At 40.1% G+C, this 57,671-nt stretch carries 55 protein-coding genes and 2 pseudogenes (2 of these 57 only partly in view); 24 read left to right on the top strand and 33 right to left on the bottom strand.

The window, feature by feature from the left end; all coding sequences use genetic code 11:
- Both serB and P8P68_RS02495 read left to right on the top strand, forming a co-directional pair.
- Positions 1-285 carry the 3' portion of a phosphoserine phosphatase SerB gene (serB, locus tag P8P68_RS02500; protein WP_084944544.1) on the top strand. Its footprint begins 360 nt before the window's first position, so only the last 285 of its 645 coding nucleotides appear in the window; its start codon lies off the left edge, out of view; the stop codon is at positions 283-285.
- A gap of 9 nt (positions 286-294) precedes the next feature.
- Positions 295-1,410 (top strand): glycerate kinase, encoded by a 1,116-nt coding sequence (locus P8P68_RS02495; RefSeq protein ID WP_278276098.1) that lies wholly within the window; start codon positions 295-297, stop codon positions 1,408-1,410.
- On the opposite strand, the gene P8P68_RS02490 is transcribed toward P8P68_RS02495, so the two are convergent.
- Positions 1,407-1,853, bottom strand: coding sequence for a DUF1694 domain-containing protein (locus P8P68_RS02490; protein WP_084857474.1), 447 nt, complete (start codon positions 1,851-1,853; stop codon positions 1,407-1,409). The genes P8P68_RS02495 and P8P68_RS02490 overlap by 4 nt on opposite strands.
- Positions 1,854-2,015: 162 nt before the next feature.
- Here P8P68_RS02490 and eno point away from each other — a divergent pair, with 162 nt between their 5' ends.
- The 19 genes from eno to P8P68_RS02395 all read left to right on the top strand — a co-directional run bounded on the left by eno (position 2,016) and on the right by P8P68_RS02395 (position 20,369).
- Positions 2,016-3,320 carry a surface-displayed alpha-enolase gene (eno, locus tag P8P68_RS02485; protein WP_000022813.1) on the top strand — a complete coding sequence of 435 codons (1,305 nt, stop codon included), beginning with the start codon at positions 2,016-2,018 and terminating at the stop codon, positions 3,318-3,320.
- Positions 3,321-3,446: 126 nt separating this feature from the next.
- The gene (locus P8P68_RS02480; protein ID WP_247924138.1) at positions 3,447-3,941 is read left to right on the top strand and encodes a YkgJ family cysteine cluster protein; all 495 of its coding nucleotides are present in this window, start codon (positions 3,447-3,449) and stop codon (positions 3,939-3,941) included.
- Between the two features lie 202 nt (positions 3,942-4,143).
- On the top strand, positions 4,144-4,980 hold the full coding sequence (locus P8P68_RS02475; protein ID WP_247924137.1) for an AraC family transcriptional regulator: 837 nt from the start codon (positions 4,144-4,146) through the stop codon (positions 4,978-4,980).
- A 184-nt stretch (positions 4,981-5,164) separates the two neighbouring features.
- Positions 5,165-6,079, top strand: a complete 915-nt coding sequence (locus P8P68_RS02470; protein WP_247924136.1) for a peptidase — start codon at positions 5,165-5,167, stop codon at positions 6,077-6,079.
- A 126-nt stretch (positions 6,080-6,205) separates the two neighbouring features.
- Positions 6,206-6,748, top strand: a complete 543-nt coding sequence (locus tag P8P68_RS02465; protein WP_042902251.1) for a ClbS/DfsB family four-helix bundle protein — start codon at positions 6,206-6,208, stop codon at positions 6,746-6,748.
- A gap of 284 nt (positions 6,749-7,032) precedes the next feature.
- Positions 7,033-7,536: a hypothetical protein gene (locus tag P8P68_RS02460; RefSeq protein WP_000504319.1), complete on the top strand. Its 504-nt coding sequence runs from the start codon at positions 7,033-7,035 to the stop codon at positions 7,534-7,536.
- Between the two features lie 85 nt (positions 7,537-7,621).
- Positions 7,622-8,038: an immunity 70 family protein gene (locus P8P68_RS02455; protein ID WP_000110626.1), complete on the top strand. Its 417-nt coding sequence runs from the start codon at positions 7,622-7,624 to the stop codon at positions 8,036-8,038.
- 66 nt (positions 8,039-8,104) lie between these two features.
- A complete protein-coding gene (locus P8P68_RS02450; RefSeq protein WP_278276097.1) occupies positions 8,105-8,797 on the top strand; it encodes a YjjG family noncanonical pyrimidine nucleotidase in 693 nt (230 codons plus the stop codon).
- A 23-nt stretch (positions 8,798-8,820) separates the two neighbouring features.
- On the top strand, positions 8,821-9,114 hold the full coding sequence (locus P8P68_RS02445; protein ID WP_278276096.1) for a hypothetical protein: 294 nt from the start codon (positions 8,821-8,823) through the stop codon (positions 9,112-9,114).
- 120 nt (positions 9,115-9,234) lie between these two features.
- Positions 9,235-9,990: a DUF4336 domain-containing protein gene (locus tag P8P68_RS02440; protein WP_278276095.1), complete on the top strand. Its 756-nt coding sequence runs from the start codon at positions 9,235-9,237 to the stop codon at positions 9,988-9,990.
- A gap of 11 nt (positions 9,991-10,001) precedes the next feature.
- Entirely contained in the window at positions 10,002-10,655 is a 654-nt protein-coding gene (locus tag P8P68_RS02435) for a uracil-DNA glycosylase (protein WP_278276094.1), read from the top strand.
- A 9-nt stretch (positions 10,656-10,664) separates the two neighbouring features.
- On the top strand, positions 10,665-11,129 hold the full coding sequence (locus P8P68_RS02430; RefSeq protein ID WP_001135768.1) for an 8-oxo-dGTP diphosphatase: 465 nt from the start codon (positions 10,665-10,667) through the stop codon (positions 11,127-11,129).
- A gap of 12 nt (positions 11,130-11,141) precedes the next feature.
- Entirely contained in the window at positions 11,142-12,410 is a 1,269-nt protein-coding gene (locus P8P68_RS02425) for a dihydroorotase (RefSeq protein WP_278276093.1), read from the top strand.
- 41 nt (positions 12,411-12,451) lie between these two features.
- The gene (locus P8P68_RS02420) at positions 12,452-13,792 is read left to right on the top strand and encodes an MATE family efflux transporter (RefSeq protein WP_278276092.1); all 1,341 of its coding nucleotides are present in this window, start codon (positions 12,452-12,454) and stop codon (positions 13,790-13,792) included.
- A 178-nt stretch (positions 13,793-13,970) separates the two neighbouring features.
- Positions 13,971-14,939, top strand: a complete 969-nt coding sequence (locus P8P68_RS02415; RefSeq protein ID WP_278276091.1) for a thiamine pyrophosphate-dependent dehydrogenase E1 component subunit alpha — start codon at positions 13,971-13,973, stop codon at positions 14,937-14,939.
- Between the two features lie 16 nt (positions 14,940-14,955).
- On the top strand, positions 14,956-15,948 hold the full coding sequence (locus P8P68_RS02410) for an alpha-ketoacid dehydrogenase subunit beta (RefSeq protein ID WP_278276090.1): 993 nt from the start codon (positions 14,956-14,958) through the stop codon (positions 15,946-15,948).
- A 447-nt stretch (positions 15,949-16,395) separates the two neighbouring features.
- Positions 16,396-17,439, top strand: a complete 1,044-nt coding sequence (locus tag P8P68_RS02405) for a dihydrolipoamide acetyltransferase (protein WP_000752712.1) — start codon at positions 16,396-16,398, stop codon at positions 17,437-17,439.
- A gap of 41 nt (positions 17,440-17,480) precedes the next feature.
- Entirely contained in the window at positions 17,481-19,184 is a 1,704-nt protein-coding gene (gene lpdA, locus P8P68_RS02400) for a dihydrolipoyl dehydrogenase (protein WP_001162881.1), read from the top strand.
- 195 nt (positions 19,185-19,379) lie between these two features.
- Positions 19,380-20,369 carry a lipoate--protein ligase gene (locus P8P68_RS02395; protein ID WP_042902263.1) on the top strand — a complete coding sequence of 330 codons (990 nt, stop codon included), beginning with the start codon at positions 19,380-19,382 and terminating at the stop codon, positions 20,367-20,369.
- A gap of 72 nt (positions 20,370-20,441) precedes the next feature.
- Here the strand turns inward: P8P68_RS02395 and xerS are convergent, their stop codons facing one another.
- From xerS to P8P68_RS02340, 11 genes and pseudogenes are all read right to left on the bottom strand, one after another.
- Entirely contained in the window at positions 20,442-21,512 is a 1,071-nt protein-coding gene (gene xerS, locus P8P68_RS02390) for a tyrosine recombinase XerS (RefSeq protein WP_049491412.1), read from the bottom strand.
- 178 nt (positions 21,513-21,690) lie between these two features.
- Positions 21,691-22,127: pseudogene (locus P8P68_RS02385) on the bottom strand (MepB family protein).
- 65 nt (positions 22,128-22,192) lie between these two features.
- Positions 22,193-22,937: pseudogene (locus P8P68_RS02380) on the bottom strand (CPBP family intramembrane glutamic endopeptidase).
- A 51-nt stretch (positions 22,938-22,988) separates the two neighbouring features.
- A complete protein-coding gene (locus P8P68_RS02375; protein ID WP_278276089.1) occupies positions 22,989-24,539 on the bottom strand; it encodes a ClC family H(+)/Cl(-) exchange transporter in 1,551 nt (516 codons plus the stop codon).
- Between the two features lie 12 nt (positions 24,540-24,551).
- Positions 24,552-25,331 carry a ribonuclease HII gene (locus tag P8P68_RS02370; protein ID WP_278276088.1) on the bottom strand — a complete coding sequence of 260 codons (780 nt, stop codon included), beginning with the start codon at positions 25,329-25,331 and terminating at the stop codon, positions 24,552-24,554.
- Entirely contained in the window at positions 25,318-26,169 is an 852-nt protein-coding gene (gene ylqF, locus P8P68_RS02365) for a ribosome biogenesis GTPase YlqF (protein WP_000201284.1), read from the bottom strand. The genes P8P68_RS02370 and ylqF overlap by 14 nt, the downstream gene beginning before the upstream one ends.
- A gap of 203 nt (positions 26,170-26,372) precedes the next feature.
- On the bottom strand, positions 26,373-27,551 hold the full coding sequence (locus P8P68_RS02360; RefSeq protein ID WP_278276087.1) for a hypothetical protein: 1,179 nt from the start codon (positions 27,549-27,551) through the stop codon (positions 26,373-26,375).
- Between the two features lie 17 nt (positions 27,552-27,568).
- On the bottom strand, positions 27,569-31,222 hold the full coding sequence (addA, locus tag P8P68_RS02355) for a helicase-exonuclease AddAB subunit AddA (RefSeq protein WP_278276086.1): 3,654 nt from the start codon (positions 31,220-31,222) through the stop codon (positions 27,569-27,571).
- The gene (gene rexB, locus P8P68_RS02350; protein WP_278276085.1) at positions 31,219-34,494 is read right to left on the bottom strand and encodes an ATP-dependent nuclease subunit B; all 3,276 of its coding nucleotides are present in this window, start codon (positions 34,492-34,494) and stop codon (positions 31,219-31,221) included. Before rexB ends, addA begins: the two co-directional genes overlap by 4 nt.
- A 106-nt stretch (positions 34,495-34,600) precedes the next feature.
- Positions 34,601-35,020: an EVE domain-containing protein gene (locus P8P68_RS02345; RefSeq protein WP_278276293.1), complete on the bottom strand. Its 420-nt coding sequence runs from the start codon at positions 35,018-35,020 to the stop codon at positions 34,601-34,603.
- Entirely contained in the window at positions 35,013-35,474 is a 462-nt protein-coding gene (locus P8P68_RS02340) for a MarR family transcriptional regulator (RefSeq protein WP_278276084.1), read from the bottom strand. Before P8P68_RS02340 ends, P8P68_RS02345 begins: the two co-directional genes overlap by 8 nt.
- Before the next feature lie 146 nt (positions 35,475-35,620).
- Between P8P68_RS02340 and P8P68_RS02335 the strand changes: the two genes are divergently transcribed.
- The 3 genes from P8P68_RS02335 to P8P68_RS02325 all read left to right on the top strand — a co-directional run bounded on the left by P8P68_RS02335 (position 35,621) and on the right by P8P68_RS02325 (position 38,244).
- A complete protein-coding gene (locus P8P68_RS02335; protein WP_278276082.1) occupies positions 35,621-36,430 on the top strand; it encodes a Cof-type HAD-IIB family hydrolase in 810 nt (269 codons plus the stop codon).
- A gap of 142 nt (positions 36,431-36,572) precedes the next feature.
- Complete coding sequence (locus P8P68_RS02330; RefSeq protein ID WP_278276081.1) at positions 36,573-37,481, top strand: ATP-binding cassette domain-containing protein; 909 nt, start codon at positions 36,573-36,575, stop codon at positions 37,479-37,481.
- 10 nt (positions 37,482-37,491) lie between these two features.
- Complete coding sequence (locus tag P8P68_RS02325; RefSeq protein WP_000581971.1) at positions 37,492-38,244, top strand: ABC transporter permease; 753 nt, start codon at positions 37,492-37,494, stop codon at positions 38,242-38,244.
- A 38-nt stretch (positions 38,245-38,282) separates the two neighbouring features.
- On the opposite strand, the gene P8P68_RS02320 is transcribed toward P8P68_RS02325, so the two are convergent.
- From P8P68_RS02320 to P8P68_RS02220, 21 genes are all read right to left on the bottom strand, one after another.
- The gene (locus tag P8P68_RS02320) at positions 38,283-39,161 is read right to left on the bottom strand and encodes a HAMP domain-containing sensor histidine kinase (protein WP_278276080.1); all 879 of its coding nucleotides are present in this window, start codon (positions 39,159-39,161) and stop codon (positions 38,283-38,285) included.
- Positions 39,161-39,859: a response regulator transcription factor gene (locus tag P8P68_RS02315; protein ID WP_278276079.1), complete on the bottom strand. Its 699-nt coding sequence runs from the start codon at positions 39,857-39,859 to the stop codon at positions 39,161-39,163. The genes P8P68_RS02320 and P8P68_RS02315 overlap by 1 nt, the downstream gene beginning before the upstream one ends.
- Positions 39,860-39,965: 106 nt before the next feature.
- On the bottom strand, positions 39,966-40,703 hold the full coding sequence (locus P8P68_RS02310; RefSeq protein WP_278276078.1) for a TraX family protein: 738 nt from the start codon (positions 40,701-40,703) through the stop codon (positions 39,966-39,968).
- A gap of 144 nt (positions 40,704-40,847) precedes the next feature.
- Complete coding sequence (aguB, locus tag P8P68_RS02305; RefSeq protein ID WP_084854250.1) at positions 40,848-41,723, bottom strand: N-carbamoylputrescine amidase; 876 nt, start codon at positions 41,721-41,723, stop codon at positions 40,848-40,850.
- 9 nt (positions 41,724-41,732) lie between these two features.
- On the bottom strand, positions 41,733-42,818 hold the full coding sequence (gene aguA / locus P8P68_RS02300; protein WP_278276077.1) for an agmatine deiminase: 1,086 nt from the start codon (positions 42,816-42,818) through the stop codon (positions 41,733-41,735).
- Positions 42,815-43,942 (bottom strand): carboxynorspermidine decarboxylase, encoded by a 1,128-nt coding sequence (nspC, locus tag P8P68_RS02295; RefSeq protein ID WP_049478256.1) that lies wholly within the window; start codon positions 43,940-43,942, stop codon positions 42,815-42,817. The genes aguA and nspC overlap by 4 nt, the downstream gene beginning before the upstream one ends.
- Positions 43,942-45,201 (bottom strand): saccharopine dehydrogenase family protein, encoded by a 1,260-nt coding sequence (locus P8P68_RS02290; protein ID WP_049478257.1) that lies wholly within the window; start codon positions 45,199-45,201, stop codon positions 43,942-43,944. Before P8P68_RS02290 ends, nspC begins: the two co-directional genes overlap by 1 nt.
- Positions 45,198-46,058, bottom strand: a complete 861-nt coding sequence (speE, locus tag P8P68_RS02285) for a polyamine aminopropyltransferase (RefSeq protein WP_000366713.1) — start codon at positions 46,056-46,058, stop codon at positions 45,198-45,200. Before speE ends, P8P68_RS02290 begins: the two co-directional genes overlap by 4 nt.
- Entirely contained in the window at positions 46,059-47,519 is a 1,461-nt protein-coding gene (locus P8P68_RS02280; RefSeq protein WP_000732147.1) for an aminotransferase class I/II-fold pyridoxal phosphate-dependent enzyme, read from the bottom strand. It lies immediately after the preceding gene.
- 620 nt (positions 47,520-48,139) lie between these two features.
- Positions 48,140-48,694 (bottom strand): hypothetical protein, encoded by a 555-nt coding sequence (locus P8P68_RS02275; protein WP_000532577.1) that lies wholly within the window; start codon positions 48,692-48,694, stop codon positions 48,140-48,142.
- Between the two features lie 178 nt (positions 48,695-48,872).
- A complete protein-coding gene (locus P8P68_RS02270; protein WP_268725208.1) occupies positions 48,873-49,379 on the bottom strand; it encodes a YfbM family protein in 507 nt (168 codons plus the stop codon).
- Between the two features lie 97 nt (positions 49,380-49,476).
- Positions 49,477-49,653: a hypothetical protein gene (locus tag P8P68_RS02265; RefSeq protein WP_180364456.1), complete on the bottom strand. Its 177-nt coding sequence runs from the start codon at positions 49,651-49,653 to the stop codon at positions 49,477-49,479.
- Positions 49,654-49,673: 20 nt separating this feature from the next.
- Positions 49,674-50,549 (bottom strand): DUF4300 family protein, encoded by an 876-nt coding sequence (locus tag P8P68_RS02260; RefSeq protein ID WP_278276076.1) that lies wholly within the window; start codon positions 50,547-50,549, stop codon positions 49,674-49,676.
- Positions 50,550-50,705: 156 nt separating this feature from the next.
- Positions 50,706-52,448 (bottom strand): glycoside hydrolase family 13 protein, encoded by a 1,743-nt coding sequence (locus tag P8P68_RS02255; RefSeq protein WP_278276075.1) that lies wholly within the window; start codon positions 52,446-52,448, stop codon positions 50,706-50,708.
- 178 nt (positions 52,449-52,626) lie between these two features.
- Positions 52,627-53,118, bottom strand: coding sequence for a phosphoribosylanthranilate isomerase (locus P8P68_RS02250; RefSeq protein WP_278276074.1), 492 nt, complete (start codon positions 53,116-53,118; stop codon positions 52,627-52,629).
- Positions 53,119-53,181: 63 nt separating this feature from the next.
- Positions 53,182-54,063, bottom strand: a complete 882-nt coding sequence (locus tag P8P68_RS02245; protein WP_132973438.1) for a diacylglycerol kinase family protein — start codon at positions 54,061-54,063, stop codon at positions 53,182-53,184.
- Positions 54,064-54,233: 170 nt separating this feature from the next.
- A complete protein-coding gene (locus tag P8P68_RS02240) occupies positions 54,234-54,593 on the bottom strand; it encodes a hypothetical protein (RefSeq protein ID WP_000841611.1) in 360 nt (119 codons plus the stop codon).
- A gap of 29 nt (positions 54,594-54,622) precedes the next feature.
- Positions 54,623-55,384, bottom strand: coding sequence for a hypothetical protein (locus P8P68_RS02235; protein WP_143989601.1), 762 nt, complete (start codon positions 55,382-55,384; stop codon positions 54,623-54,625).
- A gap of 164 nt (positions 55,385-55,548) precedes the next feature.
- Positions 55,549-56,211, bottom strand: a complete 663-nt coding sequence (locus P8P68_RS02230; protein ID WP_278276073.1) for a DUF443 family protein — start codon at positions 56,209-56,211, stop codon at positions 55,549-55,551.
- Between the two features lie 59 nt (positions 56,212-56,270).
- Positions 56,271-56,942 (bottom strand): hypothetical protein, encoded by a 672-nt coding sequence (locus P8P68_RS02225; RefSeq protein ID WP_278276072.1) that lies wholly within the window; start codon positions 56,940-56,942, stop codon positions 56,271-56,273.
- 71 nt (positions 56,943-57,013) lie between these two features.
- Positions 57,014-57,671, bottom strand: partial view of a hypothetical protein gene (locus tag P8P68_RS02220; protein ID WP_278276071.1) — the 3' portion only. It continues 314 nt past the right edge of the window; the window shows 658 of its 972 coding nt (coding positions 315-972); its start codon lies off the right edge, out of view; it ends in the stop codon at positions 57,014-57,016.

The following is a 57,671-nucleotide window of genomic DNA, read 5'->3' as shown; positions in this document are numbered from 1 at the left end:
AACCAGTTAGAAGTCAAAGACGGTTTTTTAACAGGTCGACTAGTTGGTGAAATTGTGACAGCTCAAGAAAAACAAGCCACTCTTGAGAAATGGAGAAAGGAATTAGGACTTCCCAAAGAAAGAACGATTGCTATCGGTGATGGTGCCAATGACCTCTTGATGTTAAATTCAGCAGGTTACGGTATAGCCTTTTGTTCCAAAGAGGTCGTAAAATCCGAGATAGCTTGTCATGTAGATACGAGGGATTTTTTAGAAGTTCTACCTTTGATTGATTTCTTAGAATGAGAGGGAACTATGAAAATTGTAATTGCACCCGATTCTTTTAAAGAAAGTTTGACGGCAGAAGAGGTCGCTCAAGCTATAGAAAGGGGCTTCCAAAAATCGATAGCAGATGTAGAATGTCTGCTTTGCCCTGTAGGTGATGGTGGGGAAGGAACTGTAGATGCTATTCGACATTCTCTTGACCTAGAAGAAAAATGGCAAGAGGTGACTGGACCTTTTGGCCAAAAAGAATCAATGCGCTACTTTCAAAAAGGTCAAATAGCGCTCTTTGAAGTTGCTGACTTGGTTGGTCTTGGGAAGATTCCGCAGGAGAAACGAAACCCTCTCCATATCCAAACCAGAGGTATCGGAGAGTTGATTCGCCATCTCGTTGATCAAGGGATGAAAGAAATCTATATCGGAGTTGGTGGTACGGCAAGTAATGACGGTGGGATAGGCATTGCTGCGGGTTTAGGTTATCGTTTTTATGATAAGAATGGAAAGGAATTGCCAGCTTGCGGTCAGACTTTGCTTGAGTTTGAGTCAGTTTCAAATAGCAAGTTGTATAGGATTCCTGAAGATGTGAAAATCCGCATTTTAGCAGATGTCGTGAGCCTTTTATGTGGTCATCAAGGGGCGACCTATACATTTGGAAAACAAAAGGGCTTGAATCCTGCTTTGTTTGAGACAGTAGATTTGGCTATACAGCGGTTCTATGAAAAATTTTCACCATCAACCCTCTCTCTTAAAGGAGCAGGGGCAGGTGGGGGTATTGCTGCTGGGCTATGTGCTTTTGCTGAGGCCTGTATCGTATCTGGAATTGATACTTGCTTGGATTTGATAGACTTTGACAAGAAAGTTTCAGATGCCGACTTGGTTATTGTTGGAGAGGGCAGACTGGATAGTCAAAGCTTCGCTGGGAAAGCTCCTATCGGTGTAGCAAAAAGAACCCCTAACAGAGTTCCAGTTATTGCTATTTGTGGTAGTCTTGCTGACGATTTGCCTCCCCTACCATTTGAAAATATACAAGCAGCATTTTCCATTTTAGAGAAAAGTGAACCTTTAGAGAATAGTTTGAAGAATGCAAGTCTCTATTTGGAGCACACAGCTACTAATATCGGTCATTTATTAAATATGAGGAAGGATTAACCTAACCATTTTTTCCAGATTGATTTTTTAGGAGTTTCTGTCTTTTTCTCCTCCCAGAGATTCGAGAATGCAAGTCTAAGGTCTTTTTCATCTACTTGAACAGGTTTGTTCGTGTGAATGACAAGGCCGAAAGGAGAGGTGATATGATCATCTGAAACAATAGTCGCCTGGCAGTTGCTTTCCTTTGCTTGTTTTAAGTAAAATACCTGTTTGTCAAACTCTATATTTGGAGAGATCTTCACAAAAAGTGCCTCTACCTTTTCTTGAAAACTTTCTAAAATAGAGAAAAATCCATGTTCTAATTCAGGACTATTGGCAGTACTGATATCAGCGTAGCCAAGAACTCTTTCCTCAAAAGTTCCGAGATAGCGGCGTTGTTCATCTGGGTTTAATTTCGGCCCACCATGAGCTTTTTCTAGTAGTTGTTTTGATAAATCTGTCATAAAAACAGTATATCACAAAAATCGCATGAAAACAGACAAAAGAAAGCGATTACTTTATAAAGTTAAGGAAAATTTGCACAAAGATAACGTTTTTTCTTGAAAAACGCTTGTTTTTAAGGTATCATAGAGGTGTAAAAAATTTAACTCAAAGGAGAGTAAAAAATGTCAATTATTACTGATGTTTACGCTCGCGAAGTCCTAGACTCACGCGGTAACCCAACACTTGAAGTAGAAGTTTATACTGAATCAGGTGCTTTCGGACGTGGTATGGTTCCATCAGGAGCTTCTACTGGTGAACACGAAGCAGTTGAACTTCGCGACGGTGACAAATCTCGTTACGGTGGTCTTGGTACACAAAAAGCTGTTGACAACGTAAACAACATCATCGCTGAAGCAATCATCGGCTACGATGTACGTGACCAACAAGCTATCGACCGTGCTATGATCGCACTTGACGGTACTCCTAACAAAGGTAAATTGGGTGCAAACGCAATTCTTGGTGTGTCTATTGCTGTAGCTCGCGCTGCTGCTGACTACCTTGAAATCCCACTTTACAGCTACCTTGGTGGATTCAACACTAAAGTTCTTCCAACTCCAATGATGAACATCATCAACGGTGGTTCTCACTCTGACGCTCCAATCGCTTTCCAAGAGTTCATGATCTTGCCAGTTGGTGCGCCAACATTTAAAGAAGCTCTTCGTTACGGTGCTGAAATCTTCCACGCTCTTAAGAAAATCCTTAAATCACGTGGTTTGGAAACTGCCGTAGGTGACGAAGGTGGATTCGCTCCTCGTTTCGAAGGAACTGAAGATGGTGTTGAAACTATCCTTGCTGCGATTGAAGCTGCTGGATACGTTCCAGGTAAAGACGTATTTATCGGATTTGACTGTGCATCTTCAGAATTCTACGATAAAGAACGTAAAGTTTACGACTACACTAAATTTGAAGGTGAAGGCGCTGCTGTTCGTACATCTGCAGAACAAATCGACTACCTTGAAGAATTGGTTAACAAATACCCAATCATCACTATCGAAGATGGTATGGATGAAAACGACTGGGATGGATGGAAAGCTCTTACTGAACGTCTTGGTAAGAAAGTTCAACTTGTTGGTGACGACTTCTTCGTAACAAACACTGACTACCTTGCACGTGGTATCCAAGAAGGTGCTGCTAACTCAATCCTTATCAAAGTTAACCAAATCGGTACTCTTACTGAAACTTTCGAAGCTATCGAAATGGCTAAAGAAGCTGGTTACACTGCAGTTGTATCACACCGTTCAGGTGAAACTGAAGATTCAACAATCGCTGACATCGCAGTTGCAACTAACGCAGGACAAATCAAGACTGGTTCACTTTCACGTACAGACCGTATCGCTAAGTACAACCAATTGCTTCGTATCGAAGACCAACTTGGTGAAGTAGCTGAATACCGTGGATTGAAATCATTCTACAACTTGAAAAAATAATCGTTGATTTAACAACGTTTTAAGCCCCTCGGATTTTATCCGAAGGGCTTTTTTCTGTTCAAGGGGATAAGAAAAGAGCAGAGTTTATGGTATAATAAACAAAAACACTTGTATTAGGAAGAAATTATGTCTAAAGAGATTGATATCGAGTATTACCACCAACTAGCACTGCAAAAGCAGAAGGAGCACCGCAAAGTGTTAGCTAATCTAAAGAAAAAACCACCAAAGAATCTAGATAAGATTGCACAGCAGATTCACCAAGAAGTTTTTGATGAGATTGATTGTACTGCCTGTGCTAACTGTTGCAAGACATTGGGGCCTGACTTTAAGGAAGCCGATATTACCAGTATTGCTAAGTACTTTAAGATGAAATTACCAGCTTTTGAAGCGGAGTTTCTGCAGGTAGATGAAGATGGTGATAAGGTTTTCAAATCCATGCCTTGCCCCTTTCTAGGAGGAGATAATCTCTGCTCAATCTACGACGTTCGTCCCAAGGCCTGTCGTGAATTCCCCCATACAGATCGTAAAAAAATCCATCAAATTAATCATTTGACAATTAAGAATACCTTGACCTGCCCTGCAGCCTATCTCTTTGTTGAGAAATTAAAAGATAAGTTATAGAATTTACACCTTTAAATCTTGTCCAAAGATTCTAGGGTGGAAATATCTTGTATTTGTTAGAATATAGATAGAATTGAACACGGACTAAAAGCTATGCGAAAAAGAAGAAATTACCTAGAATCAGAAGAACCAGCGATAATTTTCCAATTTTCACTTTGCTTTTAACGACCTTTGTATCTTATGGAGGTAAGAAAAGAAGAATATGATGCATCAATTCAATCAAACCATGGATTATTTGGAGCAGCAACTGACTGGAGAAGTGGATATGAAAAGATTTCAGCAGCTATCGGGCTATTCTTACCCTCTCTTTAGCAGGCTATTTTCTATCCTGGCAGATATGACATTAGCAGAATACTTGCGCAATCGCAGGCTGTCAGAAGCAGTGACAGACTTGAGGGGAAGCACTGAGAAAGTCATTGATATAGCACTGAAATACGGCTATGAGTCTTCTGATGCCTTCAGCTCAGCCTTTAAGAAATTCCATGGGGAAACTCCCTCAGAAGTTCGAAATGGAAAACCTTATCGGGTCTTTCCTAAGCTTCAATTATCCTTAAAAATCACAGGAGGAAAGAACATGGATATCAAGATTCAAAAGAAGCCTGTATTTACCGTGGCAGGCGTCCTATTGGAAGCTATTGACAATAGCAAATGCCCGTCTGCTTGGGAGTATCTCTATGCTCATCACAGCTTAGAAAGCCTAGAAAGTCTGGGCAGTGGCCAATCTCTCGGTGTCTGCTCGGATGTCAAAGAAGGCGAAATTATCAACTATATAGCTGCCTATGATGTGACGGATAAAGCTAAAGCAGAAGAACTGGGTCTATCAATCAAAGAAATCGCAGAAGCTGAATATGCTATCGTACCAGTCAAAGGCCCAATACCAGAAAGCATTCACCATGCTTGGAAATATGTTCTAGAGATTTTTTTCCCCGAAACTGGCTATCGTCATTCAGGTGCTCCAGATTTTGAAGTCTATTCCGAAGGCGACATGTCGTCACCAGACTATCAAATGGAACTCTGGATACCAGTGATCAAGGACTAGATAATTTTCTGATATTTTATAAAGATGCAAAACTAACTCTGTAGAAGATATCTTTTACAGAGTCTTTTATTGTGGAAATTCATGTCCGTAAAGCAAACATGCCCTATTTTTTGTTTGGATTTTATGGGGCATGAGAATAGTTTTCTCGGTATAATAGTCCCATAGAAGATAAGGAGGCATGAATATGCAGATGTATTTTGGAGATGTGTCACTTTGCTATAGCTATTCATTGGCAATGGCACTAGAAACCTATGGTTATGACTTTAAAGCAGATTTTTTAGAGGCAATTATGGTGATGGGAAATGGCGCTAGTATCGTAAAGGAAGATGAGGAGCACCCTCTAGTATTCTTTGATAATGGAATGCCAGACCTTTCCATCTCCCATTCCTTAAAAATACTAGGGTTTGACTATGAGGATTTCTATCTAAAAGATGGAGCGGAAGTAGATTTGGAAGAGATTAAAGGAAAGTTGGAAACATTTCTGTCCAATGGATCTGTCGTACTGGGGCCTCTTGATATGGGCCATCTGACCTACAATCCCAATCACACAATCCTTTATGGTGTGGATCACTTTGTAACCGTGTATGACATTGATGATCAGTACCTCTATTTGCACGATCCAGCTGGTTTTGCCTGTATGAAGGTTGCTTTTAATGACATACTAGAAGCATGGAAGGCAGAGGCTATTGACTATAAGCGCGGAGCCTACTCCATGTGGGGAAATTTTAAGAAGGTCAAGAGTCCTAGTCAGACTGAAATCTATCAAGAAACAGCAAGGATTATGAAGACCCGATATCTGAATGGTCAAAGTGGTGTGTTGGAATGCTATGCAAAAGTAGTTGCTGAAAACGGCTTAAATACGGAGCAAAGACAACTGCACCAGTATTTTAGCTTTAAACTTGCAGCTGTTCGAAATCTCTATCTCAGTAAGTTCTTAAAAGATCATGATCCGAAAGGGGCAAGATTAAAAGAAGAATTGGCTACTCTATTTAGCCAAGCCCATCTTTCATGTTTAAAAGAAGATTATCAAGAACTAGCCCACTTGCTTTATCAGATGGCTGAAGTGGATGGTCGTTTTAGAGATTTATATGTAAAGTAGTGACTATAAGCATAAAAAAATAGTTAGTAAAAGCAGCTTTTCGTAAAATGAAGAACTGCTTTTTGATTATGGTATAATGAAGTAAGAAAATAGCTTATTCTAGTTGAAGATGAAGGGAGAACTCCCATGCCTAGACCAAAAACGAAAGAGGAGCTAGTGTTAGCCTCTAAGGAAAACTATGAAAAGCTCAATCACTTTATATCTAAATTAAGTGAAGAGGAGCTACAGACTCCTTTTGATTTTTCAAAAGACCAAAAGAAAAAAGAAGCTCACTGGAATAGAGATAAAAATCTACGGGATGTTTTGATCCATCTATATGAATGGCAGCAATTACTTTTAACTTGGGTACATTCTAATCAAAAAGGTCAAGAAAGAACTTTTCTCCCTGAACCTTATAATTGGAAAACTTATGGGGAAATGAATGTCGCTATTTGGAAGAAGCATCAGAAAACGTCCGTAGAAGAAGCGACCAAACTCCTCAATCAATCGCATAAAAAGGTTTTAGAGTTAATGGAAGGCTTCAGCAATGACGAATTGTTCACAAAAGGTACCTATAAATGGACGGGTGGGACAAGTCTAGGTTCCTACTTTGTCAGTAGCACCTCCAGTCACTATGACTGGGCTCTGAAAAAACTCAAAGCTCATCAGAAAAATTGTAAGAAACGTTAATTGAAGAGTTTATGAAGGTTGGAAAATCTTCTTCTAAGCTTCGAATAGCTTAGTTCTCGTGATTTTTGAGCTCTTCTAGCTTTAGAATCCTTCAAAAATTAAAATTTAAAGCTGTCATAGACTTAGAATAGATCTAAAAAATATATACAAATGCAATTCTAAACTTAGAATTGAATTTATATTAAAGTGATTATACTGTTCGATACTTAGAATGACTTGATTCTGAGAAATGTTGACTAGAAAATGGATCGAATGGCTTTTTTCTGATATAGGATGATAGATAGATGGGTGAGATGATGAACATACAAAAAGAGAAAGTTAGAAAAGAGTTGATGTCCCTCTGTTTGGGAGAGTTCACAGCCGTCCTATCTATTTGGTTTTGTTTTTTCCTTTTGAAAAATAGGCTTGGTGATTGGAATGGTTTGATCTCTATTCTTCATCCGTTGTCTTTACTGACATTTATTTTGCTTCAAGGTTCAATCTATTGGGCGATTTTGATTAGAAGACTCTCGAAACCTCAGTTCGGAAGTGAAAATGTCCCTAAACTATATGGTGTGCTCAGAATACTAGACCTCGTTTTACTTATTTCAGGCTTTCCTTTTATTGTCTGGAATGCACAGAGTGTCCTAGTGACTATCTTAGCCACGTTGATACAGCTTTTTGCCCTTATCGAATGGGTTAATTATTTCCTCCTACGCCTATCTTATAGTTTGAACCCTCTTGTTTTATGGAAACGAATTACCAAGGGAAAACTTGAAAAAAGCAGAATAGCCAAGGAGTTGGGGTAGGGGGAATGAATGTATGTTTTAGATACTATCAATATAAAACTTTAGTTGACGTTAAATAATATTAAAAATGAGTAGGAGAATATCTATGTCTGTAGGGTTAATGGTTGGTTATAATTGGTGGACTATAGGAGAAGGGAGTCTTTTTAATTCATTCTTTTCGACTATTTATGTTCGCTTAGAGAATAATGAGTGGGGAAGTAGATACCCAGTAATAATGAATAAGCTTTACTGGGGAGATGTTCCTTTTGAATCTGTTGAAAGAGGAATAGCTGAGTTGGTATCTATCCAAGAGGAGTTGAAAAAATTTCTCCCTCAGGATGTTATATGGGATTTTGAAGATTTGTCACTCACTCCTCCTTGGGGAAATAATATCGCAGAGCATATAACAAATTTATCACATTATTTCATAACGAGTTCCGGAAAAGATTTAATAGAAGTTTTGCTGACTAGTTTTAGATTTGCACTTGAGCACGGTCAAAATGTGAGTGTAAAAAGTATTTGAAACTCAATAAATCAAAGGTTCATTTATGCTATAATGTTCTTAATGAATTTTCAGAAAGGAAACTCAATGTCCTACAAATTTCTACTTTTCGATCTCGATCACACCTTGCTTGATTTTGATGCTGCTGAGGATGTGGCACTGACGCAACTTTTAAAAGAAGAAGGAGTTGCAGACATTCAAGCCTATAAAGACTATTATGTTCCTATGAACAAGGCTCTCTGGAAGGACTTGGAACAAAAGAAAATCAGTAAACAAGAACTGGTTAACACGCGCTTTTTACGTTTGTTTGCTCATTTTGGACTGGAGAAAGACGGTAGGTTACTTGCTCAGCGTTACCAGTTTTTTCTAGCCCAGCAAGGACAAATCCTTTCGGGAGCTCATGAACTTTTGGACTGTCTCATTGAGCGTGATTATGAGCTGTACGCTGCGACAAATGGCATTACTGCTATTCAGACGGGTCGTCTGGCTCAATCTGGTCTGGCTCCCTATTTCAACCAAGTCTTTATCTCTGAACAGTTGCAGACGCAAAAGCCTGATGCACTATTCTATGAAAAAATCGGTCAGCAGATTGTAGGATTTAGTAAAGAAAAGACGCTGATGATCGGAGATTCCTTAACGGCTGATATTCAAGGAGGCAATAATGCAGGGATTGACACTATCTGGTACAATCCTCATCACCTCGAAAATCATACACCTGCCCAACCGACTTACGAAGTCCATTCCTACCAAGACTTACTGGATTGTTTAGATACTATCTAGTGATCTTCCTAAGAGGTGTTGATATGGAAACTAAAGTCATTGAAGAGATTGACAACTTACTAACCCTCATCGAGCAGTATCAGTTAGAAGGCGTGAATGCTCAAGTGAATTCGTTAAAAGAGTTAAAGTATTTCATAAGCAATCATATAGAACTAAGTACTCGAGAGAAGATGAATATCCACTATTCACTCTTTCTCCCTAGGGGTGGTTTATCTGAGCTCTACTATATGGACGCTAATCTTGAACGGATGATGTCAGTAAATAATCAACTTTCCTATGCTATTGATACAATCGAAAAGTTTCTAATAGCTGATTGATACTGTAAATACTAATGTCCAATACTAGGATCAATAACAGTATATAAGAACTGTAAAAAGTGGTTTCAATAGCCACTTTTTGCTATAATAGAGGCAGTAAAAATAAAGGAATAGTAAACGATGTCAAGACCAGAACTTTCTCTTTATGAACCATTGTATACACTAAAGGAAGTTGATCAAAATATCTGGATAGTAGACGGTGATTTGATTCAAATGGATATGAAGGTCTTCAAACTACCTTTTCAGACACGTATGACGGTGGTTAAGTTAAAGGATGGAAAACTTTGGATTCATTCTCCAATCGCGCCAAACGAGGAGCTCTTTACTGAACTGGATGCTTTGGGCAGAGTCGCTTACCTGATTTCTCCAAATAAGATTCACTATGCCTATATTGCAGATTGGAAAAAAAGATATCCTCATGCGCAAACATGGTCTAGTCCAGGAGTTGAAGAGAGAGCGAAAAGTCAGAATGTCAAGGTGGTATTCGATGCTCCCTTAACAGATAAGGCTCCTGACCTATGGTCTGATGATATTGATCAGCTTATTTTTAAGGGTAGTTCTATGATTGAAGAAGTGGTGTTTTTTCATAAATCAACTAAAACACTCATTGTAACGGACCTTATAGAGAATTTTGAATCGGAAAAGATAGCTAGTCCAATCCGAAGAAAAATCTATCGTTTAGCCCGTGTAACAGCTCCTGATGGACAAACTCCTATCGATTATAGGATGACTTTTTTTAGAAGACAAATAGAGGCAAAGGTTTCTTTTTCTCGTATGTTAAACTGGAAACCGGATAAAATCATACTTGCACATGGTTTATGCTTTTTTAAAAATGGTACGGATGAATTAAGACGTGCTTTTAGATGGATACGATAAAGGAGAGAAAGATGCGACACTCATCTTGGCATGCTTTGATTAAGGAGCGATTACCTGAGGGTTATTTTGGGAAAATCAATCAGTTTATGGAGCAAGTCTATGCTCAAGGAACTGTGTACCCGCCTAAGGAAAAAGTTTTTCAGGCTCTATTGACAACACCACTTGAAGAGGTTAAGGTGGTGATTCTGGGTCAGGATCCTTATCACGGACCAAGTCAGGCGCAGGGCTTGAGTTTTTCGGTTCCAGATGCTATTCCAGCTCCGCCATCATTGCAAAATATCTTGAAAGAATTAGCAGACGATATTGGCGTTAAGGAATCCCATGATTTGACAACTTGGGCTGAGCAAGGAGTCTTACTTCTCAATGCTTGCTTGACGGTTCCTGCTGGGCAGGCAAACGGTCATGCTGGGCAGATTTGGGAGCCTTTTACGGATGCTGTGATTCAGGTTGTCAATAATCTAGACAGACCTGTAGTCTTTGTGCTCTGGGGTGCTTATGCACGCAAGAAGAAGGCCTTGGTTACCAATCCTCACCACTTGATTATCGAATCAGCCCATCCTAGTCCGTTATCGGTTTATAGAGGATTTTGGGGTTCCAAGCCTTTTTCAAAGGCTAATGCATTTTTAAAAGAGACAGGACAAGAGCCAATCGATTGGCTTAGATAAGGAGAGAATATGCCTCAGTTAGCGACGATTTGCTACATTGATAACGGAAAAGAACTGCTCATGCTCCATCGCAATAAGAAGCCCAATGATGTCCACGAAGGTAAATGGATTGGTGTTGGTGGGAAGCTAGAGCGAGGTGAGACTCCTCAAGAATGCGCTGCGCGTGAAATCCTCGAAGAGACAGGTCTCAAAGCCAAGCCAGTACTTAAAGGTGTTATCACTTTTCCTGAATTTACGCCAGATTTAGACTGGTACACCTATGTTTTTAAGGTGACAGAGTTTGAGGGTGACTTGATTGACTGCAATGAGGGGACGCTGGAATGGGTTCCCTATGACGAGGTTTTGAGCAAGCCAACTTGGGAAGGTGACCACACCTTTGTTGAGTGGCTTTTAGAGGACAAACCCTTCTTTTCAGCCAAGTTTGTTTATGATGGGGATAAATTATTGGATACCCAAGTCGATTTCTATGAATAAAGGAGAAAGCAGATGCTACTTATCAAAAATGGTCGTGTAATGGATCCCAAGTCTGGTTTGGATCAAGTGTGTGATGTTTTAGTGCAAGATGGGAAAATTGTCAAGATTGCTCCCGAAATCAAGGAAGAAGGAGCAGAGCTAATTGATGCTACTGGTCTTGTAGTTGCGCCTGGACTAGTGGATATTCATGTTCATTTCCGTGAACCTGGTCAAACCCACAAGGAGGACATCCATACTGGGGCACTAGCGGCTGCTGCAGGTGGTTTTACAACGGTTGTCATGATGGCTAATACTAGTCCAACCATTTCGGACGTAGAGACTTTGAAAGAAGTTCTCCAGTCTGCTGCCAAGGAAAAGATTAACGTCAAGACAGTTGCGACTATTACCAAGAACTTTAATGGCCAAGACTTGACAGACTTTAAGGCTCTTTTAGAAGCTGGAGCCGTTGGTTTTTCAGATGATGGAATTCCGCTTGAAAGTAGTAAAGTGGTTAAGGAAGCAATGGTAGAAGCCAAAAAACTCAATACCTTTATCTGCCTTCATGAGGAAGATCCAGGTTTGAATGGAATTCTTGGCTTTAACGAAAACATCGCTAAAGAACATTTCCATATCTGTGGAGCGACAGGAGTGGCTGAGTACGCTATGATTGCGCGCGATGTTATGATTGCCTATGCAACCAAGGCCCATGTTCACATTCAGCATTTGTCTAAGGAAGAAAGTGTCAAGGTGGTGGAGTTTGCTCAAGGACTAGGTGCGCAGGTCACAGCAGAAGTAGCGCCACAGCATTTCTCTAAGACAGAAGCTCTTCTTTTAACTCAAGGAAGCAATGCCAAAATGAATCCTCCACTTCGTTTGGAGTCAGACCGTCGTGCCGTTATCGAAGGTCTCAAGTCAGGTGTTATCACAGTTATCGCAACGGACCACGCGCCTCACCATGCAGATGAGAAAAATGTTGAAGATATCACCAAAGCACCATCTGGTATGACAGGTTTGGAAACCTCTCTTTCTCTTGGTTTGACTTATTTGGTGGAAGCTGGTGAGTTGAGCTTGATGGAATTGCTAGAAAAAATGACTGTCAATCCAGCCAAGCTTTACAACTTTGAAGCAGGTTACTTGGCTGAGAATGGTCCAGCGGATATCACTATCTTTGACGCTAAGGCTGACCACCTTGTGGACTCCCATTTTGCGTCAAAAGCAGCTAATTCCCCATTTATCGGTGAAACTTTAAAAGGGCAGGTTAAATATACCATCTGCAAGGGACAAATTGTCTACCAAAACTAGATGGGATTCTGCTCTAGAAACTATAAGAATAGAGAGCGTATATGTATCCAACCCATCAATTTAAAGACAAGTTTGTCTTATTTCTTAAGATATTTTTCCCTATTCTGATCTATCAATTTGCCAATTATTCTGCCTCTTTTGTTGATACAACCATGACTGGGCAGTACAATACCATGGACTTGGCGGGGGTGTCAACCGCAACGAGTCTATGGAATCCTTTCTTTACTTTTTTAACAGGGATTGTTTCGGCCATGGTTCCCATCATAGGCCATCATCTGGGACGGGGCAAAAAGGAAGAAGTAGCATCTGATTTTTACCAATTTATCTACTTGGCTTTCGGACTGTCTTTGGTCTTGCTTGGAATGGTAGTATTCTTAGCGCCACCTGTCTTAACCAACATCGGACTAGAAGCTCAAGTGGCGGCAGTTGCAGTTTCCTATCTTTGGTACCTGTCTATTGGAATTATTCCCTTGTTGCTGTTCAGTGTCATTCGCTCTTTGTTGGATTCTCTTGGATTGACCAAGCTATCTATGTACCTCATGCTCCTATTACTTCCGCTCAATAGTAGTTTTAACTATCTCTTGATATATGGAGCTTTCGGTTTCCCAGAGCTTGGTGGCGCAGGGGCAGGGCTAGGAACTTCGCTAGCCTATTGGGTTTTATTGGGCATTTCCCTGCTTGTTTTGTTCAAACAAAAAAGATTAAAAGCGTTACATCTTGAAAAACGGATTCCACTCAATATAGATAAAATCAAGGAAGGTGTTCGGCTAGGTCTACCAATCGGGGGAACCGTCTTTGCTGAAGTAGCTATCTTTTCTGTGGTTGGCTTGATCATGGCTAAGTTTTCATCGCTCATCATCGCTAGCCACCAGTCAGCCATGAACTTCTCAACTCTCATGTATGCCTTTCCAGTGAGCATTTCTTCTGCTATGGCAATAGTGGTTTCTTATGAGGTTGGGGCAAAGCGTTTTGATGATGCAAAAACCTATGCTCGTCTGGGGAGAATAACTGCCCTTATTTTTGCAGGTCTTACCCTGTCCTTTCTCTACATTTTTAGAGATCGTGTAGCAAGTCTATATGGAAATGACCCTCACTTCATTGAAACCACGGCTGTTTTCCTGACATACAGTCTCTTTTTCCAGCTAGCTGATACCTTTGCGGCTCCGCTCCAAGGAATTTTAAGAGGGTATAAGGATACTATCGTTCCTTTCTATCTTGGATTAATCGGGTATTGGGGAGTAGCGATACCACTAGGATATCTACTAGATCAGGTAACTGATTTAGGGGCATTTGCTTACTGGATTGGGTTGATTGCCAGCTTGATTGTTTCTGGTTGTTTGTATCAATGGCGTTTGAAAACCGTAATGAAAAGATTGAGCTAGTTTTTGGAAAATATCCTGAAAAAGCACTTTGTGAAATAATGCTCTAACTAGAGAGAATCCCTGTTTTAACAGGGATTTATTTTTTTATATTGTGAAATTTTAATAGCCATATACTTTGACAGTGTATACTAAAAAAGGTAAAATAGTAAGGTAAGTACAAAGTTAGAAAGGCAAGATTATGTCAACTTTAGATAAGAATCTTTTGCTAGAGATGTTCCGTAAGATGGAAGAAATCCGTCGCATGGACTTAAAAATTGCTCAGTTAGTGAAAAAGGGGAAAGTTCCCGGTATGACTCACTTTTCTGTCGGAGAGGAAGCTGCTAACGTCGGAGCGATGCTGGCTCTTAATCCAGATGATCTGATTACCTCAAATCACCGTGGACACGGGCAAGCTATTGCTAAGGGGATTGACCTCAATGGAATGATGGCTGAAATCCTCGGGAAATACACTGGAACCTGTAAAGGAAAAGGTGGTTCTATGCATATAGCTGACCTGGATGCTGGTAACCTTGGTGCCAATGGTATTGTAGGTGGTGGTATGGGAATCGCTGTCGGTGCAGCCCTCAGTCAGCAAATGCAACATACTGGAAAAATCGTCGTTTGCTTCTTTGGAGATGGCGCGACCAACGAAGGTGTCTTCCACGAAGCAGTGAACATGGCTTCTATTTGGAAACTTCCTGTTATTTTCTACTGCATTAACAACGGTTATGGGATCTCTGCGGATATCAAGAAAATGACTAACGTGGAACATATTCATCACCGTAGCGCAGCTTATGGAATTCCTGGAATGTTTATCGAAGATGGAAACAATGTCATCGACGTCTATGAAGGATTTAAGAAAGCCGTAGACCATGTTCGTGGTGGCAATGGTCCTGTATTGATTGAAAGTGTCACTTACCGCTGGCTTGGTCACTCATCATCAGACCCTGGTAAATATCGTACTCGCGAAGAAGTGGAATTGTGGAAACAAAAAGACCCAATTGAAAACCTCCGCAATTACCTTATTGAAAATAAGATTGCAAGCGCTGAAGAATTGGAAGAAATCCAAGAACAAGTGAAAACAGCAGTAGAAGCTTCTGTTAAATTTGCTGAGGAAAGCCCATTCCCACCGCTTGAATCCGCATTTGAAGATATTTACGCAGACTAAGGAGAAAGAGATAAAAATGGAAACAAAAACAATGTCCTTCCGTGACACCATTATCCTTGCTATGTCTGAGGAAATGCGTCGCGATGAAAATGTGTTCTTGATGGGAGAAGACGTCGGTGTCTTCGGAGGAGACTTCGGAACTTCTGTTGGAATGCTTGAAGAATTTGGTCCAGAACGTATCCGTGACTGTCCGATTTCTGAAGCTGCTATCTCTGGAGCAGCTGCTGGAGCAGCCATGACGGGACTTCGTCCAATCGTCGATATGACCTTTATGGATTTCTCAGTCATTGCCATGGACAATATCGTCAACCAAGCTGCTAAAACACGTTATATGTTTGGTGGTAAAGGTCAAGTTCCAATGACTGTCCGTTGTGCAGCTGGTAACGGAGTTGGTTCTGCCGCACAGCACTCGCAATCCCTAGAGTCTTGGTTCACTCACATTCCTGGACTTAAGGTTGTAGCACCAGGTACACCTGCTGACATGAAAGGACTGCTCAAGTCTTCTATCCGTGATAACAACCCAGTTATCATTCTTGAGTACAAGTCAGAATTTAATCAAAAAGGGGAAGTGCCAGTTGATCCAGACTATACAATCCCACTTGGAGTTGGGGAAATCAAACGTCAAGGTACAGATGTAACAGTTGTTACTTATGGTAAAATGCTTCGTCGTGTGGTTCAAGCTGCTGAGGAATTGGCAGAAGAAGGAATTTCGGTTGAAATTGTTGACCCACGTACCCTTGTACCGCTTGATAAGGATATCATCATTAACTCAGTTAAGAAGACTGGTAAGGTTGTTCTGGTTAACGATGCCCACAAAACAAATGGCTATATCGGAGAGATTTCAGCTATCATTTCAGAATCAGAAGCATTTGATTATCTAGACGCACCAATCCGCCGTTGCGCCGGAGAAGACGTGCCAATGCCTTACGCACAAAACCTAGAAAATGCAATGATTCCAACAGTTGAAAGCATCAAAGATGCAATCCGAAAAACCTATAACAAAGAATAAAACTACATAAGATAAATTATGTAAACAATTGTTCTTTTTAACTTTAACAACTTGAGATACGTTTTGTATCTAAGTTGTTTGTAAAGTTGCGACAGAAGGGAGTCGAATCGATACTATTCGACGAACGACTTAGTAAGTCTACTAGGTTGACCGCCTAATAGCGGCAACCGTAGTAACTTGAGACACGTTTCGTGTCCAAGTTACTTGTAGAGTTGAACACGGGCTAAAAGCTCGGAAAAAAGATAAATCTCCTTGGCTTCATCGAAGCCAGCGTCGATTTCCTATTTTTCGGTCGCTTTTTACGCCCTTTGCATCATGTAATTGAATTCGGACGGAGGTCTTCGAAAAAAAGATAGATTTCCTTGTGTGCATCGAACACATGGTCAATCTCCTATTTTTTCATTGCCCTCTTCGTCCTTAATATCTTAGTATAGAATTGGAGAGGTCATGGCTGATGACAAGCTAAGAGCGACTCCTGCGGCTAGAAAGTTAGCGGATGATCTAGGGATCAACCTCTACGACGTTTCTGGCTCAGGTGCAAACGGTCGTGTCCACAAAGAAGACGTGGAAACTTATAAAGACACAAATGTGGTTCGCATTTCGCCACTTGCAAAACGAATTGCCCTCGAACATAACATTGCTTGGCAGGAAATCCAAGGAACGGGTCACCGTGGTAAAATCATGAAGAAGGACGTTTTGGCCTTACTTCCTGAAAATATCGAAAACGACACCATCAAGTCTCCTGCTCAAATCGAAAAAGTGGAAGAAGTTCCAGACAATATCACTCCTTATGGTGAGATTGAGCGTATTCCAATGACACCAATGCGTAAGGTTATCGCGCAACGTATGGTTGAATCTTACCTAACTGCGCCAACTTTCACACTCAACTACGATGTCGATATGTCAGAAATGTTGGCTCTTCGTAAGAAGGTTCTTGAGCCAATTATGGAAGCGACTGGTAAGAAGACTACTGTAACAGACCTTCTTTCACTCGCTGTTGTGAAAACATTGATGAAACACCCATACATCAATGCTTCATTGACAGAAGACGGCAAGACCATTATCACTCATAACTATGTCAACCTTGCGATGGCGGTTGGGATGGATAACGGATTGATGACACCAGTTGTTTACAATGCTGAAAAAATGAGCTTGTCAGAGTTGGTTGTAGCCTTTAAGGATGTCATTGGTCGTACCTTGGATGGCAAATTGGCTCCAAGTGAGTTACAAAACTCAACCTTCACAATTAGTAACTTGGGAATGTTTGGCGTTCAGTCCTTTGGGCCAATCATCAATCAGCCAAACTCTGCTATCTTGGGTGTGAGCTCAACAGTAGAGAAACCTGTCGTTGTTAATGGCGAAGTTGATATTCGTCCTATCATGAGCCTTGGTTTAACTATTGACCACCGTGTTGTAGATGGTATGGCTGGTGCTAAGTTTATGAAAGACTTGAAAGCCTTGATTGAGAATCCGATCTCAATGTTGGTTTAAGTCAGCTATTGTTATTTTAGAGATTTAGAAGGAAGTAAGACATGGCCTTAGAAGTAATTATGCCAAAAGCCGGCGTAGATATGACAGAAGGACAAATTGTCCAATGGAATAAAAAAGTCGGTGAATTTGTAAAAGAAGGAGAAATCCTTTTGGAAATCATGACTGACAAAGTCAGCATGGAATTGGAAGCCGAAGAAGATGGATACTTGATTGCCATCCTTAAAGGAGATGGTGAAACTGTCCCTGTAACTGAAGTTATCGGTTACCTTGGAGAAGAAGGGGAAAACATCCCAACAGCTGGAGCAGCTGCGCCAGAATCAAAACCTGCACCTGCAGCTAGTGCCTCAAACGACGATGGTAAGAGCGATGATGCCTTTGATATCGTTGTGATTGGTGGAGGTCCTGCTGGTTATGTTGCAGCCATTAAAGCTGCCCAACTCGGTGGGAAGGTTGCCCTTGTTGAGAAATCTGAACTCGGTGGAACGTGTTTGAACCGTGGCTGTATCCCAACCAAGACCTACCTTCACAATGCTGAAATCATCGAAAATATCGGTCATGCAGCAAACCGAGGTATCGTCATCGAAAATCCAAACTTCACTGTAGATATGGATAAACTTTTAGAGACAAAATCTAAGGTTGTCAATACTTTGGTTGGTGGTGTTGCAGGTCTTCTTCGTAGTTACGGAGTTACTGTTCATAAGGGAATTGGTACAATCACTAAAGATAAGAATGTCTTGGTAAATGGTTCTGAATTGCTTGAAACCAAGAAAATTATCCTTGCCGGTGGTTCAAAAGTCAGCAAGATCAACGTTCCTGGTATGGAATCTCCACTTGTCATGACCAGTGATGACATTCTTGAAATGAACGAAGTACCAGAAAGCCTCGTAATCATCGGTGGTGGGGTTGTCGGTATCGAACTCGGCCAAGCATTCATGACATTTGGTTCAAAAGTAACTGTTATCGAAATGATGGACCGTATCGTTCCAGCTATGGATGCGGAAGTGTCTAAGAATCTTCGCTTGATTCTTGAGCGTAAAGGTATGACTATCTTGACAGGTACAAAATTGCAAGAAATCATCGAAGAAAATGGTCAACTTCGTATCAAGGTTGAAGGAAAAGACGATATCATCGCTAGCAAAGCTCTTCTTTCAATCGGTCGTGTACCAGACCTTGAAGGAATTGGCGATGTTGAGTTTGAATTGGATCGTGGTCGTATTAAGGTCAATGAGTACATGGAAACTTCTGTTCCTGGAATCTACGCACCAGGTGACATCAACGGTACTAAAATGTTGGCGCACGCAGCCTTCCGTATGGGGGAAGTTGCTGCTGAAAATGCCCTCAAAGGAAACCATGCTGTTGCTAAATTGAACTTGACTCCAGCAGCTATCTACACTCTCCCTGAAGTAGCAGCAGTAGGTCTGACTGAAGAACAAGCACGTGAGAAATACGATGTTGCAATCGGTAAATTCAACTTTGCAGCCAACGGTCGTGCCATTGCATCGGATGCTGCTCAAGGTTTCGTAAAAGTCATTGCAGATAAGAAATACGGGGAAATCCTTGGTGTGCACATCATTGGTCCTGCAGCCGCAGAATTGATTAACGAGGCATCAAGCATTATCGAAATGGAAATCACTGTTGAGGAAATGCTGAAGACCATCCACGGACACCCAACCTACTCTGAAGTGATGTACGAAGCATTTGCGGATGTTCTAGGAATGGCTATCCATTCACCTAAGAAAAAATAAATAAGATTTTCAACTAAATTTTCTTAAAGTAGTACGGACGGCAGCGACCTCTATTAGAGTTCCATGCCTAAAAATTGAGCCTCTTGTCTCAATTTTTCCGAGAAATGTAACGATAACACGTTACATTTCTTTTTACCACTTTAGAAAATTGGATTGCTATGAACAGAATTTAAAAACTAAATTTTTGGAAATACTATGAAATACATTATCAATCATTCAAACGACACTGCTTTTAATATCGCCTTGGAAGAATATGCCTTTAAACACCTTTTGGATGAGGATCAAATCTTCCTACTTTGGATTAACAAACCTTCTATCATTGTTGGTCGTCACCAGAATACTATCGAAGAAATCAACCGTGATTATGTCCGTGCAAATGGCATTGAGGTAGTCCGCCGTATCAGTGGTGGTGGAGCTGTTTATCACGATCTGAACAATCTCAACTACACCATCATTTCAAAAGAAGATGAAAACAAGGCCTTTGACTTTAAGAGTTTTTCAACTCCAGTTATCAATACCTTGGCTCAACTCGGTGTTAAAGCTGAGTTTACAGGCCGTAATGACCTTGAGATTGAAGGTAAGAAATTCTGTGGCAATGCCCAAGCCTATATCAATGGGCGTATCATGCACCACGGTTGCTTGCTCTTTGACGTTGATTTGTCAGTCCTTGCTAACGCCCTCAAGGTTTCAAAAGATAAATTTGAATCAAAAGGTGTGAAATCTGTCCGTGCCCGTGTAACCAATATTGTCAATGAATTACCAGAAAAAATCACAGTTGAAGAATTCCGTGATTTACTATTGGAATACATGAAAAAAGAGTACCCAGAGATGACTGAATACGTTTTTTCTGAGGAAGAATTGGCTGAAATCAATCGCATCAAGGATACAAAGTTTGGTACTTGGGACTGGAACTACGGCAAATCACCTGAGTTTAACGTCCGTCGTGGAACAAAATTCACTAGTGGTAAGGTAGAAGTCTTTGCCAATGTTCTTGAATCAAAAATCCAAGACATCAAAATTTATGGTGACTTCTTTGGTATCGAGGACGTTGCTGCAGTAGAAGATGTCCTTCGTGGAGTGAAATACGAACGTGAGGATGTTCTTAAAGCTCTAGAAACTATTGATATTACACGCTACTTTGCTGGTATTAGCCGTGAAGAAATCGCTGAAGCAGTAGTGGGATAAAAAGAAAAGAAGTTGGTTGTTTGACCAGCTTCTTTTTATGAGTTATATTTTACATAAATAATTTTATGTATTTTATAAGCTATCCAAAGCATTCTTTTGTTCATCATTGACAATGTGGGTATAGAGGTCAGTGACTTGTGTACTGGCATGTCCTAGCTGATGGCTGACCAAAACTTGAGATTTAGTTGCATCATAGAGCCTGGTTGCTAAGGTATGGCGGAGTTTGTGGGGAGTTACACGGACTTTAAAGTCCTCAGAGTACTTAGCAACCATCTTTTCAACGCTAGAAGCATCAATACGATTGGGAACACCTCGATAGAGTGTCAAAAAGAGAGCTGTATCCGTCTTTTCCGTCTTATAGCGTTGATTTCGAATGGCGAGATAATTCTCTAGGTAAGGCTTAGCAAAGGCAGCGACATTGACCGAGTCTCGTTTACCCCCTTTTCGAGTGACATCGATAACCATCATTTTGAGATTAAGGTCTCTTAGATCCAGATTAACAGCTTCAGATAAGCGGACACCAGACGCCAAGAGAAGGGCAATAATAGCCAAATCACGTTCTTTATTCTTATTAAATGATGAGAGAGCGCGATTTGAGAGCTGTTGTGGGTACTCCTGGTCGATATAGGTTAGAAAACCTTCTGTTTCATCACCTAGAAAGAGTTTTTGCTTGATGTTTTCAGCTCTGGCAGCAAGAGTTTCTTTCTTTTTCTTGGTTGAAACTTTCTTCATTACATTACGATAGAAATAAGGCTCTCCTTGGTCGTTTTCAACTTCCTCGGTCAGATACTTGTAAAGACTGGAAAGTGCTGACAAGGTCCGATTGATGGTCGTCTGAGAGACACCTTGCTTGGTTGTATTAGCATTCAGCAATGGACGTTCACGTAGATAAAGAATAAAGGATTCCATGTCTTTTTTAGACATATTTTCCAAGACCGATAAAGGAATGTCAGACATTTTATCAGCATTTGAAATTCCAGACTCTAAAACCCAGCTGAAAAATCGATCGTATTCCTTGAGGTATTCGTACAGAGTTGTAAAACTGTAGGGAACAGCAAGCTTTGATTGATAGTATTCCAGAACATACCAGGGCATGATTTGTTTTAGTTTGTCGATCCGTTCCAGTAAAATCTCACGTTTCATGTATTTTCTCCATAATTAGGTCTACTAGTAGTATAGCATAGACTTATATATTTTTCAAGAAAATTATAGTTTTTCGGAAAGACGTTATAAGTGTTTGATGGATTCTAGAAAAAACAAAGACCTGATTCTGCAATCATAAGAAACAGGTCTTTTGTGTGTATGTAATCCGGCAATATGTTTATACTTTAATTTCTCTAAAATATTGAAATTGCCATTTTTGTGTTGCTCGAGCTGTTGTATTTAAATTTGAGCACCAAGGAGGATAAAATCGCATAGACATTTTTCCATTGCTATCTTTTGTCGACAGAATGTTTTTACGAATAGCCACCTCGTTTGGAATAATGAATAGTCCCCTCTTATCATTATCAATGATAACGATTATAAGTTCATTTCCTAAATCCTCATTGGTATAAGGAATGTTCTTGTTGTTTTGGTCTTTTTCCAAAAAACTGTAAAATATCCTTCTTTTTTTGGTGTTCTTTTTGCCAAGCGGCATCTTTTATACCCTTGCTCTTCCTTTATATTGATAAGAATACCTTCGTATTTTTCATTGTATTTTTCTTCAATGAAATCAAAATCACCATAAAAATTATATAAAACATCGAGTATTTTCATTATGATGTATATCCTCCTTAGCAAATAACTTTTCCAAAGAATAATACTGTTTCCAACAAAATCAGCTACCGACTATACTCATCTTTTTTATGTATTACCATATAGCAGGATACCAAGATGATGAAGATTTTAAGCAGGTAGGTTTCGGATCGATCAGTGTCTATGGTTATCTGAGACAAGACATTAATGATCGAATGTGTCATAACGCAAATCCAGAGATTCTTTGTTTTGTTATATAGAGCTGAGAGTATGAAAGAATTCGTCAGCAATCCAAATAAAAACGGTAGAATTTGCAGAGTTGCTAGGGAACCATCAATGTAAAAGAACAACAGATGCCAAATCGCCCAGCTGAAAAAGGTTAGGATTGTTGAGGGAAAATACGGTAGCTTCTCTTGTAAAATTGGTTGAAAGACATATCGCCATCCAATCTCTTCTATACCACCAAAGACAATAAATTTGAAGAACATCAAAAACGGGAGATACCAGCTAAATTCTACTATTTTCCCACCAAACATTAGAAAAGAAAAATCAAGGACAATAAGGAAAAAAGATAATAAATAGTGTTTATAACTGGTATGAATGCTAAAAAAAATCGTTTACAATCTTCTTAAAATGAATATGAAAATAGTGATTTGCAACAATTATTCCCCAAAGAGCTGAAGAAATGCCACCTAGAAAGATTCCTAAAATAGATAATAGATTATTGGACTGAACAGAAAAATGATTCAAGAGAAAGAAAAGGAGACAAACTGATACTAACTGGCTAAATGTGCCTAGCAAATATACCGCAATTGCCTTATTTCTTTTCATAGAGAATCCTTTCGATAATGTTTTACGTAAAATAAATTATGTAAACAGAACTTACAACAACAAATCTTTGACTTTTCCAATTTCACTTTTTGGAATCACCAGGTGAATCATATCACCCAGATACATTCTAGTTGAGCCGTTAACTGTTTGGCTCTTGCCATTATGGACTTGGGTGGTAATGAGTACGTTATGTGGCAAGTTGAGTTCGTGAACCTGTTTTCCAGCGATTTTGTCAGACACAGGGATTTCTATGAGGGTGACTTCTCCTTCGTCTGTTGCTTCTTCTGGTAGCATTTTTTCAAGCATGGCCTCATAGACTGGTGCCCCCTTGAGCAGATCCATGACGATGTAGGCGACTAAGGTCACTAAGCCCAGTGGCATGAGATTGCGAATGTCACCTACCATTTCGGTTACCAGAATCATAGCGGTTAAGGGAGCTTTAGATATTGCTCCAAAGTAGCCACTCATTCCCAGAATGACAAATATAGGGAATTGCTCCTGACTGACAAGCCCAAGATTGACACAAATGACACCGACTAGGGCACCAAGTAAGGAACCAAGCGCCAAAATGGGTAGGAAAATTCCTCCTGAGAGACCACTTCCATAACTAATCATGCTCCAAACAAAGCGAATCAAAAAGTAAGCTAATAGAACTTGGAAATTAAAATTTTGCTCAGTTAAGGAAAGAACCAGCTGATTTCCACCACCAAGAATTTGTGGCAAGAAAATCCCGACTGGTATGATAAGGATAAAGGCTAGGATTGGATAATAAGCTTTATCCAAATGGATTTTTTGACCAATCCAGTCATAAATTCGACCAATATTGAGTACAGCTTTCTCATAGAGAAAAGCAGAAAGCCCGAGAAAAACTCCCATAAGGAGGTATATCCAATACTGGTCTAGGGTCATGAGAGGAATGTTGTCTGGCATATCTAGTACGGGTGTTAGGCCGAATATGAGTAGTGAGACAAAGTTTGCTACGAGACTGGCTGCTAGAGTTGAGACCCAGAAAAAGCGGGAAAAATGATGATAGACTTCTTCTACAACAAAGAGGAGACCTGCGATTGGTGCATTAAAGGCAGCGGCTAAACCTGCAGCAGCTCCACTGGCGATCAGGGAACGTTCCTCTACTGGGCTAGATTTGAGCCACTTGGCGATGCCTTTACCACCAACTGCTCCAAGTTGAATACTTGGTCCTTCTCGACCTAGCATAAGGCCACTGGCAATAGCAAGAATCCCTAATACATATTTCTTCCAGAGGACACTCCACCAGTTAAGAGACATGAGTCCTTTTAGTTCGGCTTCGACTTGAGGAATTCCTGAACCCTTGATATCTTTTTCTGACCGAGTTAGTTTCGCACTAAGCCAGCAAACGATTAAATAAAATAGACCAATGATAAAAAGATTGCGCACTAGGTGCGCTTGATCTTGATAAAGTCCTTGTATCAGGTGGAAGCCCTTTTCGATTAAGAAACGAAAGGATCCGACAATGAGCCCGACGACGAGACCAACAATGACTCCTCGCCCAACTTGGGATAATATGGTGCTTGAGGCAAAGGCAAATTCTTTCTTGGAACTGAGTGTTTCTGACTGTTCCTCCATAATCATTTCCTCTTACTTGTCTTTCTTAGTTGAAACCAGTGTTTTGACTGGTTCAAAACTGGTTCGGTGAATTGGGGTGACACCTAGTTTTTCTAGTCCTTCTAGGTGTTTTGCTGTTCCATAACCTGCATTAGCCGTGAAATCATAGCCAGGATATTGCTGATCGTATTCCATCATCAATTCATCCCGTGTCACCTTGGCCACTATAGATGCAGCTGCGATGGAGAGGGAGTTGGCATCTCCTTTGATAATGGAGGTTTGTGAAATTGGTAACTCCAGTTTCATGGCATCTATCAAGAGATGCTCAGGTTGCGGACTGAGCTGGGAGATTGCTTCCTTCATAGCTAGTTTGGTAGCTTCATAGATATTGACTTGGTCAATGACTTGATTATCCATGATACCAATCCCGATTGCTAAGGCTTGGTCTTGAACAGCTTGATAAATTTCCAGATGTTTCTTTTTGGGGATCTTTTTGCTATCGTTGAGGCCTTTAATCTTACAATTTTTAGGTAAAATAACAGCTGCAGCGACTACAGGTCCAGCCAGAGGACCACGGCCAACCTCATCAACACCTGCTATTAAGGTCACTCCTTGCTTGTAAAGCTCTTTTTCATAGGAAAGCATGGATTCCAAACGAAGGTCCTCATCCAGTTCAGCCTGTATGGCTTTTTTACGCTTGCTGATTTCCTTTTGAACTCCAGTTCGGCTATCTTTTTCCAGTTCAAGAAAAAGGGGATTGTATAAGTCTTTGACCGTGGCAAGAAGTTCTTTGATTTCTTTAATCGTCGTCATCGATATCGTCCAATGTATCTAAGGTGTAGTTACCGAGTTTTCCATCACGAACTTCCTTCACGAAGAGGCTGTAAAAACGGTCGTAGTCGTCTCGGAAACCGAGGGCACGTGTCATATCCATGATAATAACAGGAGCATCTTCTTCAATTTTCATTTGTTTGAAGCGTTCAGCTAGCTTATCTGGATAATGTTTTTTGAAATAATTGAGACCAAAAATGGTGACTTCATCCATAGGAAGCAACTGGTCTTTAATTGCTCCAGTTAAGGCTAATTTCAGTGCGACAGCATCATCTTCAAACTTAGGCCAAAGAATCCCTGGTGTGTCTAGGATTTCAAGGTCTTTATTGGTTTTGAGCCATTGTTGCCCCTTGGTAACACCTGGTTTATTGCCGACCACCGCAATCTTTTTCCCAGCCAAACGGTTCATCAGAGTTGATTTGCCAGCATTTGGAATTCCGATAATCATGGTACGCAAGGTTTCAATCTGAATGCCACGTTCTTTCTGGCGTGCAATCTTATCAGCCATAAGCTTTTTGGCTGCATCTGTCACAACTTTTACGGTAACTTGCTCTTTGGAGTTGATTGCCAGAGTTTGAATCCCTTGTGATTCAAAGTACTGACGCCATTCTTTTGTCATTGCTGGATCAGCTAGGTCTGCCTTGTTTAAAATCAAGAGTTTGGGTTTATCTCCCACAATCTTGTTTAACATAGGATTTTGACTAGATAAAGGTAGGCGAGCATCCACCAAAATCGTCACAAAATCAATAAATTTTAAATTCTCCTGAACTTGTCGCCGAGCCTTTGACATGTGACCCGGAAACCATTGAATAGTAGCCATAATAATTCCCCTTCCGACTAAAAAAAACGTGATAAAAACGTTTTCTTTCTTACCATCTATTCTATCATAAATGATCCCTCTTTGCATAGGCTTTTGTCTACAAAAATGAGTATATATAGTAAAAATGTTTGCATAAATAATGTATTGTTATATCAAAGTACGAGAAAATACCTATCAAGTCATATTGACTATAGGTATTTTTCTTATAAGAGTATTCTTGAGAGAAAAGGGCTGATACAATTTGTGACAATCGTTTCACTCCAGAGAATTTGCGCTGGGGATAAATAATCAGCTCTTAAACATTCTTTTAAAAATTCAGCAGCTTGATCCGGAGCAATTTCAAACTCAAAGACTTTCATCTTGTAGAAAAAGTCTTTGAGATGCTCAGATAAGTAATCATCTGAAAAAGCTACTTCTCCACTTTTTCGAAATTCTAATAAGAGTCGAGCAAATCTGGATTTTTCATCAGGCAAATCACGAAAATAGGAATTAAGAAGCCAAGTCTGCTTCTGCTTTCGTTCAATCGGATCTTGATTTGCAATTCGCTGATCCTTTTCCAACTCCTTTTGGTTTTGTTTAGCCTTGATAGCCCGTTCGTCTCTATTCTTACCAAAGAGGATTTTTTCCCATTTTCGTTCTTCTTGGGTCAAGGTTTCTGTAAAGCCAAAGTAATCTTGATAGGCTCGTTCTGCAGGTCCCATAGCAAGAATGAGGTTGTCAGCGTATTGCTTGGCGATTTTATCTCTTTTCTTGCGTTCTTTCTCTGCTTGAATCCGTAAATGCTGCTCGTAGTCAATTTTCTCCTTGCCTAGTTTGACAAGGTAGAGTTGGTCATCGGTCTTACCAAGTAGAAAAGGTTTGATACACTTTTCCAGCACTTCTTCCATACGAGCCTTCTTCTTTGGCTCTGCCTTGGTCCAACTTCCGCCTTGAAAGACCTCTAGGAAGAGCTGATAGTCTCTCTCAGGAGCAAAATGATTGCCACGATTGGCTTTGAAAACACCTTTTTCCCAAAACCATTTTAGAAGTCGTTCGTCAAAATCGCTTTTAGTGACCTTGATTTTTTCCTTTTTCTGAGCCTTTCTGGTTAGATTTTCAACCTTTCTGAGCAGTTTTTCTTCCTCTTCGAGTTGCTGGTCTAAAGTCATTCGATGAAAATGGCGAACACAGTCGCTTCCTATAGGAAAGAGACGTTGGCCTGTAACTCCGTTAAAGAGTTCGTAGGCGTATTTGATAGCGTTCCCACAGACACAGTTACTACGGCCAATGCCATTAAAAATCAAGGAAACTTCATTCCATTCCTTGGTAGCTTGATCCCAAGTATCGGCTTTTGAAGCCTGTAAAACCGCATCGTGCAGGGATTTTCTAACTGGAAGTGGCATGAGGTCTCCTTTCTAGGTTATACTTTTACAACTTGAACCTCGTCTTTGCCGAGCAAAATCAAGTATTTTTTTATGTTTTCAATCGAATAGGTTCTAGATAAAGCCTCTCCGTATAAGGCTAACTGACCACGATAGCGGTCTATGAGTTGACTTGGCTCATCGTAGCGGTCTGTCTTGTAGTCGAAAAGAACGATACGATTCTCATAAAGTAGATAGCCATCCAAGATCCCACGAACAACGAAGTCTTCCTGACTCTTTTGGTCTCGTTTAAGCATGGAGAAAGGTTGCTCGCGGTAGAGATGGTCGGTATTAGCGAGAATTTCCTGACCAAGTGCTGTATCAAAGAATGCGAGAATTTTAGAAAGATTGATCCTGTCTCTGACTGCTGGACTAGTCTGAACTTGTTTGAGAGTTTCTGTCAGGCTAGTAAGTGTTGGTTGCTGACTAAGGTCCATTCTCTGCATGAGTTCGTGAGTGGCACTACCAATCTCAGCTCCTGTTACCTTTTCTTTAGTTGAGAAATCTGGTAAATCAAAGCTGATTTTCTTCTCAGTTGATTGAGTTTGACTAGCAATTTGAACACCCTCCATATCCATAACGGGTTCGTAGAATTTCTTGATTTGACTTGGGGTTTGAACACTTGGTAGTTCAATGGCTGCGCGGTGAAGAGTATTATAAACTTCCACCTCTTTCAGCATTTCCAGAGCTTCTTTGATGGTTTCTGACTGGCGGTTGCTTGCTTGAGAGCTATCTTGGAGAGGGCTCTTGTTTTCCAATTCTCCGATAGCTTCTCTGGTCAGCTGGTCTTCACCAACAAAACGATAGCTAAAGTTGAGATTGTCCTTGGCAAATACTTTGCTGATAGCCCAGACCCAATCTTGGAAATTTCTTGCTTGCAGTCTGGTATTGCTATCTAATTTTCCATTGTTTGCTGCTGGGTATTCCTTGGCTTCTAGCTTTTCGCGAGAGCCCTTGCCAACAAGATAGAGCTTTTTCTCAGCCCTTGTCATGGCAACATACAGCAGACGCATCTGCTCTGAATAGCTAGCCAGTTGCAGTTCTTTCTCATTCTGCGTATAGGTCAGGCTAGGAATGGAGAGTTTGATGGTTTTAGGATAGTGTGCTTCCACTGCTCCTGTTTCCACCTTGGCAATGTATTTGACACCAAGCCCATTTTGACGATTGAGAATAACTTCTGACATCGAGTCTTGCTTGTTGAAGTCCTGATCCATGTTGAGGATAAAGACGTAAGGAAATTCCAATCCTTTGCTCTTGTGAATGGTCATAAGTTCCACGGCATCTTTAGGCGGTGCGACGGCTACGCTTGCGAGATCGTGCTGGGCTTCTAGGACTTGGTCAATCATACGTATAAAACGCGACAAGCCCTTGAAATTACTCTTTTCAAACTGGTCAGCACGTAGCGCTAGGGCATAGAGATTGGCCTGTCTAGCAGGTCCGTTCGGCAAAGCCCCAACATAGTCATAATAAAAACGGTCGTTGTAAATCTTCCAAATCAAGTCATAGAGAGAGTGAGTTTTGGTATATAAGCGCCAAGAATCCAAAATATCCATGAATTGATTTAGTTTTTCAGCTAGAGCTGTATGAATTAACTCTTTCTGGTTTGTTACCAGTTTTTGAGCATTGACCAGTTTCTCATAGAGATTTTCTTGGACCTTATCTTCTACTTTCTGAAGGGACAAGCGTGCCAACTCGTCCTCGTCAAAACTAAACATAGGAGACTTCATCAGAGCAACCAAGGCATAGTCTTGCAGGGGATTGTGAATGACACGCAGTGTGTCCAGCATAACTTGTACTTCTAGGGATTGGAGGTAATTATTTTGTTCTCCGTCTGTTTTTACAGGAATTCCATACTCTGAAAGAGCGAGGAGTATCTGGTCATTACGACTGCGACTGGAAGTCAAAAGAGCAATTTCCTTAAAGGCTACACCATTTTCTTGATGGAGCTTTAGGATTTCCTTGATGACTAGGCGCATTTCACCTGTTAGTTTTGTTTCTACTTGGCTCTCTTCGTCCTCTTGCTCACTGTCGTCCTTGTCGTAGAGGAGAAATTCTGCCTTGTTGTCTGGATTAGGAGTCAGTTTGGTATTGGCAAAAACAAGCTGGTGCATGCTATCGTAGTTGATTTCTCCGACTTCTTGGTCCATAAGGCGTGCAAAAACATCATTGGTTGCTGACAGAACTTCTGAACTACTACGGAAATTTTCCTTGAGGAGAATCAACTTGCCTTCTTGGGGATTTTGCGCATAGCGTTGGAATTTTTCATTGAAGATCTGAGGATCTGCCTGACGGAACCGGTAGATGGACTGCTTGATATCTCCCACCATAAAGCGATTGTGACCATTCGACAGCAATTCCAGCATTCGTTCTTGAATGTGGTTGGTATCCTGATACTCATCGACCATGACTTCATGGAATCGTTCCTGATAAGCCTCGCGGACTTGTGGGAAATTCTCTAAAACCTCAATGGTGTAATGACTGATATCAGCAAATTCAAAGGCATTTTCCTGGCGTTTACGTTCACGATAAGCATTCACAAAATCACTCATAAAGTTTTGGAAGGTTTTAGCTAGATCCCAAGTATCTTCATGATAATGTTCTTGGTAGTCGAGAATCGTTATCTGGTCCGCCAGTTGTCCTAGTTTAGCAAACTGGACCTTTCTCTCATCGTTATAGGCATCAGCCAGTGGTTTCAAATCGGCCTTACGACTGGAGTTAGCCAGAGCTCGACCATTTTTTTCCTTAGAGATGGCGACAATACGCGCAAGCACAGCTTGATAAGCCTGGCTATCGGACTCTTGATTTAAGGAGCTAATTTCATCCAAAACCTGTTGAACAGCTTCTAAATAGGCAGCTTTTGGAAACTCCTTGGCATCGTTATCCAGATGATAACGGAAGTAACTTTCCAAGTCCCAAAGCGCCTGCTTAATTTGCTCAGTTAGTTTCTCTTTCTCTTTTGCAAAGTCAGCTTCTTCAAACCCTTTGAGAAAAGACTCGTTCAGCCATTTTTGGGGACTGCTGGTGGATTGTAAAAAGTCATAGATTTTGTAGACTTGTTGGCGCAGACCTCGTTCATCCTTGCCACGCCCTGCAAAGTTCTTCACCAAACTACTAAATTTCTCTTTATTCTCACCTTGATAATGCTCTTCAAAAACTTGATGAAAAACTTCGTTCTTTAAGAGTAACTGTTCACTTTCATTTTGCAGAATACGGAAGTTCGGTGCGATATCAATCAGATAGCCATGTTTGCCAAGGAATTTTTGTGTGAAAGAGTCCATGGTTCCAATGGCAGCGTTTGGTAGATCTGCCAATTGACGTCCCAAGTGTTGTTTGAGATCAACATCATCGGTTTCTTGGATTTGTTGGCTGATTTTTTTCTCCAAGCGCTCTTTGAGTTCAGTAGCAGCCTTGACGGTAAAGGTCGAGATAAAGAGTTGGCTGATTTCCACGCCACGTGCTAATTGGTCCAGAATACGCTCTGCCATAACAAAGGTCTTCCCTGAACCAGCAGACGCTGAAACAAGGATATTTTGCCCTGCGGTATAAATGGCTTCGATTTGCTCGGCTGTTTTCTTTTGTTCCTTGTTCGAACTCGCTTCTGCTTCTTGCAATTTTTGAATCTCTTCCTCAGTTAAAAAGGAAATGGGCTTCATCGATTCAACTCCTCTCTCATTTTCTCAAACCAAGCTTGCTTGAGCTTTTCTCCAACCAGACGCTTGCCATCAGCTAAGTCCAACTTCTCTAGGAAACGTGCTTGTCCTAAGTGATAATTGGCTTCAAATCCAGTGATGGCTTGGTGTTGCTGAACGTACGGGGCAATACTTCTGCCATTCTCTGTGTATGGATTGATGGCAAACTGGCCTTGTAAAATCTTCTCAGCTGCCTTTTTGTACAGATGGGCATTGTAATCCAGTAAGAGCTGGAATTCCTCGTCTGTCAGCTGATTAGCCTTGTTTTTGTTATAAAACTCTCCCAAGTGACTGCTTTCTTTCTCTAAAAAGAGTCCCTGGTATTTCATAGACTTGCTGACTTCTGCTACTGCTCCTGCCAGACTTTTAACAGCTAATAAAGATTGGACAGGCTCAGCCATTTCCAAGTACATGGCACCGAAAAAGTTCTGCTCCCCTTCTCTTTTTAGGGCAGCAAGATAGGTAGGCAGTTGGGAATTAAGCCCATTAAAGAAATGAGGAAACTGGAATTGGGTCAAACTAGACTTATAGTCCACCACTCCTAGCGCTCCATCAGCTTTCAGGCGGTCAATGCGATCAACCTTGCCTCGCACATGGACACTCCGACCATTATCCAATTGAATAAAGGCTTGATCTTTACCACCAAATGTTGCTTCCTCTTGGATGGTTTCAATGGCTGGATTATGACGAAGGATGTGGCCCGTAGTTCGCGCAACATCAAGTAGAATTTCCTTTGTAAACTGGGCTTCCAAACTTTCCTGATAAATAGCCTCAAATTCGCGTTCTTGGCTGGTTTCCTTAATGGCTTGTTCCAAACGCTTATCAAAGGAATCTTCATCAGGCAGTTTCAAGGCCCGTTCAAAAATACGATGCAAGAAATTCCCATGACTGCGAGCATCAGGACGTAGGCGCAATTCTTCCTGCAAACCTAAGACATAACGGAGGAAATAACTGTATTCATTGCGGTAAAACTCCGTCAAACCAGACGTAGAAAGGTAAAACTCCTTGTCAGCGGGATAGAGAGCCTGCAAGGTCTCTTTCTCTAATGGCTTGCTGCTTGGACTGGTTGGGAGTGCTGGATTTGTAAGACCTTTTTGATCTAGTTTTTTCCCCATGACACGAGCCAAAACCTTGACAAAGGTGACATCTTGCTCATTTTCACTTGAACCTGCCTGCTGATGATAGGCAACCAGGCTAGAGAGGAGACTATGATATGACCCCATATCATCCTTAGACAGACCTTTGTGATGAATCTTCTTCTCTATCCGGCTAAATCCAAAATGGACTAGCTCTTGAAGATAGGCCGATTCCTTACTCTCATTTTCATTGAGAAGACTTGGAGCTGATAACACCAACTGCTTGCGGGCAGCATTAACTAAGGAAAGCATAGTATAGCGATTTTTCTTGAGGTTTTCACTACTTGCAATCAGTAATTGCGCTCCCTCTTCAGTCGCTTGGTTTAGGCTTTGTCTTTCTTCGTCTGTTAACAGGCTGGTGTTTTGCGCAATTTTTGGTAAATGATCCTGAGTCAGACCAATGGCATAGACAAAATCAGCCGTTAAGGGCGCAATCAAATCGTAACTCTGCACCAGAACGGTGTCAACAGTTGCTGGAATGGTGCGATACTGGGACAAGCTCATTCCAGAATGGAGCAAGGCTAGGAAATCCTCTAGACTAACCTGTGTACCAGCGAAAACGGTCGCAAATTGTTCTAAAACATGGCAGAAAGCCTTCCAAACTTCGGCTTGTCTTTCCTGTTCTAGAGTTTCCATAGTAGCTGTCAATCCTTGCATCTGCTTGCTTAAAGTAGCATTTTTTAGAAAAGTATTCCACTTTTGCAAGAGATTTTCAGTCTTTTGCTTCCGACTCGCAAATAAGGTTTCAAGTGGCGCCAAAACTCGCAGACGAAGAGCATTTAGACGCTCTAAATCAAATTTTCCATGATGGGATTTTGTAAAGGTCTGCTGAAAAGCTGGCATGCCATTGATGCCAAGATAGCGGAGATATTGCTCAAAAGCATCAATATCAGCCTGGCTAAGGTCAGAATACAGACCAGTTCTGAGGAGATTAATCAAATCCTCCTGACGGAAACGGTAACGTTTCAAACGCAAAATAGATTCGACATACTGAGTCAAGGGATGATGAGCCATGGATTCACTTCTACCAAGATAGAAAGGAATCTGGTACTGGTCAAAAATAGTTTTCAGTGATAGCTGGTAAGATGCCACATCACCTAAGAGAATGCGAAAATTCTTGTAACTCAGTTCTGGATGGTCATGTAATTTCTGACGAATAGCGCGAGCCACCAGCTCCAACTCCTCTTTTTGCGTCAAACAAGACCAGATTTGCAGGTTTTCACTGTCCTTCTCATCTACATCTAAAGCAAGTTCTGAAAAATCATAAGAAGACTCCAGCAAACGAGATGCCTTGTCAAAACTATCTATTTTCTCATGAGTCTGAGAACGATCCTGAGCAGGTGTTTGGTATTTTGCCCCCAAATGATGAAGAAATTCCACACTGGCTTGGTAGAGATTCCCTTCTGTGAACGGACTGCTATAAGCCTTCTTGCTTGCATAAGCCCCAATAACAATCTCGGCACCTTTACGATGGAGCAGATCCACCACATACTCCTCCTCAGCTGAAAAACGGGTAAATCCATCAATAACCAAGGCCAGCTTATTAAAATCACTACTTACCTTATCATTCTCAATAGCCTCAATCAAATGGGATAACTGACTTCCCTGAGCCAACTGACCTTGATTAAGATAGGCTGTTACTTGCTCAAAAATCAAGAGTAAATCTGCTCGTTTATCCTCATCCGTCAAACTTTTCAAGTCTAAAAAATTCATCTGAGCAGTTGTCATCTCATGATAAAGTTCAACCAACTGCTGGATAAATTGAGGATCTTGTTTAATTGCACCATAAACACGCAAGTCCTTGGGATCGAGTTCCGCAAGGCACTTATAAAAGGCCATCCCAAGGCCGATGTCATCAAGACTAGTTTTAGTCGGCAAGTCATTTAAAACCAGGTAACGAGCCATTTGAGCAAAGCGCGTGACGGTAATAGCAAAAGAAGCCTGCTGGGACAAGCATTCCAGCACGGCACGTTCCTTTTCAAAAGAAAGAGAGTTGGGAGCAATGTAGAAAACCCGCTTACCAGCAGCAACCAGCTCTTCCGCCTCTCTAGTCAAGATTTCTGTCAAAGAAGTCCGAATATCAGTATAAAGTAATTTCATCTCTGCCTCGTTTGGTTTATCAAAGTTTCTTACTCTATTATAGCAAAGTTCGCTTCACAGTCCAAATCCAAAATTCTAGTTGACAATCATTTAACTAGCAAATCAATCATCCTTCATCATCCACTTTCATATGCTGAAAGATATAGAGGAAAAAGTCTTTGGAAACTTCAAAATGTCCATAACGAAGTCGAGAAGTATAGTCTCTCCATTCAGGATGCTGTCTGGCTATTTCTATGGAGCAATCTTTGACTGGTTGATAATACTCGACATTTCGTCTAAAGGGAAAGAATCCTTCGAACTGCTCTACTTGATAGGCTTTGTCATCTATAATTTTACCTACGGCTACAAAAGCCTGTAACTTATCTTGACCATTTATATCGTATTTGGGGCTATAGTATAAAAGATAGTCACCTTTTTTCATACGATTTAAGGGGCCTCCCTTTCCATGACAGACCTGACAAGAATTCCCTTCAACTCCTCTTAAAACATGGTTCTTCGAAACAACACCAACCCAATATCTAGGTATTTTTATCCTCCAGTTCTACTAACATGCGATTAAAACTTTCTCTATCGTTAGAAAGTTTTTCAAAAAAATCTTCATCAACCCCTTCTACTAAGGGTAAAGCTAGATTGACCTTCTCTGCACCAAACTTCGTCACTGAGACCAGTTTTGCTCGACTATCCTTTGGGTGTTGATCACGTTTAATGTAGTCTTTCTTCTCTAATAGTCTAACAATCTGGGAAACCGTCATGACATCCATACCAGTGAACCTAGCGATATCAACTTGCGTTACATATTCCTCTCTATTAGACAGAAACAAAAGCGAAGTCAAAACGATAAATTGAGGCAAAGTGAGTCCAACTGATTTCAAGACTCTTTTTAAGTTGCTTTCCCACTTGTTGTAGACTTTGATGAACAGAAGACCTGTAGACTCTGTTTCATCATTTTTGTAAATTGAATTAAAGTGATACTTTGACATTTTTTCTCCTAAAATATTAAGTATACATATTATATAAGAATTTATTTTGTTTTTCAAGAAAAGGAAAGTCAAATGTTACAATTCTGTCAGACATTTTATAGTCTATATGCTATAATAAAAGCAAAACACCTAGAAAAGGAAGTCTTATGATTAAACTACTTGCCTTGGATATGGACGGAACCCTCCTTAACGAAGCCAAGGAAATCCCGCAAGCCCACATCACTGCCATTCACCGAGCCATTGAAAAAGGTGTCAAACTGGTTCTCTGTACAGGTCGCCCGCTTTTCGGTGTCCTTCCCTACTATAAAAAACTAGGACTGGACCTTCAGAATGAGTATGTCATTGTCAATAATGGTTGTTCAACCCACCAGACCAGTGACTGGGGGCTAGTTGACTGGCAAGAACTCAGTCCAGCTGACATCGAATACCTCTATGACCTAGCAGAAAAAAGCGACGTCCAGTTGACCCTTTTTGATGAGGAACATTATTTTGTACTCGGTGGCAAGCCTAATCAAATCGTTCAAAATGATGCCAAGCTAGTCTTTTCAGACCTGACTGAAATCTCTCTTGAAGAAGCGACTAGTGGCAAGTATCGTATGTTCCAAGGCATGTTTTTGGGCAACGAAGAACAAACAGACGATTTTGAGCAGCGGTTTGCTGAGGAGCTCTGCCAACGATTTAGCGGCGTTCGTTCGCAGCCTGTCATTTATGAAGCCATGCCACTTGGAACAACAAAGGCTACTGCTCTTTCTCGACTAGCAGCGATTTTGAAGATCGAGCCCTCAGAAATTATGGCCATGGGCGATGCCAATAACGATATCGAAATGCTTCAGTTTGCAGGACTTGGCATTGCAATGGGAAATGCCAGCGACCATGTCAAATCCTTAGCCAATGACGTTACAGCCAGCAATGAAGAAGAAGGCGTTGCACGTGCCATTGAGAAGTATATCTTATAGTAAAAAAGCCCAGTTCAATGTCAACTGGGTTTTGTTTTTTTAAGAATCACAAAACTTTAGAAACTCTTTAGAATTACTTGAGCTTTCTTTGATTTCTATACCTTATACTAAAGTTAGAAAAATAAATCAAAAGGAGAAAATCATGAAAACAGTACTCGAAATTCATGGACTGACCAAACAATTCGGACAACAAGCTATTCTTCAAGATCTTAGTCTAACCATAAAAGAGGGAGATATTTATGGTCTAATTGGAAAAAATGGAGCTGGTAAAACCACCTTGATAAAAATCATCACACAACTACTGTTTGCGGATAAAGGAACTATTTCCCTCTTTTCTAGCCAAGAACAAAATGAGTGGACCAAGGGCTTATCTCGAGTAGGTTCAGTTATCGAATCACCTGTAGCTCATAATCACTTAACAGCCTATCAAAATCTGAAATATTATTGTATGATCCGCCATATTCCAAATGCTGATAAAGTTATTCAAGAAACACTAGATTATGTAGGTTTGTCTGATACAGGTAAGAAAGTCTTTCGTGATTTCTCGCTAGGAATGAAACAAAGACTTGGTATCGCTATTGCTCTTCTGTCCAAACCCGACTTCCTTATTCTTGATGAACCTATTAATGGTCTCGACCCAATTGGAATCAAAGAATTTCGTCTCATGATCCAGCGGCTAAATCAAGAAAAAGGCATAACCATCCTCATCTCTAGCCATATCTTGTCAGAACTCTATCTCTTAGCTAATCGCTTTGGTATTCTGGATCAAGGTAAGATTATCCGTGAAATCAGTAAAGCTGAGTTTGAAACACTGAGCGAGGATTATATTGTGCTTAAAACAAGCGACAAGGAAAGAGCTTGTCAGGTATTGAAAGAACAAATCCAGCTCCAGTTTAAGGTTGTAAACCCTGAAAAGGAAATCCATATCTTTGGTAATGAACAAGATGTCAAACAGATTCTTAAGCAACTAACTTTGTCCGATGTTGCTATTGATGAGATTTACTTTGCCCGTCAAAACCTAGAAGAATACTTCACCCAATTGGTAGAATAGGAGAAAAATCATGATACATACCATTCAAGCAGATTTTTACCGTCTTTTCCGCTCAAAAGGATTCTGGATTACAGAATTCATTCTCTTTGTACTTATGTTACTGGGTGCTACTATTGGAGCTACAGGGCATCTAATGTCAGTTCAGGCAGCACCACCTGAGCTTCCTACCCATGGTTGGAATGGGATAGAAGCTCTAATCAACGCGTCAAATAACGGCTCAAACCTCGTTTTCCTCTGTATTATTCTAGTGTGTTTAGTTCTTGGGGTCGATTTAATCGGCAAGCTTTATAAAAATAGTTTGACAGTTGGCGTTTCTCGTACAGAATTTTTCCTTGCTAAATTCTTTGTACTAGCAAGTATCGCTCTCTTACAACTCATCACCAGTCTTGTGATTGCCTTTATTCCCGCGACTCTACTAAACGGACTTGGTACAATGCCTGATGGTTTTGTTACTAATCTCCTCTTGACGATTTCCCTTCAATTTCTATGCCTACTCGCTTGGCTTTCGATTGTCTCCTTTATTCTCTACCTAACTCATTCTTATCTTGCCGTATTTATTGGTTATCTGATTAGCTCTATTGTCGTTTCTATTCCAATTCTTGTTTTCCCAGACATTGAAATTCTTCGATATTTAATTCTAGATTTTGCCTATGCTATGACTACTAATAGTCAAGCTATTCTCTATACCATCACGGTTTGCGTAACAGTCATACTTTTCTTCTCTTTCAGTGGACTGATTATTTTCAAGAAGAAAAGCTTATAAAAAGGACCTCCTCTAGGATATAGAGGAGGTTTCTTCTGTTAAAGATAAATAAAGACTGAAAACCATTCTCCATCAGTGGCTAGCTTCATTTCCGCTCCAAGAAGATGAACCAATTCCTCAGTAATATAGAGACCTAAACCAGAGGATTCTTCGGTATCTGACATATTTTCAGAATAAAAACGATTGCTGAGATTGTCTATATTCTTGATAGATTTTTTGACTAGGTTATCAATTTTCAAAACAAGGCTATTGTCTTCCTTTTTCAAAGAAAGTCGAGCCTTCTCCTTGCCGTGCTTGAGAACATTTCCAAGAAGGTTTTGTATAATTCGATCAAGCAAGTCCTCATCAGTCGTCGTTTTCAATCCTGGTTCAACGTTAAAATCAAGAACAATCTGTGATGATTGAAAAACGTCGTAATAAGCTAAAGTCTTTTTCGTTATAAAAGTAGATAAATCAAGTTCTTCCAGTTTTGGTTTGACTGCTCCTTCCATCAAATGACGGTATTCGAGGAGAGCCTCCAAACGTTTGGAAACCAAATCCTGATGATGAACTATTTTTTTTAAGGTTTCTGCACTATTATCGGGATGTTTTATTAGTTGCTGAGTATATCCTGAAGCGATTGTCAAAGGTGTCCGAATATCATGAGCGATATTACTGATCGCCATATCTAGAGTGTGTTTTTCACGCTTCATGATTAGCTGGTTTTGCTCCACTTCTTGAAATAGATTCTCAATTTGGTTATGTAGACGCAAAATGGTCTTTGAAAAGAAATTTACACCGATCCTCTTCATGCTACCAGAGCGAATCTTTTCTTCGATTTGTCTGCTTAAATCTCTAATTGCTATATGATAGCGAATCAAAGAAATCGCCAAAATGATGTTAATGAGGAGCAATATAGATATCAAAATGTAAATCATTACTTATCTCCTTTTAATCGAACACCAACTCCCCAAATGGTTTCGATGTACTCGTGATTTGGATCCAGTTGATGCAGTTTTTTACGGAGATTGCTTAGATGGGTGTTGAGCGTATTGTCTCCAGGCAGGTAACTTTCTTCCCAAATTAATTCATAGAGTTCTTCCTTGGTGAAGATCTTTTTAGGATGCTGGAGCAACATTTGGAGAATCTGGCACTCTTTCTTTGCAAGGCGAATGGTTTCAGTTGTGCTACTTATTTCAAAACTATCCGCATCGAACTGGATATTTTTAAAGTTTTGTACGAGATTATCAATTTCTCTTCGATCTTCTGACTGATGTTCACCACTTTGGCGTAATTGCACAGTGACTCTGGCAAAGACTTCGTCCAAATCAAAAGGTTTTACTATATAATCATTGGCACCATCTAAGAGATATTGGCTGATAAGCTTTTTATCACTCAAAGCAGTAAGCATGATGACCGGAGTCTGACTAGTTTGTCGAATAGCTTGCAAGACTTGGTCGCCATTTTTCCCAGGGAGCATGATATCTAGCAAAACGAGATCAATGCCACCTTTATCAAATTGCATGATACCTTCTGTGCCAGAAAATGCTTGAAGAACCTCGTGTTCCTCTGCAAGAAGGGTTCTTAAAATTTCCTGGATTTCATTATTATCTTCAATTACAAGAATGCTCGCCATAAACCTCGTCCTTTCTAAAACTATTATAACATGTTTTGTTAGGAATTCCAGATACAGAAAAGCTCCTCTCACATTTTAAGCAGGAAGGAGCTAATGAATGTTGAATCTATTTAACCAAATAAGCAATCAAGGTTATGATCCATAGATGAGCTGGGTAGAAAATATAAAAGAAATATTTACTCCAACTTGTTTCTTTTCCTCGCTGTCCATTATACAAGGCCATAAAAGGAAAGACGGTGACAAAGAGCCAGTCAGAATTGTAAAGCATCATTTCTAGTGTTTGGTGCCAAGTGTCGTAAATTTGGATGGAAGTCACTAACAAGAAGGCCCACAGAAAGGCATATAGGAGATTTCGCAAGCCCTTGCGATTTCGGCAAGAGTAACTAATCAAGAGAAATGGTAGCATGGTGATACCACCCTCAGTAAAAAGACAACCGAAAATCAAGAGACCTGCAACCCCAATCCGACGCCACAACTTCTCTTTTTTATCCAGCGCTTTGCTGGGAAAACCAAGCCAAAGCATGGTGACACCGATGGCCAAAGTAAAGAAAATATTATTATTGACCATTACTCCTTTGGTTGCAAATAGGGCATTGAGAAGGCTATTTCCAGCAAACATGATCAGCGCCCAAGACCAGAGACGGATGAGGTAGTTTTTCAAGTTTCGAGTATAGATAAAACCTTCCATAGCTATATAGGCAAACCAAACTCCCACACAACGGGTCAAGGCGTGAAAGATACCTTCCCACAAAGGAGAAACGATTCCGGTGATATGAGGGATATGGTCCAGAACCATTACTGCCGCCATCAGATACTTCAACTGCGTTGCATTCCATTTTTTCATAATAAACCTCTTTCTTTTTAATCTACATAGAGTATAGCATACATTTCCGCGTATAATCGTACACCTATCTTACATTTAAAAAGCCTATCTTACATTTTTGTAAGACAGGTGTGAATATCAAAAGTTTATTATGAAAGTTACCTTCTAGTTCGTAATTCGTTGGTACATTTCGGGTCTCCTATCACGAAACAGTCCCCAGTTGAGGCGTTCACTTGCTCCCTTATCCAGGTCATAAGTGGCTAACAGAACAGCTTCACCTTGTCTTTCAGCTTTCTCTAAAATAGCTCCTGTTTCATCCGTCATAAAGGAGGAACCGTAGAAGTCAAGACTGGAACTTTGTCCACCATTTTCCTCACTAGGAGTGACTTCTTCCAAACCGTAACGATTGGCTGCAATAACTGGGACAATATTTGCTGCTGCGTGCCCTTGCATGGTACGTTGCCAGTGACCACAACTATCCGTATCTAAGATAGGCTCTGAACCGATAGCGGTTGGGTAAAAGAGCAATTCTGCCCCATTCAACGCAAGACAGCGCGCTGTTTCAGGGAACCATTGATCCCAACAGATGCCAATCCCAATCTTAGCGTAGCGAGTATCCCAGACCTTGAAACCAGTGTTACCAGGCGTAAAATAAAACTTTTCTTGATAATAATGGTCATCTGGTATGTGGGTCTTTCGATAAACGCCCAGCATGTCTCCATCTGCATCAATAACGGCAATAGAGTTATACAAGACATTGCCATCTTTTTCGTAGAAACTAATCGGCAGAACAACCTGTAGTTCCTTAGCAATCACTTTAAAATGCTGGATGGCGGTATTTTCTGTCACTGACTGAGCATATTGGTAGTAGTCATACTGGCGTTCCTGACAGAAATAGGGGCGTTCAAACAACTCGGGTAAGAGGATGATTTGTGCGCCTTGTTCCGTAGCTTGACGTACTAGACGTTCCGCTGTTTGGATATTTGTTGCTACATCCTTAGCACATTGCATCTGGATTGCTGCAACTCTAACATTTCTCATCTTTTTCTCCTATTCTGGGATTTGTTGGGTGATACAGTGGATATTGCCACCACCTAATAGAATATCTCTGGCTGGAATTCCGACAACTTTACGGTCTGGGAAACACTTGCTGAGGATATCTAGGGCCACTTGGTCGTTTACATCCTCAAACTGGGGCACTAAGACAGACTTGTTGGCAATATAAAAATTGACATAGGAAGCTGCAAGACGTTCACCTGCATAACGCTCTTCTTCCCCTTCTTCATAGATGTAGCCTGGCAAATCATCTTCGGTTACAACTTGATGAAGCGCTGGGATTGGCAATTTATGAATAGTGAATGGACGACCTTTTGCATCCGTTTCCTTCTCTAAAAGAGCTAAATCAGCTACAGACATAGCATACTGGGGATCGTTCTGGTCATCTGTCCAAGCCAAGACAAGTTCTGCAGGACCAACGAAAGCGGCAACATTGTCAACGTGTTCATTGGTTTCGTCCTGATAAATACCATAAGGCAGCCAGATAACTTTTTCAGCGCCAAGGCTCTCTAATAAGGTGTTTTCGATTTCCTCTTTACTGAGATGAGGATTGCGACCAGCGCTTAGTAGGCAACTTTCAGTCACAAGAATGGTCCCTTGACCATCGCTTTGGATTGCCCCGCCTTCCAGTACAAAAGGTTTGGCATCGTAAACAGGCATTTCCAATGCCTCAGCAAAACGACTGGCTACTTGGTCATCATCTTCATAATCTTGGTAGAGGCCATCGACTGTACCACCCCAGGCATTAAAAGACCAATCGACTGCCAACTTTTCTCTTTTTTCATTGACGAGAATGGTTGGCCCAGTATCACGCGCCCAGGCATCATTAGTAGGAATATCTAAATAAACAACCTTGTCTCCAAGATAGGATTGAGCTTCAGATAGATGGTCCTGCTCCACCAAAAGATAGACTCTTTCCACTTCTGCTATGGTCTTGATAATCTGAGTAAATGCTCTTTTAGCAGCCTTTCCTTGAAAAGGCCATGAACCTGGTCGAGTCGGCCATATCATGAGGGTGCCATGATGGGGTTCGTACTCTGCTGGCATACGATAGCCTGCTTTTTTCGGAGTTTCTATCATGATAATCTCCCTTTAAAGTCTTGATAGCCAAAGGCTTTGACTAAGCTGCAGTCACCCTGCTCGTCCATAAGATAGAGACTTGGCAAGCCAATACCGTTAAAGGTATTATTTTTGACAAAGGAGTAGATTGCCATGTCTTCAAAGTAAAGTCTATCACCGATTTGGACTGGATTTTCAAAACTATAATCACCAATCACATCACCCGTCAGACAGGTATTGGAAGAAAGTCTATAGGTATGGGCTTTTTCCTGCGGTTCAAATCCATTTCTCAAAGGTGGACGATAGGGCATTTCAAGTACATCTGGCATATGGCAGGTCGCGGAGGCATCTAAAACCAAAATATCCATACCGTTTTCGACAATGTCCAATACTTCAGTTGCTAGAGAACCCGCATTGAGCGCAATAGCTTCACCCGGCTCGATATAGACTTCAAGATTGTAAGTTTCTCGGATACGCTTGATTTCAGAAGTCAGCAAATCCACATCATAGTCTTCTCTCGTTATGTGGTGTCCTCCACCCATATTGAGCCATTTGACCTTATATAAATAAGGTCCAAACTGCGCTTCTACAGCTTTCAAAGTTGTTTCTAAATCATCTGCCCCCTGCTCACAAAGGGTATGAAAATGAAGACCATCTACTAAGTCCAGCAAATCACTCGGTATCTTGTCTAAAGTAACTCCAAACCGAGATCCCGGAGCACAAGGGTCATAGAGCGCGTGATCACCTTGGGTAGAACATTGAGGGTTGAGGCGCAAACCGACACTGATACCAGCCTCTCGGCAACGAGGACCATGTTTACGCAACTGTCTCTCTGAGTTGAAGACGATATGGTCCGTTATTTCCAGCAATTCCTCCAAGTCTGCATCCTTGAAAGCAGGTGCAAATACATGGACTTCCCCTGGAAACTCTTCTCGTGCTAGTTTAGCCTCATAGAGTCCACTAGCCGTTGTACCAGATAGATACTGGCTAATCATGGGGTAGGTTTTGTAGAGAGAATAAGCCTTCTGGGCCAGTAAAACCTTGCAGCCCGCTTCTTCCTGAACATATTGTAAAATACGGCAGTTGGCTTCTAACTTGGCCAAGTCAATGACATAAGCTGGTGTGGGTACTTGTTCTAACTTCATTAGTCCACCATTTGAGGGTTTTCAACCACAACCCAAGGCAAGCCGTACTCATTCAAAGCTTCCATAAATGGATCTGGATCCAACTCTTCAAGGTTGTAAACTCCAGGTTGTTTCCAAGTACCGTTCATAACTAATTTTGTTCCAATCATAGCTGGAACTCCAGTCGTGTAAGAAATAGCTTGGGAGCCAACCTCAGCGTAACATTCCTGATGGTCGCAAACATTGTAGATGTAGATGGTCTTTTCAACTCCGTCTTTGACACCTGTAAAGATACAACCGATATTGGTTTTTCCAACAGTGCGTGGGCCAAGGCTTGCAGGGTCTGGAAGCAAGGCTTTTAAGAATTGGATTGGCACTATTTCTTGTCCGTTGAAGTTAATAGCATCCGTACGAAGGAGACCAACGTTTTCCAAGCATTTCATATGCGTTAGATAGGATTGACCAAAAGTCATAAAGAAACGAATCCGTTTAACGCCTGGAATATTTTTTGCCAGTGATTCGATTTCTTCATGGTGAAGGAGATACATGTCTTTCTGTCCAACTTGTGGGAAATCATACTCACGTTTGATAGACATAGCTTCAACTTCGACCCATTTTCCATCTTCCCAGTAAGAACCTGGCGCAGAAACCTCGCGGAGATTGATTTCTGGGTTAAAGTTTGTTGCAAATGGATAACCGTGGTCACCACCATTACAGTCTAAAATGTCGATATAGTGGATTTCATCAAAATAGTGTTTAAGTGCGTAAGCAGAAAAGACGCTGGTCACACCTGGGTCAAAACCAGATCCAAGCAGAGCGGTCAAGCCTGCTTCTTTAAATTTTTCCTGATAAGCCCATTGCCATGAGTAGTCAAAGTAAGCTGTAAAACCAAGCTCCTTGCAGCGTTTTTCATAAATCGCACGCCATTCAGGGTCTTCTGTGTCCTCAGCTTCGTAGTTGGCTGTGTCAATATAGTGGACTCCTGTTGCTAAACAAGCGTCCATAATAGTCAAGTCTTGATATGGGAGTGCTACATTCAAAACAGCTTCTGGTTTGTAGCTTTCAATCAAGGCAATCACTTCTTGAACCTTGTCAGCATCAAGAGCAGCTGTCTCAATCTTTGTACTTGTTGTGCCTTCTAATTTAGCTTTCAAGTCATCACATTTTGACTTAGTACGACTAGCAATCATAATCTCTGTAAATGTTTCGCTATCTTGGCAAATCTTTGAAATAGCAACTTGGGCAACGCCCCCACATCCGATAACTAATAAACGACTCATTTTTTTCCTTCCTCTTCTTCTAAAATATCCTCAACATACTTAGGCAACATAAAGGCTCCCACATGTAAGTTTGCAGTATAGTATTCTGTAAAAAGCTGGCGTTTTTTCCAGCCTTCCTTGTCAAAATCTTTGACAGGGTGGTATTTTTTCGATGCAAATCCAAACAACCAATAGCCCGCTGGACTGGTTGGGATATGGGCCTGATAGACCCGGCTGATTGGAAAGGCTTGATTGACCTTGCGGTGCATGCTTCGGCAAGCTGACTCATCCTCGTCAAAAAACGGACTCCCATGCTGGTAAATCATGATACCATCTTCTTTCAAAGCTCTGTAGCTGTTCCCGTAAAATTCCTTGGTAAAAAGCCCTTCCGTATGCCCAAATGGATCTGTCGCATCGTTGATAATGATATCGTAATCATCCTCACAGTTTCGTAAAAAACGAAGCCCATTTTGGTAGTAAATGGTAACACGAGGATCATCTAGCCCTGCAGCAAAGTCTGGGAAATACTCACGACAGACTTCAACCAACATCTCATCCGGTTCCACAATATCGATTTGTTCCAGTTCAGGATAGAGTGTTAATACTTGGGCAACACCCCCGTCACCACCCCCAATAACCAATACTTTCTTTGGATTCGGATGGACAGCCATGGGTACGTGGACGGTCATTTCATTGTAAACAAAATCATCTGCATCTGAAAACAAGACATGGCCATTTAAGATCAATATCTTTCCAAAAGCTGGTGTATCTAATACCTCAATATCCTGCCACTCACTTTTTCCAGCATAGAGTTGCTTGGCTGTTCTCAGGGACAGTTTCACATCTGGAGTATGAACTTCAGAAAACCATAAATCCATCTAGTTCTCCTTTCTCTCAATGATGTTGATGTGATTGACTTCTGGATCTTCCGTCCCTTGGAGGGAGCAACCACGTTCCTTGGCGAATTGTATATAATCCACAATCTCTCGTGTAATCCGTTCACCTGGTGCTAGGATTGGTATCCCTGGAGGATAGCACATGACAAATTCCCCACAGACTTGTCCAACAGAATCATCCAAGGTTAAACTTTTTCTTTCTGAATAGAAGGCTTCTTGTGGAGACAGCACCAACTCGGGCTGGATATATTCTCCAGCAATCAAGTCCTTCCCATCTCGAGAATAGAGTCTCTTAATATCAGCCAAAGCACCGACTAAGCGCTCGATGTCTTGGATGCGGTCGCCAATGGAAATATAAGCTAAGATATTGCCAATATCACCAAACTCGATCTGAATGTCATATTCATCCCGTAAGAGATCATAAACTTCAATCCCTGTTAAACCAATCCCCTGAGTGTAGACTGATAACTTAGTCACGTCAAAATCACAAACCGAGACACCGTCTATTAACTCTTTTGAGTAGGCGTAGTAGCCACCGATGGCATTGATTTCACGACGAGCATACTCAGATAACTCAATAACTTTCTCAAAGGACTCTTTACCACGAAGGGCTAGGTTTCTACGAGAAACATCGAGACTTGCCATCAGCAGGTAAGATGCTGATGTAGACTGGGTCAGGTTGATAATCTGACGAACGTATTCAGGATTCATCTGCTCCCCGATAAGTAAAATGGAGCTTTGGGTCAGACTCCCACCAGACTTATGCATAGAGACCGCCGCCATATCAGCACCTGCATCCATAGCAGAAATTGGAAGTTTATCTGTAAAATGCAAATGCGCACCATGAGCTTCATCCACTAAAACTAGCATGCCCACTTCGTGAGCCATCTCTGTTAATCCTCTCAGATCCGAACAAATCCCATAGTAAGTAGGATTGTTGATTAGGATAGCTTTAGCATCTGGATGCTCCTTAATTGCCTGGGCAACACGGTCATTTTCAAGTCCTAATGCGATGCCGATTTTGGGATCTACACTCATCTCGATATAGATGGGAATGGCACCACATAGAACCAACGCATTGATAGCAGATTTGTGGACATTTCGTGGAAGAATAATCTTATCTCCCGCCTTGCAGGTGGAAAGAATCATGGTTTGAACTGATGAGGTTGTACCTCCAATCATGAGAAAGGCATGGGCTGCACCAAAAGCATCCGCAGCTAATTCCTCCGCATCCCGAATAATCGAAATGGGATGACCAAGATTATCCAAGGGTTTCATAGAATTGACATCAATGCCAACACATTTTTCTCCTAACAGTTCGACAAGTTCTGGATTTCCTCGTCCACGCTTGTGACCTGGCACATCAAAGGGGACAATTCTTTTCTTGCGTAGCTTGACCAAGGCCTCATAAATTGGGGCTTGGTTTTGATCTAACTTCTTCAAGACATACTCCTTTACCATATTTTTAGCACCTCAAGAAGATAAAGGCGCTAAAGGTTGACTTATGAAAAAAGAGCAGGTTTTCACCTGCTCTGCAATCTTCTGACGTGTTTATTTTGGTTTCTGTTGAGTATGTCTGTTCCTGATGTTTCCTAACTCTCTAGTAGCAAATATTACGTACTTTATTGATCGTTTCACAAGATGACGTGTGCTTTCACCACACTAAAATTTATGAATTAGGACAAATATCCTAACATCAACTTATAAAAGTAGGCTTTTAACCCTATCAATAATGTGGCTTTTCAACCACGCTTCGGCATTCAACCCTGCCTGTCCGTAGGCATTTTTTACTCGGGTTTATATTTGCTAGAAAACATCATCTCATTTTCTAAGCCTTATAACTATATCATGTTTATAAGAGCTTGTAAAGGATTTTGTTAAACTTTTTTTAATAATCTTGTTTTTTGTTCGCGAAATATCTTTCAACAATAAAAAGAAATCGTTTTAAATCGTTATCTGCATAAGAAAAAAGAAACTACAACCATTAGCTGCTTCAATAATCTTAAAGTATAACTTGATATTGAAAATCAATTCTTTTCATCAGATTTCATAAATATTTCCAGCTAGGAAGTGGGAATCAACTGCTCCAATTCTACTTCTGAAAGCTGTCCTTGATTGTAAAGTTTTCTAAGTAAGTCCTCATCTACGGTAATTGAATAGTAATCCGTCACAAACTCATGAAATCGCTCAAAACTGTCAAAGAAGTAGGATAATAACCATTCACCACCGTCCTGATCTTGGTAGGTATTTTGATGCTCTTGTCCATCATACCAGATAAAGAAGGTTGTTTCATCTTTTTGTTCTTCTGAGTATAGGTTTTGATACTTTTCATCCAGTCCTTTATAAAATCCGTCTATGATGTCTTGATTCCACTCATTCGCAGCAAATTGACTCAAACTACTTTCATGATCAAAACCTTTTATGAGGATCATTTTATCAGTCAAAATCACATCTAGAGAATCACCAGAGCCATTGTCGATAAGGTAACGAGCCCCATAGCTTCCCTCAGTCTTAACGATCAATCGAAGCCAGGTCTCATTTGGATCTGTTCGATACTCATCAATGACAAGTAAGGCATCTAAACGTGTCTTGGCATTTTCCCATTCAATTCTTCCCATCTCTTTAGTCCTCCATCTTAAAGCTTAAAATCTATTATGCTTACAAATTCTATAACCAATTTCTATCTATTCCGTCCAACTATACTGTGGAATATTTTCTTCACCAGACAAGTCATCAGGTGTACAATTTTCTAGATGTGCATTCATCACGCACCTGACTAACAGTTGGAGAAAGTACTTAACAAATAGTCACTAAGATATTCCCCTTGAGAACTAAGATTTTCTTATAAAAATCCTTCATTTTTACAAAACAGGTTCGAATATCATCCTTGATTTCTTCCTCTTCATCAAGATAATCCCAAATATCGGGATACAAATCTGCCTTCTTGCATGCTTCCATGCTAAAGTTAGCTAGAGCCCTATCCATGTCAAAATTCTCTAAAGCTTGAACAATCTCAGCTATCTTTGACTTTTCAGTATAGGCTATATATTCCGACACATTTTCTAAAGGGGTCACTCCCAAGACAGCTTCTCTCAAAGGATCGTCATCCATAAATTCTGAACTACTAAAGCCTGTCATAACAAAGAGTAAGGCGTCCCACATTTTGTCAATATCTATCAACGTCTCATTTTCCTTAGTAGAATCCTCTACTAAGTCAAGCAATTCCTCTTCCTGACGAGAATCTCGCATTATTTGGCTTAATTCATTGTCAGATAGATATCGATAATTAGCAATCATTCCCATAATGTTTCCTCCTATTCGTTTCTTAGGATAGCACTGATTTTACTATTTCCCTTTCTTGAAAAGACATAATACTGTTTTTGGACTCTCCTCCTTATTTCTAATCCTCATCTTCTGTCACTTCCCAGACTTCTGACTGGTATCCCTCGCCGTCAATATCATAGCGCTGAGTATAGCCTAAAAATCGCTCTTTATTATTTGCCTTACGAGGTTTGAGAATGTTTATAGCCCAGAACCCGATAAGAATGAGAACTAAAAGCGCTATTACAGTCTCCATGCGATTCTACCTAACCTTTCTTAATAAGCTTCAACCCACTTTTCATTATCCATGATGAAAGGCTTAGCTAGGCCATCACCTGTGTAATCTGCATACTTGGTAGCCAAATATTTGTAACAATCTTCCTTACTCGCAAACTTAATAGCTTGATAAGGCTCTTCAAAAGTCAGTTTCTCTACAAATAAGAAACCCTCCTCAGCTGGCACTAAAATACCAACGTGACCGACAAAAAGATACTCTCCATCCAAATTGTCATGCAACACAACAGACAACATCCGAGCTTTATCATTAAATTGAAACTGGGAGAAGAATTTCTCCATCTTCTGCGCGTGAACTTTTACATCCGTTGTCGCTTCCGTCTCCACCCTAGAAAATAGAATATCAAACTCTTCCTTATCTTTCGCGTCAAATACTTTTCCCTTATCGATAGCATCGTTATCCACAAAAAGTAGCTGGTCATTCTTTTCAAGTTTTGGGATCGTGACTGAATTTTTTAATAACGCATAGCTATTAATACGGCAGTTGGTCCCGACAAAGTCACCCTTTTTTTGATTCCAGAGATTGCTGATTTTCTCTACGTCGTATTCTGTCTTCGTAAAGGAGGCAAAATCCCCACTTAAGCCAGTAGAACCGACAGTCGCATTATAATCTGTGACAAGATTGAAAAATGCATCAACACTATTTGGGTCCAAGTGAGCTGATAAGAGAGATTTGACCTCTTCGGTACTGACCTGATTGTTCAGATTGGTATATGAAGCCGTCCAAGGAACTTTATCCGAACTGGTCTGTGTCTGGTTTGCAGCTTCAGTGCTCGTATTATTTTGCTGACAAGCAGCCAATCCAAGAAATAAGGGCAAACACAGTCCCAAGGCTACTACTTTTCTCGTTCGTTTCATGCAATTCTCCTTCTAGAGTACCATTCTCTATTACTTTTTAAACACTCTTCACTAATCCATCAACAAGTAATCCGTGATTTAGCTTTATTATACTACATAAGTCAAAAAAAGACTGCACGAATCACCTATTCATTACAGTCTTTTTAATCCTATTTTTTATTGAATGACGAAACCTTTAGGCAAAAGCGCAAGTTGCTGGTCCAATTCTTGGCAATGACTGGCTAGCGCTACAGCATCACTGTCTTCTAAAAGATAGTTTTCAGTTGATTGGTTAAAAATAGCTTGGATTTTTTTTCCATCATAATTCCATTCTAGAGCTAGAACATCTGGCTTGATTTCTTGCAGACTATAGGTGCCATGTTGGATAATGCCTGAAACATCCTTACGAAGTTGAATCAATTTCTTCATAAAATTAAGCATCTCATTACTGTCTGAAACACGTTCCCAAGGCATGACACGACGACAATCTGGATCTGGTCCTCCACCTAACTCCAACTCCGTTCCATAGTAGAAACACGGTGTCCCCCTTTGTAAAAAGAGACAGGCAAGTGCCGACTTAACGAGTTGAACATCTCCCTTAGCAGTAGCCAAAATGCGCTCCGTATCGTGCGAATCCAAAAGATTGAACATCACTTCCGAAATCTGTTGTCTATAGTACATTGATTGGCTATTGATTTCATTGATAAACTGATAAGGATTCTTAACCCCTCGCAAGAAATAATCCTTGATGCTGTCGGAGAGAGGATAGTTCATAACTGCGTGGAATTCATCGCCATTTAACCAAGGATGGGAGGTGTGCCAGACCTCTCCAAGAATATAAAGGTCAGGCTTTTTAGCCAAGACAGCCTTACGGAAATCTCTCCAAAATTGATGGTCTACTTCATTTGCCACATCCAGGCGCCAAGCATCAATATCAAACTCTTCAATCCAGTAGGTCGCAACGCTCAACAAATAGTCCCTCACTTGAGGATTGGCCGTATTTAGCTTGGGCATATAGCTGGCAAAGGCAAAGGTATGGTAAGGGAGTTTTCTTGGATCACCCAGCTTATCCTTGGTAACTGGGAACTCTTGAACATGGAACCAGTCTTTATATTCCGACTTTTCACCATGCTTGAGAACATCCTGCCACTGCGGAGACTGATCCCCGATATGATTGAAAACAGCGTCCAGCATGATTTTCATGTCTCTCTGATGTGCCTCCTCCACCAGTTGACGGAAGGTCTCCTTATCTCCAAAATGACGGTCAATTTCGAAATAATCCGTCGTATTATACTTGTGATTGCTTGGGGATTCAAAGATTGGACAGAGATAAAGTCCTGTAATCCCCAAATCTTGCAAGTAATCCAGATAGTCAATAATACCTTGTAAATCACCACCAAAGAAATCGCTCGTCTTTGGCTTGATAGAGGAATCCCAATCTAGGACCCCTTCTGGAGAAATTTCAGGGTTCCCATTAGCAAAACGTTCTGGGAAAATCTGGTACCATACCGTCTCTGCTACCCAGTCAGGAACGTGGCAAGCATCAATCTCATGGATATACGGAATTTTAAAGCCATTTCCTTCATAATGAAGGTTTTCTAGCATATTTTCAACACATCCCTTATCGCCATACAAAATACTCTGACCCTGCTTATCCTTGAGTTCAAAGAGATACTGGAGTCGTGCATAGCCAACTGAAACTTCCGCTTGCCAGTAATCAAATAAGGCATCAGAAGTTACTTTGACCATCTCCTTACTATCTTCATAACGGTCCTCTATAAAGATAAAAGGATCACCATAATGTAAGTTGATGCTTTCAATATCATCTTTCTTGGTCCGGATGCGAATGTGCATTGTCTTGTCTTTATAAAGATAAGCATACTCCGACTCTGATCTGTGGTAAATGGCTGTTAATTCCATTGTTCTGTCTCCTAGTTTACTTTTATTCATCTTGCTGCGCAAACGTTTTCATAATTGTGATTCTAGTATACTACTTTCGTATTTTATTTGCAAGGCTTGTCCGCAGTTTCGAGTGGTTTGATTTTGAGAATATAAAAAAGCAGCCAGTCTTACAACTTGCTACTTTTCAAATGATGATTTACAACTGTCTTTCTAACCATTCTATCTTTTTAAAATCCTTATTGTTATTGTGGTTATTTCGATAGGAATCTTGGGAAGAAGCCTTGTAAATACTTAAATACTGTTCTAAACTTGGAACACGAAACGTGATGTCCTCGAGATGAATCAGCTCTATATCTGATTCCGAAACTCCTGCAAAATCAGGTAAAGAATCGATACTTCCGAATTCAACACTCAGACCATCTTTTTGGAATTCATGCTCATGAATATCTATTAAGGCATAGCCTAAGTGTTTCATCACTTTCATTATCTTGTCCCACGAATAAATTCTGAGATGATCAGGTGCTTCCCAACCTCTAGGGTCACCAGGCACATGAATGTCAATGTCAGACGGCCCCCATTCTTCATTTGAACGGTATTCAAACCCCAAAGACCCCATGAGCGTCGGAGTGATTCCGACTTGGTTTAAATGAGAACAAATTGTTCGAAATTCATCAAATAGAGAATTCATTCCTCCTCCAATCGTTGATATGAAACTCGATTTCGCAGTGAAAAATAAACTAACTTCTACCTTCTACTCTTTCGGTTTTGAAAATACTTCTACTCGCTGAGCTAGGACTTTGATTTCAACAGGTAGGTTATCCGATTTATCGCCGTCAACATCTGACTCCAATTCACTATCTGAAGAGATCTTAATATTACGCGCTCTGATATACTCAATATTATCATTGCCGACAACATCTCCTTTTAGTAAATCCGGAATGACGGATAATTTAGAGAATATAGAAGCATCTTTTAGAATCAAAATATTGGCATAGCCATCTTTGTCTTCTTCAAAGATTTTCTTATCAGCGAAGTAATTTGTCAAGAGAACCAAAACATGACTAGCTTCACCATCATAATTTCCATTTTCCGTCTCAATCTTAATGTTAAAAACCTGATCCGTCATGACAGACTTCATGGTATTTACAGCATAGGCAAGAATACCGAATTTTGTCTTGTCCTCGATTTCCACATTGTGAATCGCCTCAGGCAGAGAACCGATACTAAAGATATAACCAAAATAGTTATCATTCGCTTTACCAATATCAATCTTGTTGGTTAAATTAAAATCGAGTTCATCTATCGCGCCATCGATGTCTTGATTGATTTCCAATAGTTTCGTAATGAGGTTACCCGTCCCACCAGGGATAATCCCTAACTTAGGAATGTAGTCTCTCTCAGCAATACCAGAAATGACTTCATTGACAGTCCCGTCTCCACCAAACACAACCACTGCATCGTACTGCTCACGAGAAGCTTCTTCAGCAAAATGTGTTGCATCTAAGGCTTTTTCAGTAATTTTGGTTTCCACCTGCTCAAAATAATCTTTGGCTTTATTCTCCAGCTTGACCTTATAATCCAAAGCCTTTTCTCCACCAGAGGTAGGGTTAATAATTAACATTACTTTTTTCATTGATTTTCTCCTTAATATTCGTTTGAAACCTTTATATTTCATTATATGAAACTAAATGTACCCCTATTATACAATGAAAATACAGAAAAGAGAAATCTGACGTACCGGAGATTGAGAGAATCAGTTCTAAAAAAAGTTGGATATGCTGAAAATGATAAATACCTTCTAGTTTATTTTTTTACCAATCGATTAAAATCAACCAAATATAAAATCCCAGAAATAAGAGCAAAAATTGCTGAAAAAAATGAAAGGAAGGGGATAAAACCTGTGATAGATGCAACTAAGAGAAACAAAAAACTTTTCTTACGACCGTTTGATTCTTTTCTATAAATGAAAATTGCAAGTATGGAACAAACAAGAAATATAAAACTAATTAAATTTACTGAGAAAGCCCATGCTGGTTTATCAACAAAATGAAGAGCCCCATTGATAAATCTTATCTCCCATCTATAGAAAAATGCAAATGCAATAATGGGAGAGCATGTTAAAGCAAAAATTCCATTAAAAAAAAATAAACTGTTTGATTTCACACTTAATCCTTTTCTGTACTTATTCATCGCTAATTAATAGATTCACTATTTAAAAATTCTTTAGACTTCCGTACGATATAGAGCTGTTCATCTTCTTGAGCGAGTTTACTAAACAACTCATTCGCCCTAGTCATATCTCCTTTTAATTTAGAGTTCAAGGCTTGATAGTAAGTGATTTCCAATTGTTGATATTTAAATTCGTTTTCCAAGTCTTCAAAGTAATCATTGGATTGATGAGCAATTGTTAAATCGTAAAGCGCAATACTTACGCTTTTTGTTTTCTCGGCTACAGAAAGATCTGATATGGACATTTTGTTTAGTATAAGATCAAGCTCATCTCTGGTCAGGTTTGGATTTGCAAGAACTGTCGAGCGAACGAGGTAACTCACTAAGAAATCCCTGTATTTCAGCTTCAGTTTTTGATCAGTCATTGCTTCAGAAGCCTCCTTAATGGCAGCATCGAAATCACCAATCATATAGGAATACCCAACAGATGTTAGCGTCACATCCATTTTTATAATAGCTCTTTTTGCAACTTTCTTCAACTCAATGTATTGCTTCCAAGATGGTAAATCTAAGTCCATATGTAGTAACTTAGTACCACTTCTTAAATACCCTCTTCTGATTATCGAGATCGAAAGGAATAAGAGTACATTTATGAGTATAATACAAAGGGTTTGAATAGTCCTATCTTTCACCATCAAAGCTACAAAAAGAATAAGAAGAACGGCCAAAACAATCGCAACTTTTCTATAAAAAGCATATCTTTTACGTAATTCTAAGTAATTCATTATTACTCCTTTTCTAAATTACAATGTGGCATTGCGAGAACAGTCCTGAATCTTAAATGAGTCATTGACCACTCAAATACTTTCTAATTAATTCCCTAATTTTTCTGATAAAATAGCCCAATGTGACCTGCAAAAGAGGATCATAAAACGGCTTTCATCTTAACTTATAACTTCTCTATTCTATCAAAAACAATCTCTTGCTTTTCGACACTTTCTCGGAGTGGTGACATGCCTAAAATCACTGTAAAAAATCCCAATAATAGAATACTATTAATAACGAGTATGGCACCCTCTGTCCCATCAACAATATTTAGATAGAAAGTAAAACATCCAAGAGTCGGAACAAGGATAAAAGGAAGAAGTTTGTAATGTTTTAATTGACGCTTATTTCCAACTGGTTTAAAGGTTATTTGATAGTTTGAAACTTTATTCTCAAGTCTTTTTTTGACGCTATGACGAGCTCTTATGGCAATGAACCAGAAAGCAAGATAAGCTAGGAAAATGAATAGGCCATATAAGCCTATCTTTAAAGGAAGGTTGTGACTAATCCCATTGTTTCTAAAAAAATTTGTCACAAGCCGATAGCCAGATCCCCCTATTGCTGTACCAATTGCAATCCCAATTGATTTACTCATAGTTGGAGCTACACTCTCAAAACGCATATCTCTTTTATCTAACTTTTGCATTTTTGCAGTAATTTCATCGGGAAGAGACCCCCAGAAATAGGATTTTGGTCTAACAGTCGTCAAATCTAGAATATACTTTTCTCCCTCTACTTCTACTATTTTGAAAAATACTTTATTCGTTTCTTTAAATTTTACTTTCATAGTCACCTTTAAATTCTTCTCAGAGTTAAAAAACTCTTTTCAATAACATTCCTAAATCGTTAGCCCCGTTTTTTAATAATAGTTAAACCAATTTTGACAGACATCTCTTTCGATGTTAACTGTATTGTGATCCCATAATTTGTTTTATCTGAGTGATCTATTCTAATTTGGCACGTTGTTTCCTCTGGTAGATCATATTTGCTTTTCAGTTTCTGAAAGAGGTCAGAGTTATTTTCTGGCTGGTAGATAATTTCACTAAGCTCTGTTGTTCCGGTTCTTAACGTTCTTTTTACATTCAAGGAGTCAAAATAATCTCTTTTGACAACTAAGTTAAGAATCTCTTCGTCAAATAAAGGGTCTATCTCCGAATCGTAATGCAACTTGCCATTAGAATAACTAACGGGAACCGTTTTTTTGTTTTCTCCGATTTGTATTCTATAGTCACCCTTACCATCTGCCTTGGTAATATCTAGGTCAATTTCATATCTTTTGACTTCGTCTCCATTCTTTATATAGACTCTGCTTTTATAAGTTTCTAGGCCATTAAAATCTTTCTGCTCTTGTTCCAAAAATTTAAACATGGGATCAAACGTTTTTTCAAACTCGTACTGTTCCTTTGTTCTATTTTGGGGAATAGTTTCACCACCAAAACTACAAGCATTCAATGAAGAAGCTGTCAAAAGAATAACAAGAAATCCAGTTACCCATAAACACCATTTAAACTTTTTCATATTTTATTTAATCCTTTTTTCGAGTCATAACAGTAAGATTTTTTCAAAAATTTATAAATGTTTAGTTTAACTTACACTAGTTCTGCGTCAATTCCAGCTTCAGCAAAAATTTCCTTAACTTGTTCAAAATTACTTGACATGATTGTCGCTTGTTTTAAATTTGGAAACTGCTTTAATTCAGCCAAACTAACCTCGTTCAAATCAAAAATACTATCCTCACCATCCCACTGAGGAATCAGATTCATAAAGATTTCATTACCGCCATCCATATCAATCTCTTTTACAAGACTTGCATACTTCTGTGAAATCTGAAAATTTTTAAAGTATTCTAATGCAGGCTCGACAAGTTCTGTACTTTCTGTATCAATATCCAACTCGCTAAATTCCTCTGAAAAATCAAAAATATCAAAAGCTGGCTTTAAAACCTCTAAATCATACATCAATACTTGGATAATAGCTAGTTTAAAATTCAGATTATCAAAATGAAGATATTTTTCTTGAACAACTTTTGGATTTGATTTTTGACGTTCATGCTTGATTTCTGGATAGTAGGAAATGGTGAGTGGATATCTCATTACATCTGGTCTTCCATTAAAATTGGTTCCGCGAGGGGTCCATAAAATAAAATTGAAATCCCCAGTTCTGTGTCTATCATAAAGAAAATAGGGAGGCTTCCCATCAGTGGATACTACGGCTTGACAAGGCATCTTGGGTAATTCTTCTTCTCCA

Source organism: Streptococcus sp. D7B5, from assembly GCF_029691405.1.
Taxonomy (GTDB): Bacteria; Bacillota; Bacilli; order Lactobacillales; family Streptococcaceae; genus Streptococcus.
This window is presented reverse-complemented; position numbering and strand designations above follow the sequence as displayed.

Coding starts and splice junctions, on each gene's coding strand:
- xerS (WP_049491412.1), bottom strand. CDS start 21,512: ATGAAACGTGAGATTTTACTGGAACGGATCGACAAACTAAAACAAATC.
- P8P68_RS02245 (WP_132973438.1), bottom strand. CDS start 54,063: ATGAAAAAAGTAATGTTAATTATTAACCCTACCTCTGGTGGAGAAAAG.
- P8P68_RS02225 (WP_278276072.1), bottom strand. CDS start 56,942: ATGAAAAAGTTTAAATGGTGTTTATGGGTAACTGGATTTCTTGTTATT.
- P8P68_RS02340 (WP_278276084.1), bottom strand. CDS start 35,474: ATGTCAAAGTATCACTTTAATTCAATTTACAAAAATGATGAAACAGAG.
- P8P68_RS02450 (WP_278276097.1), top strand. CDS start 8,105: ATGTCCTACAAATTTCTACTTTTCGATCTCGATCACACCTTGCTTGAT.
- P8P68_RS02275 (WP_000532577.1), bottom strand. CDS start 48,694: ATGGGAAGAATTGAATGGGAAAATGCCAAGACACGTTTAGATGCCTTA.
- ylqF (WP_000201284.1), bottom strand. CDS start 26,169: ATGGCTACTATTCAATGGTTTCCGGGTCACATGTCAAAGGCTCGGCGA.
- P8P68_RS02360 (WP_278276087.1), bottom strand. CDS start 27,551: ATGCCACTTCCAGTTAGAAAATCCCTGCACGATGCGGTTTTACAGGCT.
- P8P68_RS02290 (WP_049478257.1), bottom strand. CDS start 45,201: ATGAGTCGTTTATTAGTTATCGGATGTGGGGGCGTTGCCCAAGTTGCT.
- P8P68_RS02465 (WP_042902251.1), top strand. CDS start 6,206: ATGCCTAGACCAAAAACGAAAGAGGAGCTAGTGTTAGCCTCTAAGGAA.
- P8P68_RS02330 (WP_278276081.1), top strand. CDS start 36,573: ATGAAAACAGTACTCGAAATTCATGGACTGACCAAACAATTCGGACAA.
- P8P68_RS02335 (WP_278276082.1), top strand. CDS start 35,621: ATGATTAAACTACTTGCCTTGGATATGGACGGAACCCTCCTTAACGAA.
- nspC (WP_049478256.1), bottom strand. CDS start 43,942: ATGAAGTTAGAACAAGTACCCACACCAGCTTATGTCATTGACTTGGCC.
- P8P68_RS02495 (WP_278276098.1), top strand. CDS start 295: ATGAAAATTGTAATTGCACCCGATTCTTTTAAAGAAAGTTTGACGGCA.
- P8P68_RS02425 (WP_278276093.1), top strand. CDS start 11,142: ATGCTACTTATCAAAAATGGTCGTGTAATGGATCCCAAGTCTGGTTTG.
- P8P68_RS02420 (WP_278276092.1), top strand. CDS start 12,452: ATGTATCCAACCCATCAATTTAAAGACAAGTTTGTCTTATTTCTTAAG.
- P8P68_RS02470 (WP_247924136.1), top strand. CDS start 5,165: ATGCAGATGTATTTTGGAGATGTGTCACTTTGCTATAGCTATTCATTG.
- P8P68_RS02235 (WP_143989601.1), bottom strand. CDS start 55,384: ATGAATTACTTAGAATTACGTAAAAGATATGCTTTTTATAGAAAAGTT.
- eno (WP_000022813.1), top strand. CDS start 2,016: ATGTCAATTATTACTGATGTTTACGCTCGCGAAGTCCTAGACTCACGC.
- P8P68_RS02315 (WP_278276079.1), bottom strand. CDS start 39,859: ATGGCGAGCATTCTTGTAATTGAAGATAATAATGAAATCCAGGAAATT.
- P8P68_RS02230 (WP_278276073.1), bottom strand. CDS start 56,211: ATGAAAGTAAAATTTAAAGAAACGAATAAAGTATTTTTCAAAATAGTA.
- P8P68_RS02265 (WP_180364456.1), bottom strand. CDS start 49,653: ATGGAGACTGTAATAGCGCTTTTAGTTCTCATTCTTATCGGGTTCTGG.
- P8P68_RS02375 (WP_278276089.1), bottom strand. CDS start 24,539: ATGGAGGAACAGTCAGAAACACTCAGTTCCAAGAAAGAATTTGCCTTT.
- P8P68_RS02445 (WP_278276096.1), top strand. CDS start 8,821: ATGGAAACTAAAGTCATTGAAGAGATTGACAACTTACTAACCCTCATC.
- P8P68_RS02310 (WP_278276078.1), bottom strand. CDS start 40,703: ATGAAAAAATGGAATGCAACGCAGTTGAAGTATCTGATGGCGGCAGTA.
- P8P68_RS02325 (WP_000581971.1), top strand. CDS start 37,492: ATGATACATACCATTCAAGCAGATTTTTACCGTCTTTTCCGCTCAAAA.
- P8P68_RS02250 (WP_278276074.1), bottom strand. CDS start 53,118: ATGAATTCTCTATTTGATGAATTTCGAACAATTTGTTCTCATTTAAAC.
- rexB (WP_278276085.1), bottom strand. CDS start 34,494: ATGAAATTACTTTATACTGATATTCGGACTTCTTTGACAGAAATCTTG.
- aguA (WP_278276077.1), bottom strand. CDS start 42,818: ATGATAGAAACTCCGAAAAAAGCAGGCTATCGTATGCCAGCAGAGTAC.
- speE (WP_000366713.1), bottom strand. CDS start 46,058: ATGGATTTATGGTTTTCTGAAGTTCATACTCCAGATGTGAAACTGTCC.
- addA (WP_278276086.1), bottom strand. CDS start 31,222: ATGAAGCCCATTTCCTTTTTAACTGAGGAAGAGATTCAAAAATTGCAA.
- P8P68_RS02270 (WP_268725208.1), bottom strand. CDS start 49,379: ATGGGAATGATTGCTAATTATCGATATCTATCTGACAATGAATTAAGC.
- P8P68_RS02370 (WP_278276088.1), bottom strand. CDS start 25,331: ATGACGACGATTAAAGAAATCAAAGAACTTCTTGCCACGGTCAAAGAC.
- P8P68_RS02490 (WP_084857474.1), bottom strand. CDS start 1,853: ATGACAGATTTATCAAAACAACTACTAGAAAAAGCTCATGGTGGGCCG.
- P8P68_RS02260 (WP_278276076.1), bottom strand. CDS start 50,549: ATGAAACGAACGAGAAAAGTAGTAGCCTTGGGACTGTGTTTGCCCTTA.
- P8P68_RS02415 (WP_278276091.1), top strand. CDS start 13,971: ATGTCAACTTTAGATAAGAATCTTTTGCTAGAGATGTTCCGTAAGATG.
- P8P68_RS02440 (WP_278276095.1), top strand. CDS start 9,235: ATGTCAAGACCAGAACTTTCTCTTTATGAACCATTGTATACACTAAAG.
- P8P68_RS02480 (WP_247924138.1), top strand. CDS start 3,447: ATGTCTAAAGAGATTGATATCGAGTATTACCACCAACTAGCACTGCAA.
- aguB (WP_084854250.1), bottom strand. CDS start 41,723: ATGAGAAATGTTAGAGTTGCAGCAATCCAGATGCAATGTGCTAAGGAT.
- P8P68_RS02460 (WP_000504319.1), top strand. CDS start 7,033: ATGGGTGAGATGATGAACATACAAAAAGAGAAAGTTAGAAAAGAGTTG.
- P8P68_RS02405 (WP_000752712.1), top strand. CDS start 16,396: ATGGCTGATGACAAGCTAAGAGCGACTCCTGCGGCTAGAAAGTTAGCG.
- P8P68_RS02455 (WP_000110626.1), top strand. CDS start 7,622: ATGTCTGTAGGGTTAATGGTTGGTTATAATTGGTGGACTATAGGAGAA.
- P8P68_RS02255 (WP_278276075.1), bottom strand. CDS start 52,448: ATGGAATTAACAGCCATTTACCACAGATCAGAGTCGGAGTATGCTTAT.
- lpdA (WP_001162881.1), top strand. CDS start 17,481: ATGGCCTTAGAAGTAATTATGCCAAAAGCCGGCGTAGATATGACAGAA.
- P8P68_RS02410 (WP_278276090.1), top strand. CDS start 14,956: ATGGAAACAAAAACAATGTCCTTCCGTGACACCATTATCCTTGCTATG.
- P8P68_RS02320 (WP_278276080.1), bottom strand. CDS start 39,161: ATGATTTACATTTTGATATCTATATTGCTCCTCATTAACATCATTTTG.
- P8P68_RS02475 (WP_247924137.1), top strand. CDS start 4,144: ATGATGCATCAATTCAATCAAACCATGGATTATTTGGAGCAGCAACTG.
- P8P68_RS02435 (WP_278276094.1), top strand. CDS start 10,002: ATGCGACACTCATCTTGGCATGCTTTGATTAAGGAGCGATTACCTGAG.
- P8P68_RS02430 (WP_001135768.1), top strand. CDS start 10,665: ATGCCTCAGTTAGCGACGATTTGCTACATTGATAACGGAAAAGAACTG.
- P8P68_RS02395 (WP_042902263.1), top strand. CDS start 19,380: ATGAAATACATTATCAATCATTCAAACGACACTGCTTTTAATATCGCC.